Here is a 50,031-nt window from a genome sequence, read left to right as displayed (position 1 = left end):
CAACCGTACGGGTTGCAAGAAAGAACGGTCCGACCCAGATCCCAGCGCTCTCCCACGGGCTTGAGGTCCCAGAGGGCAGTCGGGCTACTGAGCCGGTCCAAATCCCAACCATTAAGATACAAGGGCAAGGGGCGCTTCTCGCTGTCACTGCCGCTGGATCCGGCGCCCGAATCCCTCTCCCCCAACCCCTCTCCCGCAAGCGGGCGAGGGGAGCCATTGCGTCCCTCTTCGCACCTACATGAACGTCACCGAGTACTACCACCACGAATTGCAGCAGCGCGGCTATCAGGCCGACGAGGCGCAGTTGCGGGCCGTGGCGCGTCTGCAGCAATGCTATGACGAGTGGGTGACGTACAAGCAGCGGCGCAGCACCAAGCTGAAGAAGCTGCTGAACCGGCCCGAGGTGCCGCGCGGCGTCTATCTTTGGGGTGGCGTGGGGCGCGGCAAGTCGTTCCTGATGGACAGCTTCTATCTGTGCGTGCCGGTGGTGCGCAAGACGCGGCTGCATTTCCATGAATTCATGCGCGAGGTTCACCGCCAGCTGGAAGAGCTGCGCGGCCGGCCCGATCCGCTCGACGAGCTTGCCAAACGCATCGCCCGCAAGTACCGGCTGATCTGCTTCGACGAATTCCACGTCAGCGACGTCGCCGACGCGATGATCCTGCACCGGCTGCTGGACCAGATGTTCGCCAACGGCGTGCAGTTCGTCATGACCTCGAATTACCGTCCCGACCAGCTCTATCCGGACGGCCTGCACCGCGACCGTATCCTGCCCGCCATCGCGCTGCTGGAAAAGAAGCTGGATGTGCTCAACGTCGATGCCGGCATCGACTATCGCAAGCGCACCCTGGAGCAGGTGCAGGCCTATTACACCCCGCTGGACGCCGCCGCGAGCGCCGCGCTGCGCGAGGCCTTCACCTCGCTGGCGGGCGTGGCCGACGAATCGCCGCTGCTGCATATCGAGAACCGGGAGCTGCGCGCGCTGCGCCGCGCCGACGGCGTGGTGTGGTTCGACTTCGCCACGCTGTGCGGCGGTCCGCGCTCGCAGAACGACTACCTGGAGCTGGCCGAGCGCTTCCACACGGTGATCCTGTCCGACGTGCCGAAGATGGAGCCGCGCATGTCGTCGGAAGCCCGCCGCTTCACCTGGCTGGTGGACGTGTTCTACGACCACAAGGTCAAGCTGCTGATGTCGGCCGCGGTGCCGGCCGACGAACTGTATGTCGAAGGCCAGATGGCCAACGAATTCCATCGCACGGTGTCCCGCATCATCGAGATGCAGTCGCGCGAGTACCTGGAAGCGCCACGGCGCGAGGTCGACGCCAGCCTGTCCTGACGGCGCCCGGGCGGGTAGCGACCCCGCCCCGTGCCCGCCCTTGACCTGGATCAAGGCCGGGCCCGGCCCCGCCGCCTACCATGGCCGGCATCATAGGGGCCCGCATGCCGTTCACTTCCTTGTCCACGTCCACGCCGCCTGCCAGCGCAGCGCTAGCCGGCGGGGGCAGCGTTCCTCTCGCTGCCGGTGCGTCCGCCGCCGTGGACCGGCTTTGCTTCCACTGCGGCCAGCCTGCCGTGGAACGTCCCCTGCATGCCGAGGTGGGCGGCGCTCGGCGCCGCTTCTGCTGCATTGGTTGCCGCACCGTCGCCCAGAGTCTGGATGCGGCGGGCTTCGCGCATCTGTATGGTGAAGCCGGGGCCGAACCGGTCCGCTTTGCGCGGCCCATCGATGCCGAGCGCCGGGAAGCGGCGATGCCGCTGTGGGCGGCCTACGATACGGCTGAACTGCGCACGCGCTTCGTGCGCGCGCTTGCGGACGGACGCGCCGATATCACGCTGTCGGTCGACAATATCCGCTGCGCTGCCTGCGCATGGCTGATCGAACAGACCCTGAGCCGGCTGAGCGGCGTGGAGTCGGCCATTGCCAATGTGGCGACGCGGCGGGTCGTGGTGCGCTGGCGCCTGGACGCGCAGCCGGTGGCCGGCCTGCTGGCCGCGCTCGCCGACATCGGCTATGAAGCCTGGCCGTTCGAATCCTCCCGTGCCGATCAACGCGACCGTGCCGAGCGCCGCTCGCTGCTGATGCGCATGGCGGTCGCCATGCTCGGCATGATGCAGGTGATGATGTACGCCTGGCCGGTCTATACCCACGAGGGCTCGATCGACGCGGGGCATCTGCAATTGCTGCGCTGGGCGAGCCTGCTGCTGACGCTGCCGGTGGTGCTGTACAGCGCGGCGCCGATCTTTGCCAGTGCCTGGCGCGGCGTGAAGGCGCGCCATGCCGGCATGGACCTGCCGGTGTCGATCGGCCTTGCCGCCGCGTTCGGTGCAAGCCTGGTGGCAACGCTGCGCGGCACTGGGGAGGTCTACTACGACTCGGTGACGATGTTTGTCGCGCTGCTGCTGCTCGCGCGCTACCTGGAGTTGCGCGTGCGCCAGGCCGCGCGCAGCGGCGCCGAAATGCTGGCGCGGCAGTTGCCCGCCACCTGCGATCTGCTCGGCGCCCAGGGACGCGTCGAGCGCGTGCCGGTGGCGCGGCTGCAACCGGGGCAGCTCATCCGCGTGGCGGCCGGCGAGGTCGTGCCGGCCGACGGCGTGGTGATCGCGGGACAAAGCGAGCTGGACGAGGCGATGCTGACCGGCGAGAGCCGTCCAGTGCCGCGCGGGCCCGGCGACACGGTGCTGGCCGGTTGCTACAACACCGCCAGCCAACTGGAGATCGAGGTGCGCCAGGTCGGCGCCGGCACCCGCATTGCCGAAATTGTCGCGGTGCTGGACCGTGCGCTGGCCGACAAGCCGCGCCTGGCCGCGCTGGCCGACCGGGTGGCGGCAGCCTTCGTGCTGGCCTTGCTGGTGCTGTCGCTCGGCACCGCGCTGGGGTGGTGGTGGGTCGACCCGCAGCGCGCGCTGATGGCGGCGGTGGCCGTGCTGGTGGTCAGCTGTCCGTGCGCGCTGTCGCTGGCCACGCCGGCAGCGCTGGCCGCCGCCGGTGCAGCGCTGGCGCGTGGCGGCCTGCTGGTGACGCGCGGCCATACCCTGGAGACGCTCTGCCGGGTGACCGACGTGGTACTGGACAAGACCGGCACGCTGACCGAAGGCCGCTTCATCGTGGCCGGTGTGGTTTCATTCGGCGCGCTGCCGGACGACCGATGCCTGGCGCTCGCCGCGGCGCTGGAAGGGGGCGCGCGCCACCCGATCGCACAGGCGCTGTGCCGCGCCGCCGGCGCATCGGCTGCCGCGCTGGCAGGCCGCATCGGCGAGATACGCGAAACCCCGGGGCAGGGCGTGCAGGCGCAGGTCGATGGCCGCGCGGTGCGGCTCGGCACCCCGGCGTTCGTCGCGTCGCTCGCCACGCGGGGCGAGCTTCCGGACGAGGCGGCGTTGCGCCGGAGCCTGCATGATGGCGCCACCGCCGTATGGCTGGGCGACGCCGATGGGCCGCTGGCCGCCTTCGTGCTCGCGGACACCGAGCGGGCCCAAAGCGCGGCATTGCTCGCGGCGTTGCGCCGGCTCGGCGTGCGCATCCATCTCGTCTCCGGCGACGAGGAGGCCACGGTGCGCTGGTGGGCCGATCACTTCGGCATCGCGTCGGCGCAGGGCAGGGTATCGCCGGAGGGCAAGCGCGCCTGGGTGGAGCGACTGCAGCAGAGCGGGGCGGTCGTGCTGGCGGTGGGCGACGGCATCAACGACGCACCGGTGCTGGCGCAGGCGCAGGTCTCGGTTGCGCTGGGCAGCGGGGCGCCGCTGGCCCAGGCCGGCGCCGATGCGGTGTTGACCCATGACGGCCTCGCCCGCATCGCGGACGCGATCGGCATGGCAAGGCGCACCCGGCGCGTGGTGCGGCAGAACCTGGCCTGGGCTTTCGGCTACAACCTGCTGGCGATTCCGCTGGCGGCAAGCGGGCACCTGACCGCGTGGATGGCGGGCATTGGCATGTCGCTGTCCTCGCTGCTGGTGGTTGCGAACGCCGCGCGGCTGTTGCGCGACCGCGGCGCCGTCGCCCTCACGGACAGGAGCTGACGGAACGCCATGGAGACGCTCTATCTGCTGGTGCCGGTGGGCCTCGCGCTCACGGGCCTGATCGCGCTGGCGCTGTGGTGGGCCGTGCAGACCGGCCAGTACGACGACCTCGACCGTCCCGCGCAGTCGATCCTGCTCGACAACGATCGCACCGACAGCGGCCGCGATTGATGCGGTGTTGCCGGGTGCCGCACCGCATGTCGATGCGGCGTGCCTGCGCCGCCGCGCATTGTCGCGACCCCGGTGTTGTATCGCGCCACGCCCGCGGCACCGCTTGATACAGATCAACACCGCTTGTCGGTGCCCCCCCTACAGTTGCTTCATCGAATGATGGATTTGCGAATACGGGGGTCTGAATGGATGTCACTGCCAATGCGGCCGCGGGAGCGGCTGGCGGTTTCACCGGCGTCAATGCCAGGGTAGGCGAGAGCCGTCCGGCCGGCGCCATCGCGGGCGCGCCAGGGGGCGCGAGCAAGGAAGGCGCGGACGACTCGCCCGCGCTCGGCAAGCGCGGCAAGGCCTCTGGTGTCGATACGCAGGCAGCCGTCTTCAACTACGGCATCGTGCGCCAGTTCACCATCATGACGGTGGTCTGGGGCATCGTCGGCATGGCGGTGGGCGTGCTGCTCGCCGCGCAGCTGATCTGGCCGGGGCTGAATTTCGACACGCCATGGCTGTCGTTCGGTCGCCTGCGGCCCCTGCATACCAATGCGGTGATCTTCGCCTTCGGCGGCTGCGCGCTGTTCGCGACCTCGTACTACGTAGTGCAGCGGACCTGCCAGACGCGCCTGTTCGCCGGGCCGCTGGCGGCCTTCACTTTCTGGGGCTGGCAGATCGTCATCGTCGCCGCCGCGATCACGCTGCCGATGGGCATCACGACCTCGAAGGAATACGCCGAGCTGGAGTGGCCGATCGACCTGCTGATCACCGCGGTCTGGGTCGCCTACGCGGTCGTGTTCTTCGGCACCATCGTCAAGCGCAAGACCCGGCATATCTACGTCGCCAACTGGTTCTTCGGCGCGTACATCCTGACCATCGCGATCCTGCACATCTTCAACAACATCGAGCTGCCGGTGTCGATGTGGAAGTCCTACTCGGCCTATGCCGGCGTGCAGGACGCCATGGTGCAGTGGTGGTACGGCCATAACGCGGTCGGCTTCTTCCTGACCACCAGCTTCCTCGGCATGATGTACTACTTCGTGCCGAAGCAGGCCGGGCGCCCGATCTATTCGTACCGCTTGTCGATCGTCCACTTCTGGGCGCTGAACTTCACCTACATGTGGGCGGGCCCGCACCACCTGCAATACACCGCGCTGCCCGACTGGGCGCAGTCGCTGGGCATGGTGTTCTCGCTGATCCTGCTGGCGCCGTCCTGGGGCGGCATGCTGAACGGCATCATGACCCTGTCGGGCGCCTGGCACAAGCTGCGCACCGACCCCATCCTCAAGTTCCTGGTGGTGGCGCTGTCGTTCTACGGCATGGCGACCTTCGAGGGCTCGATGATGTCGATCAAGACCGTCAACGCGCTGTCGCACTACACCGACTGGACCATCGGACACGTGCACTCCGGTGCGCTGGGCTGGGTCGCGATGATCTCGATCGGTTCGCTGTACTACCTGATTCCGCGGCTGTACGGCGTGCGCGAGATGGCCAGCACGCGCCTGATCGAATGGCACTTCTGGATCGCCACCATCGGCGTGGTGCTCTATATCGCCTCGATGTGGATCGCCGGCGTGATGGAAGGGCTGATGTGGCGCGCCACCGAAGCGGACGGCACGCTGACCTACGCGTTCTCCGAAGCGGTCAAGGCCAAGCTGCCGTTCTATCTGATTCGTCTGCTCGGCGGCCTGTGCTTCCTCTCGGGCATGCTGGTGATGGCGTGGAACGTCTGGCTGACCGTTGCCGGCCGCCGCGGCGTGGATGCGCCGATCCCGACCGGGACCGCGACGCCGCATCCCGCTGCGCAAGCCGCGGCACACCCTGCCGAAGCGACCGCACCCGCCGTGGCTGCCACCGCCACCGCGGCCCACTGATCGACCGGGACCAGACACCATGTCCAAGCAACATCGCTTCTTCTCGCACGAGACGCTGGAAAAGAACATCGGCTGGCTGATCGTCTGCACCATCGTCGTGGTCAGCATCGCCGGTCTCGTGCAGATCGTGCCGCTGTTCTTCCAGCATTCCACCACCAAAGCCGACCCCGGCATCGCACCCTATTCGCCGCTGCGGCTGATGGGGCGCGACATCTACATCCGGGAGGGCTGCGTCGGCTGCCACTCGCAGCAGGTGCGCACGCTGCAGGCCGAAGTCGAGCGCTACGGGCCGTACTCCACCGCCGGCGAATCGGTCTACGACCATCCGTTCCTGTGGGGCTCGAAGCGAACCGGTCCGGATCTGGCCCGCGTCGGCGGCCGCTACTCCGATGACTGGCATCGCATCCACCTGCGCAATCCGCGCGACGTGGTGCCCGAGTCGGTGATGCCGTCCTACCCCTGGCTGGCCCGCAACGAAGTGCAGAGCGACGACATCCACAAGCGGATGCAGACGCTGCGCCAGCTCGGCGTGCCCTATACCGACGAGGACATCACGCAGGCGAGCGCCGCGCTCAAGGGCAAGACCGAGGAAGACGCGCTGGTCGCCTATCTGCAGGGGCTGGGCATCAACCGTCGCGGCATGCAGGCGGCCGCCGCGGCGGCACAGGCGCCCGTCGCTGCCGCTACCGTCCCAGGAGCGGCGCAATGAACCTGCTTGCCGGCCTTTCCACGGCGATCTGCCTCGCCGCCTTTCTTGCGATCTGCTGCTGGGCGTGGTCGTCCGGCCGCAAGAACGCGAACCGCGAATCCGCGCTGCTGCCGTTCGCACTGCCTGACGAAGCGCAGGAAGCCCGGCCGCGCCACCCAACCCTGCAGGACTGAGTCATGAGCGACTTCGTATCGGACTTCTGGAGTTACTACATCGCCGCGATCGCGCTGGCCGGCATTGTCTGGTGCGTGTGGCTGCTGCTGTCGCAGACGCGCATGCGCGGCCCCGACGCGGGCGGCCCCAGGCAGGTCGATGCGCAGACCGACACCGGCCACGTCTGGGATGGCGATCTGCGCGAGCTGAACAACCCGCTGCCGCGCTGGTGGATGTGGATGTTCCTCGGCAGCTGCGTGTTCGCGCTGGCCTATCTCGTGCTGTATCCCGGCCTGGGCGGCTACCAGGGCGTGCTGGGCTTCTCCTCGCAGGGCGAGCTCGCGGCGCGGCGTGAGGCGGCGCAGGCCAGCCAGCACGAGGTCTATGCGCGCTACCTGGCGATGGACATCAAGGCGGTCGCCGCCGATCCCGGCGCACGCGAGATCGGCCAGCGGCTGTTCCTGAACAACTGCGCGCAATGCCACGGCTCGGACGCCCGCGGCAGCCGCGGCTTCCCCGACCTGACCGATGGCGACTGGCTCTATGGCGGCGACCCGGCCACCATCGAGACCAGCATCGCCAAGGGGCGGCACGGCGTGATGCCGTCCTTCGCCGCGGCGATCGACGCCAAGGCAGCCGGCGAAGTCGCGCAGTACGTGCGCTCGCTGTCCGGCCTGTCGGCCGACCCGATCCGCGTGGCGCGCGGCGAGCCGGTCTTCAAGACCACCTGCGTGGCCTGTCACGGCGGCAAGGGACAGGGCAACCAGGCGCTGGGCGCCCCGAACCTGTCCGACCGCGTGTGGCTGCACGGCAGCAGCGAGGCCCAGATCGTCAAGGCAATCCTGAAGGGCCACGACAGCCGCATGCCCGCGCACGAGGAAATCCTCACGCCCGAGCGCATCCGCATGCTGGCCGCGTACGTGTACGGGCTGTCGGCCGGCACGCCAGTGGCGCAGCGCTGAGCGAGCCACCCGAGAGAACAGGAGTCGATGCGATGAACGCCCCCGGTCCCGACCTGATCGAGACCTCGCTGTACGAGGTCCGCCGGAAGATCCATCCGCGCGCGGTCAGCGGCCTCTTCGCGCGCTGGCGCGTCATCATGGTAGTGCTGACGCAGCTGGTCTTCTACGGCATGCCGTGGCTGCAATGGAACGGCCGGCAGGCGGTGCTGTTCGATCTGGCGGCGCGCAAGTTCTACCTGTTCGGGCTGGTGCTGTGGCCGCAGGACGTGATCTACCTAGCCGTGCTGCTGGTGATCAGCGCGCTGGCGTTGTTTCTGTTCACCGCGGTCGCCGGCAGGCTGTTCTGCGGCTACGCGTGCCCGCAAACGGTCTACACCGAGATCTTCATGTGGATCGAGCGCAAGGTGGAGGGCGACCGCATCGCCCGCATCCGCCTGGACGGCGCCCCCTGGAGCCCGCGCAAGATCCGGCTGAAGGCAACCAAGCATCTGCTGTGGGTGGCGATCGCACTGTGGACCGGCTTCACCTTCGTCGGCTACTTCTCGCCGATCCGCGACCTCGGCGGCTCCGTGATGACGCTGACCACCGGCCCGTGGGAAGGCTTCTGGATGCTGTTCTACGCCATCGCCACCTGGGGCAACGCGGGCTTCCTGCGCGAGCAGGTGTGCAAGTACATGTGTCCGTATGCGCGCTTCCAGAGCGTGATGGTGGACAAGGACACCTACGTGGTGACCTACGACACCGGCCGCGGCGAGCCGCGCCGGGGCAGGGCGCGCAGCGCCGACCGCCAGGCGCTGGGCATCGGCGACTGCGTGGACTGCAGCATCTGCGTGCAGGTCTGCCCGACCGGCATCGACATCCGCGATGGCCTGCAATACGAGTGCATCGGTTGCGGCGCCTGCATCGATGCCTGCGACCAGGTGATGGACAAGATGCGCTACCCGCGCGGCCTGATCCGTTATACGTCGGAGCGCGCGATGGTGTCGAAGCTGTCCCCGGCGGCCGCTCGACGCCGGCTGCTGCGGCCACGCGTGGTGCTGTACGCGTCGTTGTGGATGGTGCTGTGCGCCGGCCTGCTGACCGCGCTTGCCATGCGCAGCCCGCTCAAGGTGGACGTGCTGCGCGATCGGCAAAGCCTGGGGCGCGAAGTCGACGGGCAATGGATCGAGAACGTGTACCGGCTGCAGGTCAGCAATACCACCGAGCAGCCGATGCGGCTGGCAATCGAGGCCGGCAGCGGCACGCTGGCGGGCGTGCAGGTCGATGGCGACATGTCGGCGGTGGCGCTGGCCCCGCTGTCGAACCGCCTGCTGCCGCTGCGCGTGCGCGTGCCGATCGAGAAGGCAGGGCAGGGCACGCATCCGGTGGAGTTCGCCATCCATGCGCGCGTCTTGCGCGAAGGCGGCAGCGCCGCAGCGGTGCGGCCCGGCAACGACGTGGTGGTCAGGCAGTCGTCCACCTTTATCGTTCCGGCGGGACTGTAGGACGGGCGGGGCGAGGCCGTGTTGACCGAATCGAGGACAAGCGAAGGAGCGACGATGGAACAGCAACAGCGACCCTGGTGGCGCGAGCCGTGGCCCTGGCTCCTGATGAGCGGGCCGGCCGCCGCGATGGTGGCGTGCGGGGTAACGATCTGGCTGGCGTCCACCCATGCCGACCAGCCGCTGGCCGGTGTCAGCCGGCATGGGCTGGTGGTCGAGCAGGCTGCCGCGGCCGCGCCGCACGCGAGCGGGCACGGCAAAGCCGTGCAACCGCGGACTGACCGGGATCGTCAGCCGTGAAGCAGCGCGCGCTGATGCGGGTCCTGTGGCCGGCCTTCCTGGCCGCGGCCATCGCCGTGACGGTGATCTTCACCCTGATCGACCCGGGCGAACTGGACGTGTTCGGGCGGCCGCTGCAGGCGTCGCGGCTCGGCGTCTATACGGTGGGATTCCTGCTGGCGTGGGCGCTGTGCGCGGTGTCCAGCGCGCTGACGTTGCTGATGCTGCCGCGCGCCCGCCGCGATCAGGTCGACGAGAGCGACGATGACATGCCCTGAGGGCGGCCGGCGCCGGGCCGCCGCCTGCCGGCGTTCAGCAGCCGCGGCCGAACACCTGCCGGATGCCGGCCATGTCGATCAGCTTGACGTGGCGCTGGCGCACCTGGATCAGTCCGGCTTCGGCGAAGCGCGAGAACAGCCGGCTGACGGTCTCCAGCTTCAGGCCCAGGTAGCTGCCGATCTCCTCCCGGCTCATGCGCAGCACGAACTCGCTGGGCGAGTAGCCGCGCGCGGCCAGGCGCTCCGACAGGTTGACCAGGAAGCCGGCCAGCCTTTCCTCCGCCCGCATCGATCCCAGCGTGATCAGCATCACCTGATCCTGGGTGATCTCCTTGCTCATCAGGCGCATGAACTGGTGCTGCAGCGAAGGCAGCGAGGCCGAGATGCGCTGCATCTCGTCGTAGCGGACCACGCAGACTTCGGTGTCCTCCAGCGCGGTTGCGTCCGAGGTGTGTTTCATCTGCTGCAGTCCGTCGAAGCCCACCACTTCGCCAGGCAGATAGAAGCCGGTCACCTGCGAGCGGCCGTCTTCCATCGTCACGTGCGTCTTGAGCGTGCCAAAGCGGATCGCATACAGCGCCACCAGCGGATCGCCCAGGCGGAACAGCGTGTCACCCTTGCGCACGCGCACGCGGTCCTGGACCAGCGCGTCCATCTTCTCGACGTCCTGCGCCGACATGCCGACCGGCAGGCAAAGCTGGCCGATCGAGCAGGTCGAGCACTTTGGCGCGCGGTCGGTGATGGGAATGGTGGCGTTCGAGGTCTGCAATTGGGTGTCCAGGGTCTGGTTGGGCCCAGCGGGCCGCGAAGCGATTCTACCGTGCACTTCCGGTGCCGGGGAGTAACGAGTGACTGAGGCGGTACTTATATCCGTATTCCTGTTGGCACTGTTGGGCGGGGCCCACTGTGCGGCCATGTGCGGCGGCATTGCCATGACGATGACACCGTCGCAGCGGCGGCCCAGCGCGCCCACGGCGACGATCGCCACCGTCCGCTGGGGCAACCCGCGCCAGTGGCTGGTGCAGACCCTGATGCTTCACGCAGGCCGCCTCAGCGCCTATGCGATGGCTGGCGCGGTGCTCGGCGGGCTCGGCGCCGGCGCGTGGCAGGCGAACTACCTGCCGGTGCAGCGGCTGCTGTTCGCCACGGGCAGCGCCATGCTGGCCCTGTCCGGGCTGGCCTTGCTCGGCGGCCGACCGCTGCTGGCCACGGCGCTGGAGCGCCTGGCCGGACCGGTGGCCGCCCGCTTGACCGCCGTGCCGCTGCGCCGGCTGGCGGCATCCCGGCAGATGCCTGCCGCTGCCGGCGCCTTGCCGGCAGCCTGCGCCAGCCGCGGCGCGCTGGCGCGCCGCTACGCGAGCGGCCTGCTGTGGGGCATGGTGCCGTGCGGCATGGTCTACGGCGCCCTGTCGCTTGCGCTGCTCGCCGGCAATGCCGCGTCGGGCGCCCTGGTGATGCTCGCTTTCGGCCTGGGCACGCTGCCCAACCTGTTGGTGATGTCGGGGCTGGCCGGGCATCTGCGCGCCTGGTCGCGCCGTCCGCCGGTGCGCATCGGCGTCGGCCTGCTGATTGTCGCCTTCGGCGTGGCAGGCCTGGTGCGCGCGGCGTGGCTGCCGCACACCATCGCCGCGCAAGGCTTCTGCCTGGCCTGGTGAGTCGCATCCGTCACGAACGTCGCCAGCACAAGCCGGTTGCAGCTTTCGCCGGGTATGCCATACAATCCCGGGAACCGCGATGCACCAGCGCCCCTCGTGCTGGGGTGACATCGCAGGTTCAAGGCAGCGCCGGGTGGCGCCGATTCGTTCGGCTGGCTCTCGACGCCATGCCAGGCGTGAGCGGGTCTCGATCCCGCGCTTCCGTCCTGTTCCGGCAGTCCGGCCAAGAAGATCCGGTGTGGCGCCTCCCGCCTGCACCGGCCAAGAACACCGGCTGCCGGCATGGAGCCGACGGAGTGGGCGGATGCCGGCGCGGTCGGTCACGGCCGATCAATATCAATGGTTGTTCTGCACCCGGAGTGATCGCGGTCGTCCGGGGCGTGTCGGCTGCATGACAGGCGCAGTGCGGCACAAGCGTTCCCTGAGCCGCAGTGGCGGGCTCGGCGAACGACCTCTGGCCGGGACGGACCGGCAATCGATGCACCGATGAGCAGGCGCACGGCGGCGTACTCAGAAGTACGTCCGGCGGCGGCGCATGAAATGGCGGCTGTGACCAGGGACGGCTCGCAATCGCTGAATCCGAAAATCTGTAGCGCTTCGGGACACGCCGGACGCAGACGCAACGACAGGTCGCACACCACAACATGAATACCCAAGAGGCGAAAATCGTCCTCGAGACGGCGTTGATCTGCGCGCAGGAGCCACTGCGCGTTTCCGATCTGCGCCGGCTATTCGCCGACGACGTTGGCGCCGACACGATCCGCGCGCTGCTCGACGAGCTGCGCCAGGACTGGGAGCAGCGGGGTGTGGAGCTGGTCGCGCTGGCCAGCGGCTGGCGCTTCCAGAGCCGGCCGGCGATGCGAGAGTATCTCGACCGGCTCAATCCCGAAAAACCGCCGAAATATTCGCGTGCAGTGATGGAAACGCTGGCCATCATTGCCTACCGTCAGCCGGTCACGCGCGGTGACATCGAGGAAATCCGCGGCGTGACGGTCAGCACCGAAGTCGTCAAGAAGCTGGAGGATCGCGGCTGGATCGAGGTTATCGGCCATCGTGACGTGCCGGGCAAGCCCGCCCTGTATGCCACCACCAAGTCCTTCCTGGACGACCTCGGCCTGCGCACGCTGGACGAGCTGCCGCCGCTGGAGGACCCCCAGGCCCAGGTGCAGGCAGCGCTGCTCGATCAGCAGGCCATCGATTTCGAAGCCGTCGCCACTTCCGCCGGCGCCGACGAGGAAACCGCTGTGGCGGCCGACCCATCGGCCGCCGCCGGTCCCGAGGCTCAGGATGCGACGCCACCGGCGACGCAACCCGCCGAGGACGGGCTGCCGCGGTGGCTTGCCGATGCTGCCGAGCGGCCGGTCCAGGGCGATGGCCGCCAGGATGGCGGCGATGGCGGCGATGGCGACCCAGCGATGGCCGGGGAAGCGGTTCCCGAACCGGCCGCGGCTTTCGCCAGCGATGACGGCGAAACCGACCGGCACCAGGCGATCGGCGCGACCACGCGCGACGCCGACGAGCAGGACGAGCGCGTCCCGAACTGAACACCAGATGCAATAACCGAGTGTGAATACTTTGTCCGACTCTATTGAACACGACGTGCGCGAAGCCGATGCGCCCGCCGAAGGCGCGGCGCCTCGCCGCAAGGGCCTGCGCCGCGGCTTGCGCAATCTGGTGGCATCGCGCCGTCAGGCCGCGCAGGATCGGGACGCAGCCGGTGGCGACGCCGCGCAAGCCGGCGATGTGGCGGGCGGTGAGCCTGCCTCGGCACCCGCGCCCCGGCGCCGCGGCCGCCGCCCGGCCGAAGGCGCCGAGGCGCAAGCGGCCACGGGAGCGGACGGTTCGGCCGAAGGCACCGCTGCGCCGGCCACGGACGAAGGCCAGCCCCGCCGCAAGCCGCGCCAGCCGCGCCGCGCCGAGGCCGACGGCGCCGAGGCCGGCGTGCCGCGCCAGGGCGCGGGCGCCCGCCAGGGTGGCAGGGGGAACAAGAGCGGCAGGGGCCCGGGCCGGACGGTGGTGCCGGGTCAGGGCGCCGAAGGGACCAATGGTGCCGTCGCGGCCGACGCTGCCGACGACCAGCCGCGCGGCCGGGGCGCCAGCCGGCAAGGCAAGGGCAATGCCGCGGGCCGTGGGCCGGGCGGCAAGGGCCAGCAAGGATTGAATGCGGGCAGGGGCAAGGCCGGCAAGGGCAAGGCAGCGCCTGGCCGCAACGGCAAGGGCCCCTCCCAGGACGCCGCACCGGGCGTGGCCGACAAGCCCGCAGGGTCGACCGAAGACCTGTTCCGCTTCGTGATCTCCGGCCAGTACGACGCGGAAGCCGCGGCCGGCGGCCGGGCCAAGGCCAAGCCGGTGCGCGAACTGTCCGCCGAGGACGACGCGCCCAAACTGCACAAGGTGCTGGCCGATGGCGGACTGGGGTCGCGCCGCGAGATGGAAGAGCTGATCCTGCAAGGACGCGTCTCGGTCAACGGACTGCCTGCCCATATCGGCCAGCGCATCCTGCCGACGGACCAGGTGCGCGTGAACGGCAAGCTGATCCAGCGCCGCATCAGCACCAAGCCGCCGCGCGTGCTGCTGTACCACAAGCCCTCTGGCGAAATCGTCAGCCAGTCCGATCCGGAAGGCCGTCCCACCGTGTTCGACAGCCTGCCGCGCCTGAAGACTGCCAAGTGGGTCGCGGTCGGCCGGCTGGACTTCAATACCGAGGGCCTGCTGATCTTCACCACCTCGGGCGACATTGCCAACCGCTTCATGCACCCGCGCTACGGCGTGGAGCGCGAGTACGCGGTGCGCACGCTCGGCGAGCTGAGCGAGGCGGACCGCCAGCGCCTGCTGCAGGGCATCCAGCTCGATGACGGCCAGGCCAACTTCCTGCGCATCGCGGATGGCGGGGGCGAAGGCGTCAACCACTGGTATCACGTGGCGCTGACCGAAGGCCGCAACCGTGAAGTGCGCCGGATGTTCGAGGCGGTCGGGCTGACCGTGTCGCGGCTGATCCGTACCCGCTACGGTGCCTTCCTGCTGCCGCGCGGCCTCAAGCGCGGCCGCTGGCAGGAACTGGACCCGGAAGAGGTTCGCTCGATGATGGCGGCGATCGGCCTGAAGGCGCCGGCCAAGCAGGCCGCGGGTGCCAAGGGCGCGACCCGCGTCGGCGGGCGCAAGCAGCGCGAGCAGGCGGCGATCGAAGGCGTGCCGATGCACACCGGCATGGACGGCCTGCCGCGCTTCAACAAGGAAGGGGGCGCGCGTGGCAACGGCAGCCGTGGCCAGCCGGACCCGATGCAGACCTCGATGGGCTACATCACCGCGCCGACGCTGCTGACCTCGCATACCACCAAGTATGCCGGCACGGTCGGCCTGGAAACGGCGCAGCCGACACTGCGTGCGCCGCGCGGCCGCGGCCAGGGCATGGGGCAGGGCAAGCCGGGCCGCCGTGGCGAGGCGAACGGAAACGTGATGCAGAAGGCAGGCAAGCCCGGGAAGCCCGGCGCCAAGCCGGGCGGCAAGCCGCCGGTCAAGGCTGCCGGCAACCGGCGCGGGCGTCCGCGCGGCGGCAACCGTTGAGTGCCGTGGGCGCCGCCAGAGGCTTGGCGGCGCACCACGCAGGGGCCACGGCCGACGAAGCGGCCGTGCCTTTGCCTTTTATTGGCGCACAGCGTATAATCCAAGTCTATTCAAAAGTCATCCTCGATGGGATGGGCGAATGATGGGCATTGCGCCCATTTTTTTTTGGTTCGCCCGAATGCATTCCGCTCCGCCAAGTCGAATCGACAGGCGGGGCTGAAACTCATCGGGGTCGAACCAGCCGGTTCGGCCACGGTCCAGCCTTCGCGCAGCGGGGGAGCCGGCAGCTGACCGGCAGATTTGAAGGCCAATTTTCGGAACGACAGTGCATCTGGCAGATTTGATCGAAACCACCCTGACCGGCATGGGGTATGAGCTGGTCGAGCTCGAACGCGCCCCCGGTGGGCTGTTGCGCGTCTACATCGATCAGCCGGACACGGGCATCGCCATCGAAGACTGCGAAAAGGTCAGCCGGCAGCTCACGCACGTGCTGACGGTCGAGAACGTCGAGTACGAGCGGCTCGAAGTGTCGTCCCCCGGGCTGGACCGACCGTTGAAGAAACTGGCCGACTATGCACGGTTCGCCGGCGAAGAGGCACGCGTCACGCTGCGTCTGCCGGTCGACGGCCGCAAGAATTTCGTTGGCATTCTGCGGGGCGTCAGCGGCGACGCGGGGGCGGAGCGCATCGGCCTGGAGTTCGAAGGCAAGGACGGTCCCGCGCTGCTGGAATTCACCGTATCCGATGTCGACAAGGCACGCCTGGTGCCGGTGATCGACTTCAAGGGAAATCAGAAAAAAGGGAACAAGCAATGAGCCGCGAAGTTCTGTTGCTCGTCGATGCGCTTGCGCGCGAGAAGAACGTCGACAAGGATGTGGTTTTCGGTGCCCTTGAGGCGGCGCTCGCCTCGGCCACCAAGAAGCGATTCGAGGAAGACGTCGATATCCGCGTGGCAATCGACCGGGAATCCGGCGAACACGAAACCTTCCGCCGCTGGCTGGTGGTGCCGGACGAGCAGGGCCTGCAGGAGCCGGACAAGCAGATCCTGCTGTTCGAGGCCCGCGATCAGGACGCCAACATCGAGCTGGGCGATTTCGTCGAGGAGCAGATCGAATCGGTCGAATTCGGCCGGATCGGCGCGCAGGCTGCCAAGCAGGTGATCCTGCAGCGCATCCGCGACGCCGAGCGCGAGCAGATCCTGAATGACTACCTGGAGCGCGGCGAGAAGATCATGACCGGCACGGTCAAGCGCGCCGACAAGAAGGGGCTGATCGTCGAATCGGGCCGCGTCGAGGCGCTGCTTGCGCGAGATCAGATCATTCCGAAGGAAAACCTGCGCACCGGCGACCGCGTGCGCGCATATATCCTGAATGTCGATCGCACCGCGCGCGGTCCGCAGATCGAGCTGTCGCGCACCTCGCCGCAGTTCCTGATCAAGCTGTTCGAGAACGAAGTTCCCGAGATGGAACAGGGCTTGCTGGAGATCAAGGCGGCAGCGCGCGATCCCGGCGTACGCGCCAAGATCGCGGTGGTCGCGCATGACAAGCGCATCGATCCGATCGGCACTTGCGTCGGCGTGCGGGGTACCCGCGTGACGGCGGTGCGCAACGAGATCGGCGGCGAAGCGGTGGACATCGTGCTGTGGTCGGAAGATCCGGCGCAGTTCGTGATCGGCGCGCTGGCCCCGGCGCAGGTCCAGTCCATCGTGGTGGACGAGGAAAAGCACAGCATGGACGTGGTGGTGGACGAGGAAAACCTCGCGGTGTCCATCGGCCGCAGCGGGCAGAATGTTCGCCTGGCGTCCGAGCTGACCGGCTGGCAGATCAACATCATGACGCAGGAAGAATCGGCGCAGAAGCAGGCCGAGGAAAGCGAAGTGGTGCGCCAGCTGTTCATGTCCAAGCTGGACGTGGACCAGGAAGTGGCCGACATCCTGATCGAGGAGGGCTTCTCCTCGCTGGAAGAAGTAGCCTATGTGCCTCTCAACGAAATGCTGGAGATCGAGGCATTCGATGAGGACACCGTCAACGAGCTGCGCAACCGCGCCCGCGATGCCTTGCTGACGATGGAACTGGCGCGGGAAGAGAAGGTCGAGGCGGTGTCGCAGGATCTGCGCTCGCTGGACGGCCTCAATCCAGAGTTGATCGGCAAGCTGGCGGAGCGCGACATCCATACGCGCGACGATCTGGCAGAGCTGGCGGTCGACGAACTGGTCGAGATGACCGGCGTGGGCGAGGACGAAGCCAAGGCGCTGATCATGAAAGCACGGGAACACTGGTTCAACTGAGGGACACGTTCTTCATCGAGCGCGTTTTCCGCACAAGACTGTCCCGACGTAGAAACCGAGCATTGAAAAGGGTTTGAATGGCAAGCACAACAGTTGCCCAACTGGCCGCAGAACTGAGTCGCAGCGCAGCTGCCCTGCTGGAACAATTGCAGGCAGCTGGGGTGGGCAAGTCCAAGCCTGAGGACGTCATCACCGAACAGGACAAGTCCAGGTTGCTGGACTACCTGAAGCGTTCCCATGGCCAGGGCGACGACAGTTCTCGCAAGAAGATCACGCTGACCAAGCGCGAAACCTCCGAGATCCGTCAGGCGGATGCCACCGGCAAGACGCGGACGGTGCAGGTCGAGGTGCGCAAGAAGCGCGTGCTGATCCAGCGCGACGAAACGCCGGCGGATACCGGTGCGGACGGCCACGAGGTGGCCGCGCCGGTGGTCGACCACGCCGAGCAGGCTCGCCGCGAGGAAGAGGAACGCCGCCAGGCCGAATTGCTGGCGCGCCAGGAGGCGGAAGCCAAGGCAGCCCGCGAGGCAGCCGAGCGCGAGGAAGCCGAGCGCCGCGCCCGTCAGGAGGCCCTGGAGGCCGAGGAGCGGCGCCAGGCGGAGCTCGCCCGTCGCAAGGCCGAGGAAGAAGCCGCGGCAGCCGCCGCGCTGACCGCCGCCGCTTCCGACGATTCGCGCCGCAAGGCCGCCGAGGACGACAAGGCGCGTCTGGCTGCCGAGCGTGCGGCCGCGCAGAAGGCCGCGGACGATGCCAAGGCCGCGGCCGACAAGGCGCGCGCCGAGCAGGAAGATGCGGCCCGCAAGCGCCGCGAGGCCGCCGAGGCCGAGGCCCGTGCGATCCAGCAGATGCTGAACGCGCCGGCACGTGTGCTGAAGGCGCCGTCCGAGCGCAAGGCCGAGGAAAAGAAGGCCGAGCAGAGCGGCACCCTGCACAAGCCGGTCAAGCCGGCCGGCACCACCACCGAAGCGAAGAAGGAAGACAAGAAGCCGGCCACCGGTACCGTCATCGACAAGAAGACGGGCAAGGTGGTCAAGGGTGCCTCGTCGACCTGGCAGGACGAAGGTTCGCGCAAGAAGGGCGGTGGCCTGAAGACGCGCGGCGACTCGTCGGGCGGCGTCGGCGGCTGGCGCGGCGGCCCGCGTGGCCGTGGCGGCCGGCATCAGCAGGACGATCACCGCAGCTCCTTCCAGGCGCCGGTGGAACCGGTGGTCCGTGAAGTGCACGTGCCGGAAACGGTGTCCGTGTCCGATCTGGCCCACAAGATGGCGGTCAAGGCGTCCGAGGTCATCAAGCAGATGATGAAGCTCGGCCAGATGGTCACCATCAACCAGGTGCTGGACCAGGAGACCGCGATGATCGTGGTCGAGGAAATGGGCCACAAGGCGCTGGCGGCCAAGCTGGACGATCCGGAAGCGCTGCTGATCGAAGGCGGCGACGAGCAGTCGGACGCCGAACAGCTGCCGCGTCCTCCGGTCGTCACCGTGATGGGTCACGTCGACCATGGCAAGACCTCGCTGCTGGACTACATCCGCCGCACCAAGGTCGCCGCGGGCGAAGCCGGTGGCATTACGCAGCATATCGGCGCTTATCACGTCGAGACCGATCGTGGCGTGATCACCTTCCTCGATACGCCGGGTCACGAGGCGTTCACGGCAATGCGTGCGCGCGGCGCCAAGGCGACCGACATCGTGATCCTGGTGGTGGCCGCCGATGACGGCGTGATGCCGCAGACCAAGGAAGCCATCGCGCACGCGAAGGCGGCCGGGGTCCCCATCGTGGTGGCGATCAACAAGGTCGACAAGCCCGAAGCCAACCCGGACCGCGTCAAGCAGGAACTGGTGGCCGAGCAGGTCGTGCCGGAAGAGTACGGCGGCGATTCGCCGTTCGTGCCGGTGTCGGCCAAGACGGGCGCCGGTATCGAGGACCTGCTGGAGCAGGTGTCGCTGCAGGCCGAAATCCTGGAGCTGAAGGCACCGGTCGAGGCCCCGGCCAAGGGCCTGGTGGTGGAAGCGCAGCTGGACAAGGGCAAGGGCCCCGTGGCCACGGTGCTGGTCAGCAGCGGTACGCTGCGCCGCGGCGACGTGGTGCTGGCGGGCAGCGCTTACGGCCGGGTCCGTGCGATGCTGGACGAGAACGGCAAGCCGACCAAGGAAGCCGGCCCGTCGATCCCGGTCGAGATCCAGGGCCTGTCCGAAGTGCCGGCCGCCGGCGAGGAAGTGCTGGTGCTGCCGGACGAGCGCAAGGCGCGCGAAATCGCGCTGTTCCGCCAGGGCAAGTTCCGCGACGTCAAGCTGGCCAAGCAGCAGGCGGCCAAGCTGGAGAACATGCTGGAGCAGATGACGGAAGGCGAGGTGCAGACGCTGCCGCTGATCGTCAAGGCCGACGTGCAGGGTTCGCAGGAAGCACTGGTGCAGTCGCTGCAGAAGCTGTCGACCAGCGAAGTTCGTGTGCAGATCGTGCACGGCGCGGTGGGCGGCATCACCGAATCGGACGTCAACCTGGCAACCGCTTCCAAGGCCGTCATCATCGGCTTCAACGTGCGGGCCGACGCCGGTGCGCGCAAGCTGGCCGAGAGCAACGGCATCGATATCCGCTACTACAACATCATTTACGATGCGGTAGACGAGATCAAGGCGGCGATGTCGGGCATGCTGGCGCCGGAAAAGCGCGAGGTCACGATCGGCCAGGTCGAGGTGCGCCAGGTGTTCCGCGTGCCGAAGATCGGCGCGGTGGCCGGTTGTATGGTCACCGACGGTCTGGTCAAGCGCGGCGCCTTCGTCCGCGTGCTGCGCAACAACGTCGTCATCTTCTCGGGCGAACTGGATTCGCTCAAGCGCTTCAAGGATGACGTCAAGGAAGTCAAGCAAGGCTTCGAGTGCGGTCTGTCGATCAAGAACTTCAACGACGTTCAGGAAGGCGACCAGCTCGAGGTGTATGAAATCACCGAGGTCGCGCGCACGCTGTAAGGCGCGTTGGGGCGGCGGGCGAGAGCCTGCCGCCGCCCCGGTTCCATTGCCGACATAGGCGGATTGCATGGCCAAGAAAGGCAATATCTCTTCGCGCAACCTGCGCCTGTCCGACCAGATCCAGAAGGACCTGGCCGAGATGATCCAGCGCGAACTGCGCGAGCCGAAGCTGGGCCTGGTGACGCTGCAGTCGGTGTCGCTGACACCGGACTACGCGCACGCCAAGGTCTACTTCACCGTATTGGGCGCCGAGCCTGCCGAGGCGGAGGCGCTTCTCAACGAGAAGGCCGGGTATCTGCACTCGCTGCTGTTCAAGCGCCTGCATATCCATACCGTGCCGACGCTGCGGTTCTTCCATGACACCTCGGTCGAACATGCGATCGAGATGTCGAAGCTGATCAACCAGGCGAACGCGACCCGGGCGCGGGACGATTGAATCGGGACGGCCACCTTCGGGTGGCCGTTTTCCGTTCGGCTGCCGCCGTCTCAGGCGGCGGCGCAGCCGCCCGGCTGCTCGCCTCGTTCGTCCATTCGCCGTTCACGTGCCGTCCCCCGGCGCACTCCCCAATCGATGAAAGACTCCAACGCTACGCGGGCGCCCCGACTGCCGCGCCGCGATGTCCATGGCGTGCTGCTGCTCGACAAGCCGCTCGGCCTGTCGTCCAACGATGCACTGGTGCGCGCCAAGCGGCTGCTGCGCGCCAACAAGGCCGGCCATACCGGCACGCTCGATCCGCTTGCCACCGGGCTGCTGCCGCTGTGCTTCGGTGAGGCCACCAAGTTCTCCCAGGATCTGCTGGATGCCGACAAGACCTATGAAGCGACGGTCCGGCTGGGGCAGCGGACGTCCACCGGCGACGCCGAAGGGGAGGTGATCGCGCAGCGCCCGGTGACCTGCGACAGCGCGGCGATCGCCGCCATGCTGGTGCGTTTCACCGGGGAGATCGAACAGGTGCCGCCGATGTATTCGGCGCTGAAGAAGGATGGGCGGCCGCTGTACGAGTATGCCCGCGCGGGACAGACCGTCGAGCGCGCCGCCCGCCGCGTCACCATTCATGCGATTGCGCTGCTGGCCTCCGAGCTGCCGCAGGCGCCGTGCTTCACCATCCGCGTCACCTGCAGCAAGGGCACCTATATCCGCACGCTGGCGGAGGATATCGGCGAGGCACTGGGGTGCGGCGCGCATCTGACGGCGCTGCGGCGCACCGGTGTGGGCGACCTGACGCTGGCGGGCGCCGTGACGCTGGAACAGCTGGGCGAGCATGACGACGCCGGCCGTCCGGGGCTGCTGGCTCCGGTTGACGCCTTGCTGCAGCGCTGCGTGCCGGTCACGCTGGACGGTGACGCCGCCCGGCGCTTCCTGCAGGGCCAGCGCATCGCCGGCCGGGACCTTGCTCCTGGGGCGGTCGGCACGGACGGGCTGGGCGAGGACACGCTGGCCCGCGTCTACGGTGGCGAGCCGGCCCGGCTGCTGGGTGTCGCGCGCTTCCGGGAAGGCGCGTTGCGGCCGGAACGGCTGGTCCGCCTGGAGGGCTGAGCCGGCCGGTGCAGGCTGCGGCCGGCGCTGCTCAGTGCGCCGCCATCGCGTCGGCCGAGGCCCCGCCGGACTGCTTCTTCGGCCTGGTCATCCAGACGAACACGATCAGCACGAAGAACAGCACGCCCGAGATCCAGAAGATGTCGTTGGCGCCCAGCATCGACGCCTGCTGCGAGATGGTCCGCTCGATCACGCCAACCGCCTGCGCATGGCTCATGCCCTGTTGCATCAGCTGCTCGACGTGCCCGGTGTAGACCGGGTTGTAGGGGTTGACCTGCTCGACCAGGCGGGCGTGGTGCAGCGCGGAGCGGTTCTCCCAGATGGTGGTCGAGATCGATGCGCCGATCGCGCCGAAGGTGATGCGCACGAAGTTCGACAGGCCCGAGGCGGCAGGGATCTTGTCCGGCGGCTGGCCGGACAGGATGATCGACGTCAACGGGATGAAGAACATCGCCATCGCCGCGCCCTGGATCAGCGTCGGGATCATCAGCGTGGTGGTATCGACTTCCACGGTGAAGCGGGAGCGCATCAGGCTGACCACGCCGAAGGTGATGAAGGCCGCGGTGGCGACCCAGCGCGCGTCCATCTTCGGCAGGTTGCGGCCGATCACCGGCGACAGCAGGATGGCAAAGATGCCGACCGGCGCCATCACGATGCCCGCATCGGTGGCGGTATAGCCGACGATGGTCTGCAGCCAAAGCGGCAGGATCACCAGGTTGCCGAAGAACAGCCCGTAGGCGACCGAGATCGCCACCACGCCGGCGCTGAAGTTGCGGCCCTTGAACAGGCTGATGTCGACGACCGGATGCGGCTCGTGGCGCTCCCAGACCAGGAAGAACAGGAAGCCCACCACGGCGATCACGGTCAGCGCCACGATCTCGCCGGACTGGAACCAGTCCAGCTCCTTGCCCTTGTCCAGCATCAGCTGCATCGAGCCGACCCAGATCACCAGCAGGGCGAGGCCGATCCGGTCGATCGGCAGCACCCGTGTTGGCGTCTCGCGGTCGCGATAGATCACCCAGGTCGCATAGGCCGCCAGGATGCCGACCGGGATGTTGATGTAGAAGATCCACGGCCACGTCATGTTGTCCGAGATCCAGCCGCCCAGCAGCGGTCCCATGATCGGCGCCACCAGCGTGGTCATGCCCCACAGCGCCAGCGCCATGGTGCTCTTGTGCGGCGGATAGCTCGACAGCAGCAGCGACTGCGACAGCGGGATCATCGGCCCGGCGACGGCGCCTTGCAGGATCCGCGCGGCCAGCAGGATTTCCAGGTTGGGCGCCACCCCGCACAGCCATGACGACAGCACGAACAGCAGGATCGAGGTGATGAACAGCCGCACCTGCCCGAAGCGGGTGGTCAGCCAGCCGGTCAGCGGCACCGAGATGGCGTTGGCCACCGCGAACGAGGTAATGACCCAGGTGCCCTGGTTCGGCGACACGCCCAGGTCTCCCGAGATCGCCGGGATCGACACGTTGGCGATCGACGAGTCCAGCACGTTCATGAACGTCGCCAGCGACAGCGCGATGGTGCCGACCAGCAGCTTGCCCCCGGTCAACGGTTGCAGATGCGCCGGGGCCGGTGCCGGCGGGGCTTGGGGGGGCCGGCCAGCGCCGGCGGTCACGGTGGACGACATCGTCAGGCTTGCTTGTCGAGCGCGGGACGGGCACCCGCCTGGGAGGCGGCCGCCGCCCCCCTCGCGCCGTTGTTGACGGCGATGATGCGCGCGATCAGCGCATCGGCGTCGTGCCCGACCTTGTCGTAGACGGCCGTGCTCAACGCCGGATTGACGGTGTTGCTGGCATTCGCCATCGCCGCACCGCCTTCATCGTGCACGTCGACCGTGACGTTCATCGACAGCCCGACGCGCAGCGGATGGTCCCGCAGTTCCTGCGGGTCCAGCGCGATGCGCACCGGCAGGCGCTGGACCACCTTGATCCAGTTGCCGGTGGCGTTCTGCGCCGGCAGCAGCGAAAACGCCGAGCCGGTGCCCGCCGAGAAGCCGGCCACCTTGCCGTGGTATTCGACGCCGGAGCCGTACACATCCGCATGGAGGGTGACCGGCTGGCCGATGCGCATATGGGCGATCTGCACTTCCTTGAAGTTCGCATCGACCCACACCTGGTCCAGCGGCACCACTGCCATCAGCGGCGTGCCGGCGTTCACGCGCTGGCCGACCTGCACCGACCGCTTGGCGACATAGCCGGTCACCGGCGCGGGCAGTTGCGAGCGGGCGAAGTTCAGGTAGGCGGCGCGCACGTTGGCGGCGGCGCGCTGCACGTTGGGGTGCTTTTCGACCGAGGTCTGGTCGGTCAGCGCGCGGTTGGAGGCGAGCTGCTCGCGCGCGGCGAGCAGCGCGGCCTGCGCCGCCTGCAGCGTCGCGCGCGCATGCGCCAGTTCCTCGTTCGACACCGCGCCCGAGCCGGCGATGGCCTCGCGGCGGCGTACGTCTTCCCGCGCCCGCGCGACATCGGCTTCGCGCACGGCGACGGTCGCCGCGAGCGAACCATTGTTGACGAACAGCGTGCGCACTTCGCGCACGGCCTGCGCCAGCTGCGCCTCGGCCTGCTCCAGCGCGACCTGGCTGTCGGCCCGGTCCAGCTGGATCAGCGGCTGCCCGGCGGTGACCAGCTGGGTGTCGTCGGCGCTGATGGCCACCACGGTACCCGAGGTGAGCGGCGTGACCTGCACCACGTTGCCCGCGACGTAGGCATCGTCGGTCGATTCGAAATAGCGCGCGTACGCGCCCCAATAGCCGCCATAGGCGAGCCCGGCGACCACCACGGCGGCGGTCAGTGCGAGCAGCAGCCGTTTGCGCTTGCCATTGCCCGCAGCGGGAGCTGGCATGGCGGCCGGCGCGGCGACCGGCGCAGGGGAGGGGGTGGTGCGGTTGTTCGCGGATTGCTCGTCGCTCATGATGATGTCGATGCTGGTCTGTCTTGTGATTCGGAAATTCGGTGCGAGGAAGAAGGAAGGCCGCTCAGCTCGCCTGCGCCGCCTTGCCCCGCGTGGCCGCACTCGCGGTGCCGCCATCCTGGTAGCCACCGCCCAATGCCTTCATCAGCGCCATCTGCAGGTCGAGCCGGCGCGCCTGCAGATCGGTGGCTTGCCGGCGCTGCTCCAGCACGTTGCTTTCCGCGTTGAGGACGGTCAGCTGCGTGCCCAGGCCCGCCTTGTAGCGGGTCGTGGCCAGCTCGTAGGCGCGTTCGGCGAGCGCCAGCGCCTCGCGCTGCGTGCCGATCTGCTGGTCGACACTGCGGATGCTGGTCACCGTGTCCGCCGTTTCCCGCAGCGCGTCGACCAGGGTCTGGTTGTAGTTGGCGACCGCCAGGTCGTACTGGGCGTGGCGTCCCTTCAGGTTGGCGCGCAGCCGCCCGCCTTCGAAGACGGGCAGCCGCAGGGCCGGGCCGAAGCCGAGCGTGCGGCTGGCGCCGAGCAGCAGGTTGGACGGATCCAGCGACGCCAGGCCGATCGCCGCCGTCAGGCTGATATTGGGCAGGAACTCGGCGCGCGCTACCTCGATGTCGTGCGAGGTGGCCTCGACGCGCCAGCGTGCCGCCACCAGGTCCGGCCGGCGCCCGATCAGGTTGATCGCCAGGTTGTCCGGCAGCTGCGGCGTCGGCTGCGCCAGCAGCGTGGGGCGCTCGATCGCCAGGCCGCGGTCCGGACCCTTGCCGAGCAGCGCGGCCAGCTGGTTGCGCGCCAGCGCGATTTCCTCGTCGACCCGCTGCAATTGCGTGCGGGCGGCCGCCACCGTGGCGCTGGCCTGGGTGGTTTCCACCTGCGTATCCAGCCCGGCGGACAACCGTTGCCGCGACAGCGCGGTCAGATCGTTGCGCTGCGCGATGGCGCGTTCGGCGACGTCGCGCTGCGCGTACAGCGCCGCCAGCCGCGCATAGTTGCGCGCCACCGCGGTCGTCAGCAGCAGCCGCGAGGCCTGGCTTTCCGCTTGCGCGGCCCGGTCGTCGGACAGCGCGGCTTCCAGCGCCGCGCGGTTGCGGCCCCAGAAGTCCAGGTCATAGGACAGGCCCGCCTGCAGCCGGGAGAGGTTCTGCCAGGTGCCGGCGCGCGGCGTGCCCTCGTACAACTCCGTCTCGGAGAAGCGTTGCCGCTGCAGCGAGGCCGTGAAGTCCACCTGCGGGAACAGCGCGCTGCGGCTGGCCTCGGCCAGTGCGCGCGACGCCTGCACGCGGGCCAGCGCCGCCTGCAGGTTGGGGCTGCCGGCGATGGCTTCCTGCACCAGGGCGTGCAGCTGGGGATCCTGGAACTGGTCGATCCAGTCGACCGACGGCCATTGGCCGTGCTCGGCAGGCAGCGAGACGGCGGTGGCCAGCTGCTCGGGCTGCGTCACGACCTGGGTGGGCCGGGAGTCGCCGAGCGAGGCGCAGCCGGCCAGTACGGCGGCGGCGATGGCGCCAAGCACGGCGGCCCGGATGGGGCGGCGGCTGGAAGCGGTCTGCCGGACCGGCACGGCAGGAGTGAAGTGAAGGGTAGGCATGTAACTGATGTAACGAAAACGGTAAGGGAACGGCGCGGCATGCAAGCGGCGCGGGAAGGGAGGCGCGCGCCGCTTACCCGCTGTTGTTGCCGATGATCCGCAGCAGCATGTCCTTGAACTGGTCCACCTCCTCCGGGCTGAAGCCGGCGAAATGGCGGTTCAGCACCCGGCAGATCATCGCGGGCAACTGCGCCACCAGCGCATGGCCCTGGTCGGTGATGACCAGCTCGACGATGCGCCGGTCGGCCTCGCTGCGCTGGCGCCGGACCAGTCCGCGCTTTTCCATGCGGCTGATCAGGCGAGTGACCGAGCCGATGTCGATGTTCATCTCGCGGCCGACGTCGGTGACGGTGCGTGCGCGGTTCTGCGCCAGCATCAGCAGGCAGGACGCCTGGGCGTGGGTGATGTCCAGGCCCGCAAGCTGCTGCTCCAGGCCGTTGCTCAGCACCGCCCGCGCGCGGATCAGCAGGTAACCGGGGCTTTCGCACATCCGGTAGTCGGCGGGATCGAACAACGGGGTGTCCAGGGCGGCGCTCATTCTCTTGTCTGTGCAATCATTGTCGCGGCAAATATATTCCGCTGGAAAACGTAAGGCAAGGATCGCAACTAGTCATTTCTGTTTTCGCAATTATTGCGATGCGTGCATCACTTCTGGCGAGCCAGAGGCGGGTTTCGTGCCTTGGGGCCGCGAGCGAAGACGGGCGGCGGACCAGATTGCCTCTTTGATCCAGCCCCGGCGTTGCGCGCCGCAACATGGTAGAATCGCGGGTTGATTTTTTGAAAGCCAGTTCCGAGCGAGAGCCGCAATGACCCGCGCAATCCGCAATATCGCCATCATCGCCCACGTCGATCATGGCAAGACCACCCTGGTTGACCAACTCCTGCGCCAGGCAGGCACCTTCCGTGACAACCAGCAGGTAGCGGAGCGGGTGATGGATTCGAACGACCTCGAAAAGGAGCGCGGGATCACGATTCTCGCGAAGAACTGCGCGGTCGAATACAACGGTACGCATATCAATATCGTTGACACGCCGGGCCACGCCGACTTCGGCGGCGAGGTCGAGCGCGTGCTGTCGATGGTCGATGGCGTGCTGCTGCTGGTGGACGCCGTCGAGGGCCCGATGCCGCAGACCCGTTTCGTCACGCGCAAGGCGCTGGCGCTGGGCCTGAAGCCGATCGTCGTGATCAACAAGATCGACCGCCCGGGCGCGCGTCCGGACTGGGTCATCAACCAGACCTTCGACCTGTTCGACAAGCTGGGCGCCACCGACGAGCAGCTGGACTTCCCCGTGATCTACGCCTCGGGGCTGAACGGCTATGCCGGCCTTACCGAAGACGTGCGCGACGGCGACATGAAGCCGCTGTTCGAGACGGTGCTGGACAAGGTGCCGGTGCGTAACGACGATCCGGACGGTCCGCTGCAGCTGCAGATCATTTCGCTGGACTACAACAGCTACGTCGGCAAGATCGGCGTGGGCCGCATTTCGCGTGGCCGCGCCAGGCCGCTGCAGGACGTGGTGGTCAAGTTCGGTCCGGAAGGCAACCCGATCAAGGGCCGTATCAACCAGGTGCTGAAGTTCCGCGGCCTGGAGCGCGAAATCGTGCCCGAGGCGGAAGCCGGCGACATCGTGCTGATCAACGGTATCGAAGAGCTGGGCATCGGCTGCACCGTGTGCGCGCCGGACGCCGTCGAAGCGCTGCCGATGCTGAAGGTCGACGAGCCGACGCTGACCATGAACTTCTGCGTCAACACCTCGCCGCTGGCGGGCCGTGAAGGCAAGTTCGTCACCAGCCGCCAGCTGCGCGAGCGCCTGGACCGCGAGCTGAAGTCGAACGTGGCGCTGCGCGTGCAGGATACCGGCGACGACACCATCTTCGAAGTGTCCGGCCGCGGCGAACTGCATCTGACCATCCTGCTGGAAAACATGCGCCGCGAGGGCTACGAGCTGGCGGTGTCGCGTCCGCGCGTGGTGTTCAAGGAAATCGACGGCGTCAAGCACGAGCCGTACGAGCTGCTGACGGTGGACGTCGAAGACGGCCACCAGGGCGCAATCATGGAAGAGCTGGGCCGCCGCAAGGGCGAACTGCTCGACATGGCATCGGACGGCAAGGGCCGCACCCGCCTGGAGTACCGCATTCCGGCCCGCGGCCTGATCGGCTTCCAGGGCGAGTTCCTGACGCTGACCCGTGGTACCGGCCTGATCTCGCACATCTTCGACGACTACGCGCCGGTGCGCGAAGGCGGCCTGGGCGAGCGCCACAACGGCGTGCTGATCTCGCAGGACGACGGCGATGCGGTGGCTTACGCGCTGTGGAAGCTGCAGGATCGCGGCCGCATGTTCGTCAAGCCGGGCGACGCGCTGTACGAAGGCATGATCATCGGCATCCATAGCCGCGACAACGACCTGGTGGTCAACCCGATCAAGGGCAAGCAGCTGACCAACGTGCGCGCCTCGGGTACCGACGAGGCCGTGCGCCTGGTACCGCCGATCCAGATGTCGCTCGAATACGCGGTGGAATTCATCGCCGACGACGAACTGGTCGAGATCACGCCGAAGAGCATCCGTCTGCGCAAGCGTCATCTGAAGGAGCACGAGCGCAAGCGTGCCTCCCGCGAGAACGCGTAAGCGTCGCAGCACAGGGCCGAAGGCCCGGAAGAAACCGCACCATCGAGTGCGGTTTTTTTTCGCCCTGCGGCGGCCGCGCGGGGACTCCGGCCGGCCGCCGGTGCTGGTGTACAGTGACGGGCTGGAGACAAGACAGGAGGAGCCGCAGACATGACGGACCACGTAGTAACGGAAGTCCTCGGTGGCGTCGGTTATCTGACGCTGACCCGCCCGCAGGCGCTCAACGCGCTGTCGCTGGAGATGATCCGCGCGCTGACGCGCGCACTGGACGACTGGGCGAACGACCCGGCGGTAGTCGGCGTGGTGATCGCCGGCGCTGGCGGCAAGGCGTTCTGCGCCGGCGGGGACATCCGCTTCTTCCACCAGGCCGCGCTGGCGCAGGATCCGCTGCTGGGTCAGTTCTTCGCCGAGGAATACGCGCTGAATCACCGGATCCACCGCTATCCGAAGCCCTATGTCGCGCTGATGGACGGCGTGGTGATGGGCGGCGGCATGGGCATCTCCCAGGGCGCCGTGCGCCGGCTGGTCACCGATCGCACCAGGATGGCGATGCCGGAGACCAATATCGGCCTGTTTCCCGATGTGGGCGGAGGCTGGTTCCTCGCGCGCACACCTGGCCGGATCGGCGAGTATCTTGGCCTGACCGGCACCGTGATCGGCGCGGCCGATGCCCTCTACGCGGGGCTCGCGGACGCGTTCCTGCCGGCCAATGCGCTGGCGGAGCTGCAGGCCAGCTTGCGCGCGTCGCGCTTCGACAGCGGCGCCGCCCTGCTTGCTGCGATCGACGCTGCCACTGCCAACCATGCGGCGGCCTGCGACCCGGCACAGGGCATGCTTGCCCGGGAACGGCAGGCGATCGACGCCGCCTTCGCCGCGCCGTCGGTGCAGCAGGTCCTCGTGCACGTCAGCGATGCGCCGGGCGACTGGGCGGCGCAGACGGCGGCGATGCTGCGTGCGCGCTCGCCGCTGATGCTGTGCGTGACGCTGGAGCAGATCCGCCGCGCGCGCGACATGTGCCTGGAGGACGAACTGCGGATGGAACTGGACATGATGCACGCGGTCTTCCGGGAGGGGGATGGCGTCGAGGGCATCCGCGCGCTGGCCATCGACAAGGACCACGCGCCGAAATGGCGCCCGGCCCGGCTTGACGAGGTCGAACGGGCTCGGGTGATGGCGTTCTTCGACAGTCCCTGGCCCGCGGCATCGCACCCGCTGGCTTCGCTGCGCGGCTAGGCCTGCCGCCGGCCTTGCCGGTCCCCGGTCCTCGGCCCCCCAAATTCTCACCGGAAAGAGGAAGCACGATGAGCACTCCCCGTGATGTTGCAGTGCTGGTAGGCAGCCTGCGCAAGGAATCGTACAACCGCAAGCTGGCCATGGCCCTGGCGCAGGTCGCGCCGCCCGAACTGAAGCTGGAGATCGTCGAGATCGGCCAGTTGCCGCTCTACAACGAGGATGCCGAGGCGAATGCACCGGCGCAATGGACCGCGTTTCGCGATCGCATCCGCCGCGCCGATGCGCTGCTGTTCGTGACGCCCGAGTACAACCGCTCGGTACCGGCGGCGCTGAAGAACGCCATCGACGTCGGCTCGCGTCCCTATGGCAGCAGCGCCTGGGACCGCAAGCCGGGCGCGGTCATCAGCGCGTCGCCGGGCGCGATCGGCGGCTTCGGCGCCAACCATCATCTGCGTCAGTCGCTGGTGTTCCTCAACGTGCCGGTGCTGCAGATGCCCGAGGCCTATATCGGTGGCGTCAACAAGCTGTTCGACGACAGTGGGGCGCTGAACAACGAGTCGACCAGGGCGTTCCTGGGCACGTTCATGACCGCCTTCGCGGACTGGATCGAGCGCACCGCCGTCGCCTGAGCTGGCGCTGCCAGGCGTGACTGCATGGCGCGGCCGGCGGGCAATGCCGTCCCGGCTCTCCCTCCGGTAGTGGGGAGCCGGGAAGATTGCGCTAAAGGGCAGGCCGCCCCGACCGTAAATAGCGAAATGGATCCAAGCGACTTTCCCTTCGATACCGCCGCCAATGCCGACCTGGTCGGCTGCTGGGCGACCGCCTCCCCGCAGTTGCTCGCAACGGTGCTGAACAATGCGATAGACGCCGAGGACCTGTCCGGCTTCGCCGCACTGCTTTCCGACATCGCCCGTGACCGGGGCCTGAAGGGCATGCGGGGGGCGCACCAGTCCATCTACGACATGCCGTACGCCAGCCTGCTGCCACGGCAACAGCATCTGCTCGCCGACGCCTTCGACCTGATCGTGAAGCTCGGCCTCGAGCTGCAGCCGCGACGCCCGCGTCTGGTCGACTGAAGCGGGGCGCCGCCCCTTCCTCGCGCTATTTTCCGGTTGCCACCTTCAGGATGAAGGAGGCATTCGCACGCGCCTGCTTGAACACACGCGACTCCTTGGACAGTTCGGGTCCCGCAATGAGGATCGCCATCGCCAGCACCATGCATTGCCGCACGCGCAATCCTGCCCGTTTCCACAGCGCGGCAAGCGACAGCAGGATGACCGCGTAGTATCCGCCCTCGATCAGGCGGGTGCGTACCGAGAACTGCCGGTAGTAGTCCCAGTCGGCTTTGGCGAAGCGGGTATCGACCAGCAGGTAATCCATCGCGAACAGCCCGGCGAGGAAGGCGCACAGCGCGATCAGCAGCGCGCGCGTATCCGCGGCATCGTCGCCCGGGTCCCGAGTGCCGCGGCGCAGCCCGATCGCGGTCCACGCGAGCAGGGCCAGTACGAGCGGCAGGCCGAAATGGGCGGAGAACGCGCCGAAGCCGTTCTGGTGCGCGATCGGCCAGTGCGGGCTGGACAGGTGGCCGGCCTGCAGCAGCCGTTGGCCCATTCCCATCAGCTCGGCCTGCGGTGCCAGCAGTTCCATGCCGCGCAGCCACGGCATCCAGTCGGCGACCAGCCTTGCCGTCATGTTGCCGGTGGTCAGGCCCAGCACGATCGTGACCAGTAGCAGCGCGGCCCCCCGCCACGCCATGCGGCGCCCCGCGCCGGCGGTCGCGGCAGGGGCAGGGGACCGGTCGAGACAGGCGGCGATCGCATACGCCGCCACGATGGCGAGCATGCCGGCCAGATAGGCCGGCGCCCCCCAGGCGGCGTAGTGCTCGAAGCGCAGATAGATGGCGGGCAGCCCCAGTGCACAGAAGGCGATGGCCACCGATAGCGAGAGGCGTTCCGCCCCGGTTCGCTGCAGCGTGACGAGAGTGAAAACCAGCAGCACGGCGGCCACGACGCTCAGCGCCACGTTGATGGTGATCGAACCGAGGCCGAGGCCGAGCAGCGGCAGCAGCGCCAGCGTCTGCCAGGACAAACGCTGGCGGCCATCGACGCGCAGCGCCAGCGTCGCCAGCGCAAGGCACCAGAACAGTCCCAGCGAACTGATGACGCGCCCGGGATGCAGCACGAAGAAGACCGGGTTTGCCGAGTCGAACAGATAGTAGCGATGGGTCGGATCGAAGGTCAGCGCGCCATAGAAGACCAGGCCCGTGGCGACGACGGCGGCTGCGGCCCGCATTCCCAGCGCGCGCAGCAGCGCGGCGGTCAGCGCGAACGCGGACAGCTTGACCAGCGCCGCGGTGGCCCAGAACGGGACCAGCAGCGCGTTCGGGTCGGGAAAGGGGGCCGCCCGCGCATAGAGCACCGGAAGGAGAAAGGCCAGTTCGTCATAGTGGTAGCCGAACAGCGGCAGACGTGCGCCGGCGCCCGGCCCCAGATGGGGGTCCAGCACCACCCGCTCCAGTTCATGGATGGTCCGGTCGCCGGCGACGAAGGCAAAACCGAACTGCACGGACAGCACCCCTGCCAGCACGATCAGCAGCGCCACCAGCGCGGTGGCCCGCCAGTCGAAGGCGCGGATCCCCATGCCCGGCGACCGCTGGGTGCGCGAGCGCGCCAGCGCCGCGCGCACGGCGATCGCCAGCGCGATGGCGGCGACCGCTGCGAACGATGCCAGGGCCGCCGTGCGCGCGGGGGCCAGCAGCGACAGCAGCCGATTCAGGCCGCAGGCGCCGATATAGCAGGGTACGAATCCGGCCAGCGCGCCGAACACCTTGTCGAACAGGGCCGGGCGCGCAGCGGGAATGCCAAGCAGCCAATCGAGGCGGCTGCCGATCAGCAGCAGCGCGCCCAGATACACAGGCAGCACCAGCCAGATGCGCCAGTCGATCGCGCCAATGGCGTAGTGCGAGTCGATTTTCAGCTTGTTGAACCAGATCCACCAGTACGGCGACGGTGGCGGCCGGAAGTCGTACATGCCGTAGTGGTTGGCGCTGGGATCGGCCAGTACGGCCGCCATCGCCCAAAGCAGCACCAGCGCCATGACAAGGGAAAGGCCGGCTAGCTCTCTGACGTTCAGCATCCGTGCATGGGGCAAGGTCGGGCCCGCCTTCGTCAGGCCGTCGGCCGGTGGTGCGCGGCGCAGCCGCGGCAGGCGCAGGGGCCGACCGGAAGAGGAGGGCAGTCCAGCTAGCATAGGGTGAGGCGCTCCTGCCGACCATCCGCATTCGGTCGGAGTCGATGGTTGGAATCGGCACGAGGACAGCGGCGCAGCGCGGCTCCGGCGGGATTGCCTCGACTGCCCTATACTGCCGGACTCGTGAAACAAGCCCGCCGGAAACCGGCGTTGCAGATGTCCTTGTCGTTCACCCAGTCAGGCGCACCCGGCGCCGCGTCGTCCCCTGCGCCGTCCCCTGCGCTGTCCCCTGCGCTGTCCCATTCCGCTGCCTCGTCCGTGCCGGCTGCTGGCGGTATCCCCGCCCGCCGCATCACGGTCGCGCCGATGATGGACTGGACGGACCGCCACTGCCGCATGTTTCACCGGCAATTGAGCCGCCATGCCTGGCTGTACACGGAGATGGTCACCACGGGCGCGCTGCTGCACGGCGATGTGGCGCGCCACCTCGACTTCGATGCCGCCGAGCAGCCGGTGGCGCTGCAGCTGGGCGGCAGCGAGCCGGCGGAACTGGCAGCGGCGGCGAAACTGGGCGAGCAGTGGGGCTACGCCGAGATCAACCTCAATTGCGGCTGCCCCTCCGAGCGAGTGCAACGCGGCGCCTTCGGTGCCTGCCTGATGGCCGAACCGGGCCTGGTCGCCGACTGCGTGCGGGCGATGCGGGAAGCAGTGAACGTGCCCGTGACGGTCAAGCATCGCATCGGCATCGACGCCATCGAGGAATACGGCTTCGTGCGGGACTTCGTCGGCACCATTGCCGAGGCGGGCTGCCAGACGTTCATCGTCCATGCACGCAATGCCATCCTGAAAGGCCTGAGCCCCAAAGAGAACCGCGAAATCCCGCCGCTGCGCTACGAAGTGGCGTACCGGTTGAAGCAGGAATTTCCGATGCTGGAAATTCTGATCAATGGTGGCATCACCGCCTACGCGGAAATCGACTCTCACCTCCAGCATGTCGACGGCGTCATGCTCGGCCGCGAGGCCTACCACAACCCCTATGTGCTGGCGGAGGTGGACCAGCGCTATTACGGCGGCAGCGAGCCAGTTGCATCCCGGCTCGACGTCGAGCTGGCCATGCAGCGCTATATCGGCGATCTGGTGGAAGCGGGCGGCTATATGGGCGCGGTGACGCGTCATATGCTCGGCCTGCATCGCGGCGTGGCCGGCGGGCGCGGATGGCGGCGGGTCCTGTCCGACGCCCGTCGCATGCAGGCGGTCCGCTCGCGCGAACAGGTCGATGTGCTGTTCGAGGAGGCCCGCTCGCATCTGCGGACGCCGATCCGCGAGCAAATGGAGGAAGTCCTCTAACTCGGGTTGCAAATGGCAGGGTGGCGTCTGTCGCGCCACTTTCAGTCGTTTCTTCGATGAACGGGGCGGCTTCGGCGTCGAATCTGGCCGGCCGGAGGCAGGGCGGGAGCGCCGCGGACGAGAGGGAAAAGGTGCGGAAAGGGATTCCCCTAGATAGGCAATCTGTTTCCGACTTTCTTACACTTGAACCTGCCTCCGAATACGGGGCTTTCTTCAACTGATTTTGGAGCCCGCCCCGTGCGGGCTTTTTTTCGCACGCCCGCCGCTCGCCGCACCCACTTTTACGTTTACCCGAATGGAAAATCGCAAACGCTCCGGCTACAGTCAGGGTGCCTTCAGGGCATTGAGATCGCAAGAGTTTAAAAGTCCGCCAAGCGCGGACTTTTTTTTGCCCGTTCAACCATCCGGCAGGGAGGTGGGGAATGGAAGACGAGGGCTTGTTCGGCGTGGCGCTCGAAGGGGTAAGGGTGGTCTGGGTGACCGAGCAACTGCAAAGCGGGTGCTGGACCGCCCGCTACTGCTGGCACAAGGGGGAGGATGCCGCCGCCGCGCAGGCATTGCAGGCTGCCGTGCTCAATGGCCGCAGCCGGCGCCTGCCCGGCTTGTACGCGTCCGAAGATGCGGCGAGGGCAGCGATCCGGGAAGCGGTGCGCATGGAGCTTCGCTGGGGCGAAGGAAGCTGACCGAGGCGGCAGCACAACAAGCACGGCCGCAAGACAGCAGCGCCACAAACAAGAACAGCGACCCGTGGGCCGCTGTTCTTGTCATGCAATTCTGGGGTGGCTGATGGGACTCGAACCCACGACGACAGGAATCACAATCCTGGACTCTACCAACTGAGCTACAGCCACCGTTGTCTCCGGTGCGCACATCGCTGTGCGACGGAAACCGAGATTATAAGCACGTCTTTTGAGAATGGCTAGTAGGTGGCACGAATTTTTTTGGTGCCCGTTCCCGCCGCCTCAGACCCGCAGCTTTTCCGGCTGATCGAGCTCCAGCATCCGGCAGATTGCGGCCATGCTGCCGACCATGGTGCGCCGCTGCGAGCCCTGATAGATGCGCACGCCCTTGGATTGGCGGAACGGAACCGGCTGAACGGGATGACGGTGATGGGTGCGAACGGCTTGCAGCATGGTTGACCTCACGAAAATGGCGGCAACAGGGGGTCTCGCAACGGCGCCAGAGGCGCCTCGCTAGAGGGCGTGCAAGACGAGGGAGGGGCGGGTGGTCCCGCCGGTAATCAGAAGGCCGACGGGCGGATCAGACCGACCGCGATGCCCTCCAGTGAGAATTCATCGCGCCCGGGGCGCACGACGATATTGCTGAAGTCCGGGTTCTCGGCGATCAGCTCGATGCTGTCGCCCTTGCGGTTCAGTCGCTTGACGGTAACGTCCTCGCCGATACGCGCCACCACGATCTTGCCGTTGGCGGCTTCCTGGGCTCGGCGCACCGCGAGCAGGTCGCCATCGAGAATGCCGGCGTCGCGCATGCTCATGCCGCGTACCCGCAGCAGGTAATCCGGGCGTTCGTCGAAGACCGAGGCATCGACCTGGTATTGACGGTCGATGTGTTCGGCCGCGAGGATCGGGCTGCCGGCCGCGACGCGGCCGACCAGCGGCAGCGACAGTTGCAGCACGCCCGCCAGCGGCAGCGAGAATTGATCGGACAGTTCCGAATCGCTGCGGTTGACCTTGAGGCGAATTCCCCGCGAAGCGCCCGGCGTGATCTCGATGACCCCCTTGCGGGCGAGGGCGCGCAGATGTTCTTCGGCGGCATTGGGCGAGGAAAAACCGAACTGCGCGGCAATTTCGGCACGGGTCGGCGGAATGCCGGATTGCCGGATCGTATTGCGGATCAGATCGAAGATCTGCTGCTGCCGCGGAGTCAGGGTCGCCATGGTCGCCAGGTGGATTGGGTTGCGGGGAACAGCATGGCGAAGGAGCGCCGCACTGTCCGAACCACTGTACGTTTAAACAGTGTGCTGTGATTTTATACAGTGTGACGAGAAGTGCAAGTGGAATTTCTCGCTGTTGCCTGGATGCATAGGGAGCCGCTTGCGGCATCCGGAGATGCCTTGCGGTGCCCCCCAACGTGTTAGCCGGGCGGCAGGCGCCATGGTGCGATCCGGTAGGCGGTACAATCGGCGCCTTTCGTTTTCCGCGGTTTACGTGCGCCGCCCCTGTTGCGGGCGCCTCTTGTCCATCCTGAATAGACGCCTGTTCCCATGTCGACCTTGCCACGTGTGATCGTCCTCGCCACCGGCGGAACCATCGCGGGTTCCGCGTCCAGCGCCGCCAGCAGCGCCCGTTACCAGGCGGCAACGGTGCCGGTGTCGGCGCTGCTGCAGGCGGTGCCGGTGCTCGGCGCGGTGGCCAGGCTGGAGGCGGAGCAGGTCGCGCAGGTGGACAGCAAGGACATGTCGTTCGGGCTATGGAAACGGCTGTCCGCCCGGATCGACCACTGGGCGGCGCAGCCCGATGTCGCGGGCATCGTCGTCACGCACGGCACCGACACCCTGGAAGAGACCGCGATGCTGCTGCATCTGACCCTGCGCGTCGAGGTGCCGGTGGTGCTGACCGCCGCGATGCGGCCCTCGACGGCATTGTCGGCCGATGGACCGGCCAACCTGCTCGATGCGATCCGGGTCGCCGCCGATCCGCAGGCGCATGGCAAGGGCGTGCTGGTGGTGCTGAACCAGGAGATCCATTCCGCCCGCGATGCGGTCAAGGCGCATACGGCGTCGGTTGGGGCCTTCGTTTCGCCCTCCGCCGGGCCGCTGGGCTTCGTGCAGGATGCGACCGTGCGCGTCCTGCGCGCGCCGTTGCCCGGACCGGCCGAGCCGTGGGCGATGCCGTCGTCGTGGCCGCTGGTGGAAATCGTCGCCAGCTATGCCGAGCCGAGCCGGCTGATGGTCGATGCGCTGGTTGCCGGCGGCGCGCGTGGCATCGTCGTTGCCGCGGCGGGCAACGGTTCGGTCCATGACACGCTGGTGGCGGCGCTGGTCGATGCCGCGGAAGCCGGCGTCGCGGTGGTGCGCAGCAGCCGGACCGGCGCAGGGCATGTCGCGGTGCCGCCCTATATCAATCCCGCGGCGGCGGCGTTCCCGACCGCGGGCGACCTGAATCCGTACAAGGCTCGTGTGGCGCTGGGGCTGCTGCTGGGCGCCGAACCGGATCTCGCCGCGGATGCGATGGCCCTGCAGCAACGCCTGCTTGCCATCTAGGGGCGTGGCGGGGCAGTCGGCTTGCCGTTCTTCCCATAGCCGGGCTATAATAGCCGGCTAACCAACCTTGCCGCACTGGACGTGACGCCCAGGCGGCTCATCCCAAAAGGAGCGTCAATGCGTCATTACGAAATCGTTTTCATCGTCCACCCGGACCAGAGCGAACAAGTGCCGGCCATGATCGAGCGTTACAAGACGCTGGTCACCTCGCAGAACGGCCAGGTCCACCGCGTGGAAGACTGGGGCCGCCGTCAGCTGGCCTACATGATCCAGAAGCTGGCCAAGGCTCACTACGTGTGCATGAACATCGAGTGCGGCAAGGACACGCTGTCGGAGCTCGAGCACGCGTTCAAGTTCAACGACGCCGTGCTGCGCCACCTCATCGTCCAGACCAAGAAGGCCGAAACCGCGCCGTCGCCGATGATGAAGGAAGTCCAGCGCGAGGAAGCCCGCAAGGCCTCGCAAACCAGCGAAAGCCCGGCCGCCTGATAACGGCGGCGGTGCAGGGTGCGAACACTTGACGCGTCGCCGGCCCGTCGCCGGCGCGGCGGGTGGGGGCACAAGCGGTGAACCAGCTGAGGCTACTGGCCACGCTCGCCGAACGCGATGCGTTGCGCTTTACCCCCGCCGGCATCCCCGTTGTCAACTGTCTGCTGCATTACAGCGGAGAGGTGACCGAAGCGCGCACCCAGCGTCAACTCGAATTTGCCATCGCGGCAATGGGAGTTGGAGAGGTCGGGCAGCGCCTGGAGCGGACCCCGCTCGGCACGCTGCTCGATTGCGAGGGATTCCTCGCCCGCAAGCACCGCAACAGCAAGGCTCTCGTCTTTCACATCACTGGATGTAAAGCATTCGTAAAGGATTGAATCATGGCATTCGTCAAACGTGACAACAAGAACAAGAAGCGCTTCCAGCAGCAGAACCCGCTGTTCAAGCGCAAGCGCTTCTGCCGCTTCACCGTGGCTGGCGTCGAACAGATCGACTACAAGGATCTGGACACCCTGAAGGACTTCATCGGCGACAACGGCAAGATCACGCCGGCTCGCCTGACCGGCACCAAGGCGCACTATCAGCGTCAGCTCGACACGGCCATCAAGCGCGCCCGCTTCCTGGCGCTGCTGCCGTACACCGACCTGCACAAGAACTGATCGCCCGGGTCGTCAAGGAGAAAACACGATGCAAGTCATTCTGCTGGAAAAAGTCATCAACCTGGGCAACCTGGGTGACATCGTTCGCGTCAAGGACGGTTACGCTCGCAACTTCCTGATCCCGACCAAGCTGGCCCGTCGCGCCACCCAGTCGGCCATCGAGGAATTCGAGGCCAAGCGCGCCGACCTGGAAAAGGCTGCCGCCGAGAAGCTGGCCGCCGCCCAGGGCGAAGGCGAGAAGCTGAACGGCCTGACGCTGCAGATCACGCAGAAGTCGGGCGTGGACGGCCGTCTGTTCGGCTCGGTCACCAACGCGGACATCGCCGAGGCACTGGCTACCCAGGGCTTCAAGGTCGAGAAGGCGCAGGTCCGCCTGCCCAACGGTCCGCTGAAGATGGTCGGCGACCACCCGGTTTCGGTGTCGCTGCACACCGACGTCGTGGTCGACATCACCGTGTCGGTGCTGGGCGAGCAGGTCTAAGCCCGAGCGCAGTCAGTCGTCGGGATCCGCCGCGCGGCGCACCGGTCGGTGCCGCTGCGTGACGGACCGCGAAGGACAAAGGCAGAAGCCGGGTGTACGCCCGGCTTCTGCCTTTTTTCATTCTGGCAAGGCCGCGTTGCGGCAGCCGTTGTCATTCCGCTCGCCGGCCGCGCATCGCACGCTGCCGGCCGGGCCGGACCGCTATAATTGCCCCCCATGAACGCGCCCGTCGCCGATCCCCAACTCGATAATCTCAAGGTTCCGCCGCACTCGATCGAGGCCGAGCAATCGGTGCTGGGCGGTCTGCTGCTGGACAACGCAGCGTGGGACCGCATCGCCGATTTCCTGTCCGAGGCGGACTTTTATCGCTTCGATCACCGGGTGATCTTCCAGAGCATCGCCCGGCTGATTTCCGACACCAAGCCGGCTGACGTCATCACCGTCTACGAGATGCTGCAGGTGGCCGGCAAGGCAGAGGAAGTCGGCGGGCTGGCCTACCTGAATTCGCTGGCGCAGAACACGCCAAGCGCCGCCAATATCCGCCGCTACGCCGAGATCGTGCGCGAGCGGGCGGTGCTGCGCAAGCTGGTCACGGTGGCGGACGACATCGCCACCGCCGCCTTTGCCCCCAAGGGGAGGGAGGTGCGTGAGCTGCTGGACGAGGCCGAGTCCAAGGTGTTCGCCATTGCCGAAGAGGGCTCGCGCGGCCAGAAGGGCTTCCAGGAGATTCAGCCGCTGCTGACCCAGGTGGTCGAGCGGATCGATGAGCTGTATCACCGGGACTCCACCACCGACGTGACCGGCGTGCCGACCGGCTTCATCGACCTGGACCGGATGACCAGCGGCATGCAACCCGGCGACCTGATCATCGTCGCCGGACGCCCCTCGATGGGCAAGACCGCGTTCTCGCTGAACATTGGCGAGCACGTCGCGGTCGAGCAGGGCCTGCCGGTGGCGGTGTTCTCGATGGAAATGGCCGGCACCCAGCTCGCCATGCGTATGCTCGGTTCGGTGGGCCGGCTTGACCAGCACCGGTTGCGGACCGGCCGGCTGCTGGACGAGGACTGGCCGCGGCTGACGCACGCGATCCAGCGGATGAACGACGCGCAGCTGTTCATCGACGAGACGCCGGCGCTCAATCCGATGGAACTGCGCGCGCGCTCGCGCCGGCTGGCGCGGCAGTGCGGCCAGCTGGGCCTGATCATCATCGATTACCTGCAGCTGATGTCGGGCTCGGGCGGCGGCGAGAACCGCGCCACCGAGATCTCCGAGATCTCGCGGTCGCTCAAGGGCCTGGCCAAGGAACTCAACTGCCCGGTGATCGCGCTGTCGCAGCTGAACCGCAGCCTGGAGCAGCGGCCCAACAAGCGGCCGGTGATGTCCGACCTGCGCGAATCGGGCGCCATCGAACAGGATGCCGACGTGATCCTGTTCATTTACCGCGACGAGGTCTACAACCCCGACTCGCAGGACAAGGGCACCGCGGAAATCATCATCGGCAAGCAGCGTAACGGCCCGATCGGCACCGTGCGGCTGACCTTCCTGGGCCAGTTCACCAAGTTCGACAACTTCAGCGGCGGGCCGGCGTTCTTCGACAACGACACCTGAGCGCCGCTTCGATGTCCCCGGGGCGGTTCTCCCGGGCACGGCGCTTGCACGGGTTGGGTCCACCTCTGTCCTGCCTCCATGACGCTGCGACCCAATCGTGGCAGTGCGACCGTTTTGGCGGTCACGCAGCCTGTAGAATATGGCTCTTTTGTGACAGTTGGCCGGTGGGCATGCCGGCCGAATGATGGACGTGCGACGGCTTTGGCGCGCGTCCTGGCATGTGCGGCATGACCCCGCCGGGGCGGTCTGCCGAACGATCTACAACCCCTGTTTTGCAACGGACGGCGCGCCAGCGCCGTGACAAGGAACGTCCATGTTCGGTCGATTCATGCCCACCGAGGGCAAGTTCTTCGAATATTTCAATCAGCATGCCGAGTGCGCGGTGACCGCCTCGCGCGAGCTTGAAGCGCTGATCAACGACCTCGCCAATGCCGAGGTGCACGCACGGCGCGTGCAGGCCACCGAGAAGAAGGCGGACCGCATCACCCACGACACCATCGACCTGCTGCACAAGACCTTCATCACGCCGCTGGACCGGGACGAGATCCACAAGCTGATCACGACCATGGACGACATCCTCGACCTGATGGAGGACGTGGCCGAAACGATCACGCTTTATGACGTCACCAGCCTGACCGAGGAAGCCCGCAAGCTGGCTGCCGTCTGCGTCCAGTGCTGTGAACTGGTCAAGATCGCAGTCGGCCTGCTGGAGGACATGGGCAACGCCAGCACCATCCTGCAGACCGCCCAGCAGATCGACCAGCTCGAGTCCGAGGCCGACCGGCTGATGCGCTCGGCCATCTCCAAGCTGTTCCGTGACGAAACCGACGTCAAGCGGCTGATCAAGATGAAGGCCATCTTCGAGCAGCTGGAAACCATCACGGACAAGTGCGAGGACGTGGCCAACATCATCGAGGGCATCGTGCTCGAGAACGCGTGAGCGGCGCAGACAGGAACTCCACATGCAGACCGTACAAATGAGCTTGTGGGTGATCGTCCTGCTGGTGACGCTTGCCTTGCTGTTCGACTTCATGAATGGCTTCCACGACGCGGCCAATTCGATCGCGACCGTGGTCTCCACCGGGGTGCTGAAGCCCCACCATGCCGTGGCGCTGGCTGCCATGTGCAATGTGATCGCGATCTTCGTGTTCCACCTGAAGGTGGCCGCCACCGTCGGCACCGGCACGATCGACGTCAATATCGTCGATCACTACGTGATATTCGGTGCGCTGGTCGGCGCCATCGCCTGGAACCTGATTACCTGGTACTACGGCATTCCCTCGTCGTCGTCCCACGCGCTGATCGGCGGACTGGTCGGCGCCGCGGTAGCCAAGGCCGGTACGGGCGCCCTGGTGGCAAGCGGCCTGCTCAAGACCGTCGCGTTCATCCTGGTGTCGCCGATCCTGGGCATGCTGCTCGGTTCGCTGCTGATGCTGGTGGTGGGCTGGACCTTCTTTCGCACGCCGCCGTCGCGCGTGGACCGCTGGTTCCGCCGGCTGCAGCTGGTGTCGGCCTCGCTGTACAGCCTGGGCCACGGCGGCAATGACGCGCAGAAGACCATCGGCATCATCTGGATGCTGCTGATTGCCAGCGGCCACGTGATGCAAGGCGCGGCGGAGCCGCCGGTGTGGGTGATCGTCAGCTGCTATGTCGCAATCGGCATGGGCACGCTGTTCGGCGGCTGGCGCATCGTGCGGACCATGGGCCAGAAGATCACCAAGCTCAAGCCGGTAGGCGGCTTCTGCGCGGAAACCGGCGGGGCGATCTCGCTGTTCTTCGCCTCCTCGCTCGGTGTGCCGGTATCGACGACGCACACCATTACCGGTGCCATCGTCGGGGTCGGTTCGGTGCACAAGCTGTCGGCGGTGCGCTGGGGCGTGGCGGGCAATATCGTCTGGGCCTGGGTGCTGACCATCCCGGCATCGGCGTTCATGTCCGCCATCGCCTGGTGGATCGGGCGGCAGGTGCTGTAAGCCCGCGGCCCTCTCCCCCGGCCCCTCTCCCGCAAGCGGGCGAGGGGAGCAAACCGGCAGCCTGGTTGATTGCCCTTGGTGTCCCCTTCCTCGCAAGCGGGCGAGGGGAGCAAACCGGCAGTCTGGTTGATTGCCCTCGATGTCCCCTTCCTCGCAAGCGGGCATGTGGAGCAAACCGGCAGCCCGATGGATGGCTCTCGGTGTTCCCCCTCTCCCGCTTGCGGGAGAGGGTCGGGGAGAGGGTAGCGGGCGCTCGACCGGGCGCTATCCCGCCCTGCACAGTTCCTACCGATTGGCGAACGCCGCGATCGGATCGTCGTCGTCCGGCTGCGGCGCAGGCGCCGGCGCCGGCGCCGGCGCGGGCGTGATCTGCGGTGGCGCCACCGGCACGGTGGCGCTGGCGATGCGCCGTGCGCCCTCGTAGCGGCGCGCCCAGTAGGACTTGGTCATGTCCTCCAGCCGCACCGTGCCGCCGCTCGAAGGCGCATGCACGAAGCGGTTCTGGCCGACATAGATGCCGACATGGGAGTTGGCACGTCCGGTCGTGTTGAAGAACACCAGGTCGCCGGCCGCCACCTGGGCCCGTTCCAGCGGGACGCCACGCGTGCCCATCGCCTGCGTGGTGCGTGGCAGGTCGACGTTGGCGGCGCGCGCCACCACATACCGGACCAGTCCACTGCAATCGAATCCGGAGTCCGGCGTATTGCCGCCGTAGCGGTAGGGCGTGCCGACCAGTGCCATCGCCTGGATGGAGATTTCCTCCAGCCCCGCGCTTGGGTCGACGATGGGGGCGCGGGGCGCGTGGCTGCCGGTGCCGCCATGGCGCGGCGGCGGCGAGCTGGCGCAGGCCGCCAGCAGCAGCGACAGCGCCGCGGCCAGGGGGGCAAGGGAGCGCGAGAAACCGATACGCGAGGAACGAATAGCAGGACGGTCTGATGGCATGCGTTGTCGCGTGCCAGCCCGGCGGGGTGCGCCGTCCAGACGGCGCACCGGCGGGCGCTACCAGCGCAGCTGATTGTCCCAGCTGCCGGTCTGGACCGTCATGGATCTGGACTGGCCATTGAAAGTGGCGTGCACATTGTAGCGGCCCGGCGGCGCCTTGATCAGGCAACGTGGCCCATCGGCGCGAAAGCGGGCCACTTCGTGGTCATCGCGCATCAGTCGCACGTCGACATCGGACAGATATTCGCCCCGGGCGCCCTCGGTAAACAGCAGACCCAGGTTGAACGGCGTCTTGCGCTTCGCCAGCGCCTGCTGCTCATCGGCGCCGATGCCACCGCAGGCATAGCTGATCGCCCCTACGGTACGGATCACGGGCCCGGCCGCGGCCGGGCTGACAGCGGCGTCGGGCAAGGCCGGCGGGGACGACGCGGCCGGCGACACGGCCGCGGGCTGCGCGGACACGGGGGCGGGTGCAATCCATCCTGTCCAGATTGCCGCCAGGGCAGCGCCGGCAAGGACCCCGGCGGCAGCCGCAGCGCGCGGTCGGCGAAACAAGGCTGACATCATTCCTCCACGGTCATTTCGCTACCGGCAGGCGAGGGCAAGGTCGGAACCACGCAAGCGGAGCCACGCCAGCGGGACCCACAAGAAAAAAAGGCCGCCGCCGGTGGGCGGCAGCCTATGGTAAGCGGCGCTTGGCCTGGCCGCTGCCGGACGCGCGCCTACACTGCGCGACGCATGGGCAGCCATGGCGTCACAGCACGTCCGCCGCGTGGTCGGCCAGGCGGGAGCGTTCGCCCCGCGCCAGCGTGATATGCCCGCTGTGGCTCCAGCCCTTGAAGCGGTCGACGACGAAGGTCAGGCCCGAGGAGCCTTCGGTCAGGTAAGGCGTGTCGATCTGCGCGATATTGCCAAGGCAGACGATCTTGGTGCCGGGACCGGCGCGCGTGACCAGCGTCTTCATCTGCTTGGGCGTCAGGTTCTGCGCCTCGTCGATGATGACGAACTTGTTGACGAAGGTCCGGCCGCGCATGAAGTTCATGCTCTTGACCTTGATGCGGGAGCGGATCAGCTCCTGCGTGGCGGCACGGCCCCAGTCGCCGGCGCTGTCGTCGCTCTTTTGCAGGACTTCGAGGTTGTCGTCGAAGGCGCCCATCCAGGGCTGCATCTTCTCCTCCTCGGTACCCGGCAGGAAGCCGATGTCCTCGCCGACCGGCACGGTGGCCCGGGTCACGATGATCTCGTTGTACAGCTTCTGGTCCAGCACCTGTTCCAGCCCCGCGGCGAGCGCAAGCAGCGTCTTGCCGGTGCCGGCCTGGCCGAGCAGCGTGACGAAATCGATTTCCGGATTCATCAGCAGGTTCAGCGCGAAGTTCTGCTCGCGGTTGCGTGCGGTGATGCTCCAGACGTTGTTCTTGTGGTGCGTGTAGTCCTTCAGCGTCTGCAGCAGCGCGGTCTTGCCGTTGATTTCCTTGACCTGCGCATACAGCGGCAGGCTGCCGTCCATCGGTTCCAGGTAGACGAACTGGTTGACCAGGAACGAGGGCACCAGCGGGCCGGTCAGCCGGTAGAACATCGCCCCGGACTTCGGATCCTGCCAGCTTTCGACGCCCTTGCCGTGCTTCGCCCAGAAGTCGTTGGGCAGGATCATCACGCCCGAGTACAGCAGGTCCTTGTCCTCCAGGACCTGGTCGTTGAAATAGTCCTCGGCGGGCAGGCCCAGCGCGCGCGCCTTGATCCGCATGTTGATGTCCTTGGACACCAGCACGACCAGGCGCTCCGGATATTGCTGCTGCAGGGCGCTGACGACGGCGAGGATCTGGTTGTCGGCCTTGCCCTCGGGCAGTCCTTCCGGCAGCTTGGTCTCGTTCAGGCGGGTCTGGAAGAACAGCGTGCCCTGCGCGTCGCGATTGCCCAGTTTCGCCAGCGGCACGCCCTCGTCGAGCAGGCCGTCCGTTTCCGCCAGCAGCGCATCGAGCGTGCGGCTGACGGTGCGGGCGTTGCGCGCGACTTCGCTCATGCCCTTCTTGTGGTTGTCCAGCTCCTCCAGCGTCATCATCGGCAGATAGATGTCGTGCTCTTCGAAGCGGAACAGCGAACTGGGGTCGTGCATCAGCACGTTGGTGTCGAGCACGAACAGCTTGGCCGGCCCGATATCCTTCCTGCGGCGGGCCGACGGTGCCGGCGCGGTCTTGACCAGCGACATCGGCGTGGCGCCGGCGCCGGACGAGGCCGGCGCATCCTTGGCGCGCGAGCGCGTCGAGGGGGCGCGCGCCTTGATCGGAGCGACAACCGGAAGCTCCGATTCACCGCTTTCCAGCAGACCGACGCGTTCGAGCGCGGGAACCGGTTTCTTCTCGTGCGTTGCGGTCTTTGTCAGCCTGGCGACCGGCTTGAACTCGGCCGGGTCCAGCAGTTGTGCGGGCTTGGCGGGCATGGTCGGCAGCGGCATGCTTGGCGTTCCTTTCAACGAAGAGAAAGCGGGAGGGAATCGGCGGCGAAAAAGCGCGTGTGCCGGCGCGGCCGGGCACAAAAAAGCCGCCAGACCTGTCTGCCAGGCGTGGCGGCTTTGGTGGAGGCGGTGCGGGGCGACCGCGCTGCCTGCCACGGGCTGGAGGTCCTGGGACTGGACCAGTGGCCGGAATCCCTGCCAGTGTGGCGGGGGCGTCGGCGGGCAGGCAGGGAAAGCGGCAATGAAGATCCGGTGCCGGCCACCAGTGGCATGCGCCTTGGCCGGACCGATACGACAGCGTGGCAACCAGATTCTGCACTCATTACGAGGCAATGTATCCGAAGGATTCCGGTTTGGCAATCGGCGGCGTGCCCGCTCTTGCCGTCACATCCCTTGCACGATTTCCAGCACTTCCTCGACGTGGCTCGGCACCTTGATGCCGCGCAGTTCGTGGCGCAGCACGCCGTCCCTGTCGATCACGAAGGTGCTGCGCTCGATGCCGCGGACCTCCTTGCCATAGAGCTTTTTCATCTTGATGACATCGAACAGCTGGCACAGCGCTTCGTCACCGTCGGAAATCAGTTCGAACGGCAGTTCGAGCTTGGCCTTGAAGTTTTCGTGCGAGCGCAGGCTGTCGCGCGAGATGCCGAACACCGCCGCGCCGGCTGCCACGAAGGCGTCGTGGTGATCGCGGAAGTCCATCGCCTCGTTGGTGCAGCCGGGCGTGTTGTCCTTCGGATAGAAGTACAGCACCACGGTCTTGCCACGCTGGGCGGCGAGGGAGAAGGTCCCGCCGGTGGCGGGTGCGCTGAAATCCGGTACGACCTGGTCGAGGCTCACTGTCATTGTTATGGCTCCTTGCGGGAAGCGGCTCGTGGAGTGATTTGCGGAAGTGACGATGCCCGTCGGGTTGCGGCTCTGGAGCGGGCGCGACCGTCCCTGGCGGACCGGCGTCACCGTGCTGTGGCCAGATGGGGGCGCGGGCCAGAATGTTCAAGCGTGACGGGAAGAAGACAAGGGCGGCGGGTCAGCCGTGGGAGGCGCCATCGTCGGGCAACGTCTCCAGCAACAGCACCGCCGCCACTCTTCGGCCCTCCGCCATCAGGATGTTGTAGGTCCGGCAGGCGGCCTGCATGTCCATCGACTCGATGCCGATGCGTTGGCGCGTCAACCCGGCGGTCAGGCGTGGATGGGGAAACCGCAGCTTGTCGCCGGTACCCAGCAGCACCACTTCCGGGGCACGCGCCGCAAGGGCGTCGAACTGCTCGGGCGCCAGGTCCTCGAAGCGGCTGGCGGGCCAGTTCTGCACCTCGCCCTCGGGCATCACCACGACGGAGCCGGCATAGCGGACCTTGTTGATTTCGATATAGCCCGGTCCGTACCCGGTGACGGTATTCAGGGCATTGGGCTGGTCGGCATGAAGTTTCAAAGGGCACCTCGTCCTTCGGCGGCGCTGGTCGCCGCCATCTGCGGCAAGGCCGCCACGGTCGCGGAAACCCCGCCGAAGTCTGTCATAATTCGCTAAATTATAGCCTTTGCCTCCCGGCTGGCTGCACCGGCTCGCGCAAACTCCGTGCCGGCGCCAGCGGGAGCGCGCCGAGCTGATTCCCTTGATCCGCTGACCCTGATTCCCGCCGCTCGATGCGGCGGCTGCTCTCTTCCTGCCGACGACGCCGTGAAACCGATCCAGAAATCACAAAAGCTGAACAACGTCTGTTACGACATCCGCGGTCCGGTGCTGGAGAAGGCCAGGCAGATGGAGGAGGAGGGGCACAAGATCATCAAGCTCAATATCGGCAACCTGGCCGTATTCGGCTTCGATGCGCCGGAAGAGATCCAGCAGGACATGATGCGGAACCTGCCCAATTCGGCGGGCTACTCGGACTCGAAGGGCATCTTCGCCGCGCGCAAGGCGATCATGCACTACACGCAGCAGAAGCATATCCAGGGCGTCGGGCTGGACGACATCTATGTCGGCAACGGCGCCTCGGAACTGATCGTGATGTCGGTCAACGCGCTGCTCAACAGCGGGGACGAGGTACTGGTGCCCGCGCCGGACTATCCGCTGTGGACCGCGGCGGTCAGCCTGTCGGGCGGCACGCCGGTGCATTACATCTGCGACGAAGCCAACGACTGGATGCCCGATGTCGAGGACATCCGCGCGAAGATCACGCCCAACACCAAGGGTATCGTGGTGATCAACCCGAACAACCCGACCGGCGCGCTGTATTCCGACGAATTGCTGATGCAGATCGTGGCGATCGCGCGCGAGTTCGGCCTGATCATCTTCGCCGACGAGATCTACGACAAGGTGCTGTACGACGGCCGCACCCACACCTCGATCGCCTCGCTGTCGACCGATGTGCTGACCGTCACCTTCAATGGCCTGTCGAAGAACTACCGCTCCTGCGGCTACCGTGCCGGCTGGATGGTGGTGTCCGGCGACAAGCGGCCGGCGCTGGACTATATCGAAGGGCTGAACATGCTGTCCTCGATGCGCCTGTGCGCCAATGTGCCGGCGCAATGGGCGATCCAGACCGCGCTGGGCGGCTACCAGAGCATCGATGACCTGGTGGGCGAGGGCGGCCGGCTGCGCCGCCAGCGCGACCTGGCCTGGGAGCTCATCACGAAGATCCCGGGCGTTACCTGCGTCAAGCCCAAGGCCGCGCTGTACCTGTTCCCGCGCCTCGATCCGGAGATGTACCCGATCCAGGACGATCAGGAATTCATCTACGAACTGCTGCAGGAGTCCAAGGTGCTGCTGGTGCAGGGTACCGGCTTCAACTGGCCGCGCCCCGACCATTTCCGCATCGTGTTCCTGCCGCACGAGGAAGACCTGCGCGAGGCCATCTCGCGCGTCGCGCGCTTCCTGGAGGCGTACCGCAAACGGCACGGCGCGGCCGCCTGATCGTTCCCGCTTTTCATTCGCAACCCAGAAATCGTCTGACCATGAATCCCATCAAAGTAGGCCTGCTCGGCATCGGCACCGTCGGTAGCGGCACGTACAACGTGCTCAAGCGCAACGGAGAGGAGATTCGCCGCCGCGCCGGCCGCGGCATCGAAATCGCCGTGGTGGCCGACCTGAACACCGAGCGCGCCCGCGAACTGACCGGTGGCGAGGTCGAGGTGGTGGCCGATGCGCGCGAGGTAGTCGAGCGCGCCGACATCGATATCGTGGTCGAACTGATCGGCGGCTACGGCATCGCCCGCGAACTCGTGCTGCGCGCCATCGAGAATGGCAAGCACGTGGTGACCGCCAACAAGGCGCTGCTCGCCGTGCATGGCAACGAGATCTTCGAAGCCGCGCGCCGCAAGGGCGTGATGGTGGCCTTCGAGGCCGCGGTCGCCGGCGGCATCCCCATCATCAAGGCGCTGCGCGAAGGGCTGACC

General features: G+C 67.4%; 47 protein-coding genes and 1 tRNA gene (1 of these 48 cut by a window edge). 34 read left to right on the top strand and 14 right to left on the bottom strand.

Going from position 1 to position 50,031, the window contains the following annotated elements; translation table 11 throughout:
* Nucleotides 1-238: 238 nt before the first annotated feature.
* The 10 genes from zapE to K6V06_RS13855 all read left to right on the top strand — a co-directional run bounded on the left by zapE (nucleotide 239) and on the right by K6V06_RS13855 (nucleotide 9,912).
* Complete coding sequence (zapE, locus tag K6V06_RS13900) at nucleotides 239-1,336, top strand: cell division protein ZapE (protein WP_222244319.1); 1,098 nt, start codon at nucleotides 239-241, stop codon at nucleotides 1,334-1,336.
* A gap of 104 nt (nucleotides 1,337-1,440) precedes the next feature.
* A complete protein-coding gene (locus K6V06_RS13895) occupies nucleotides 1,441-4,017 on the top strand; it encodes a heavy metal translocating P-type ATPase (protein ID WP_222244318.1) in 2,577 nt (858 codons plus the stop codon).
* A 9-nt stretch (nucleotides 4,018-4,026) separates the two neighbouring features.
* A complete protein-coding gene (gene ccoS / locus K6V06_RS13890; RefSeq protein ID WP_222244316.1) occupies nucleotides 4,027-4,188 on the top strand; it encodes a cbb3-type cytochrome oxidase assembly protein CcoS in 162 nt (53 codons plus the stop codon).
* 185 nt (nucleotides 4,189-4,373) lie between these two features.
* A complete protein-coding gene (ccoN, locus tag K6V06_RS13885; protein WP_255581837.1) occupies nucleotides 4,374-6,050 on the top strand; it encodes a cytochrome-c oxidase, cbb3-type subunit I in 1,677 nt (558 codons plus the stop codon).
* Nucleotides 6,051-6,069: 19 nt separating this feature from the next.
* Entirely contained in the window at nucleotides 6,070-6,759 is a 690-nt protein-coding gene (gene ccoO / locus K6V06_RS13880; RefSeq protein WP_222244314.1) for a cytochrome-c oxidase, cbb3-type subunit II, read from the top strand.
* Nucleotides 6,756-6,932 carry a CcoQ/FixQ family Cbb3-type cytochrome c oxidase assembly chaperone gene (locus K6V06_RS13875; protein WP_222244312.1) on the top strand — a complete coding sequence of 59 codons (177 nt, stop codon included), beginning with the start codon at nucleotides 6,756-6,758 and terminating at the stop codon, nucleotides 6,930-6,932. The genes ccoO and K6V06_RS13875 overlap by 4 nt, the downstream gene beginning before the upstream one ends.
* Nucleotides 6,933-6,935: 3 nt before the next feature.
* Nucleotides 6,936-7,874, top strand: a complete 939-nt coding sequence (ccoP, locus tag K6V06_RS13870; protein ID WP_222244310.1) for a cytochrome-c oxidase, cbb3-type subunit III — start codon at nucleotides 6,936-6,938, stop codon at nucleotides 7,872-7,874.
* 32 nt (nucleotides 7,875-7,906) lie between these two features.
* Nucleotides 7,907-9,358, top strand: coding sequence for a cytochrome c oxidase accessory protein CcoG (gene ccoG, locus K6V06_RS13865; RefSeq protein WP_222244308.1), 1,452 nt, complete (start codon nucleotides 7,907-7,909; stop codon nucleotides 9,356-9,358).
* A gap of 54 nt (nucleotides 9,359-9,412) precedes the next feature.
* Nucleotides 9,413-9,655, top strand: a complete 243-nt coding sequence (locus K6V06_RS13860; RefSeq protein WP_222244306.1) for a hypothetical protein — start codon at nucleotides 9,413-9,415, stop codon at nucleotides 9,653-9,655.
* Nucleotides 9,652-9,912, top strand: coding sequence for a hypothetical protein (locus K6V06_RS13855; protein ID WP_222244304.1), 261 nt, complete (start codon nucleotides 9,652-9,654; stop codon nucleotides 9,910-9,912). The genes K6V06_RS13860 and K6V06_RS13855 overlap by 4 nt, the downstream gene beginning before the upstream one ends.
* 34 nt (nucleotides 9,913-9,946) lie before the next feature.
* Here K6V06_RS13855 and fnr read toward each other — a convergent pair whose 3' ends face one another.
* The gene (fnr, locus tag K6V06_RS13850; protein ID WP_255581836.1) at nucleotides 9,947-10,681 is read right to left on the bottom strand and encodes a fumarate/nitrate reduction transcriptional regulator Fnr; all 735 of its coding nucleotides are present in this window, start codon (nucleotides 10,679-10,681) and stop codon (nucleotides 9,947-9,949) included.
* A gap of 79 nt (nucleotides 10,682-10,760) precedes the next feature.
* On the opposite strand from fnr, the gene K6V06_RS13845 reads away from it, so the two are divergent.
* The 8 genes from K6V06_RS13845 (at nucleotide 10,761) to truB (ending at nucleotide 21,920) form a co-directional block, all read left to right on the top strand.
* Nucleotides 10,761-11,567, top strand: a complete 807-nt coding sequence (locus K6V06_RS13845; RefSeq protein WP_222244299.1) for a sulfite exporter TauE/SafE family protein — start codon at nucleotides 10,761-10,763, stop codon at nucleotides 11,565-11,567.
* Nucleotides 11,568-12,211: 644 nt separating this feature from the next.
* Entirely contained in the window at nucleotides 12,212-13,111 is a 900-nt protein-coding gene (gene scpB / locus K6V06_RS13840; RefSeq protein WP_255581835.1) for an SMC-Scp complex subunit ScpB, read from the top strand.
* A 31-nt stretch (nucleotides 13,112-13,142) separates the two neighbouring features.
* Nucleotides 13,143-15,131, top strand: a complete 1,989-nt coding sequence (gene rluB, locus K6V06_RS13835) for a 23S rRNA pseudouridine(2605) synthase RluB (RefSeq protein WP_222244297.1) — start codon at nucleotides 13,143-13,145, stop codon at nucleotides 15,129-15,131.
* 325 nt (nucleotides 15,132-15,456) lie between these two features.
* Entirely contained in the window at nucleotides 15,457-15,945 is a 489-nt protein-coding gene (rimP, locus tag K6V06_RS13830; protein ID WP_222244295.1) for a ribosome maturation factor RimP, read from the top strand.
* Entirely contained in the window at nucleotides 15,942-17,417 is a 1,476-nt protein-coding gene (gene nusA, locus K6V06_RS13825) for a transcription termination factor NusA (RefSeq protein ID WP_222244293.1), read from the top strand. The genes rimP and nusA overlap by 4 nt, the downstream gene beginning before the upstream one ends.
* A gap of 77 nt (nucleotides 17,418-17,494) precedes the next feature.
* A complete protein-coding gene (infB, locus tag K6V06_RS13820) occupies nucleotides 17,495-20,383 on the top strand; it encodes a translation initiation factor IF-2 (protein WP_222244291.1) in 2,889 nt (962 codons plus the stop codon).
* A 67-nt stretch (nucleotides 20,384-20,450) separates the two neighbouring features.
* Nucleotides 20,451-20,819 carry a 30S ribosome-binding factor RbfA gene (gene rbfA, locus K6V06_RS13815; RefSeq protein ID WP_222244289.1) on the top strand — a complete coding sequence of 123 codons (369 nt, stop codon included), beginning with the start codon at nucleotides 20,451-20,453 and terminating at the stop codon, nucleotides 20,817-20,819.
* Nucleotides 20,820-20,954: 135 nt separating this feature from the next.
* Nucleotides 20,955-21,920 (top strand): tRNA pseudouridine(55) synthase TruB, encoded by a 966-nt coding sequence (gene truB / locus K6V06_RS13810; RefSeq protein WP_222244287.1) that lies wholly within the window; start codon nucleotides 20,955-20,957, stop codon nucleotides 21,918-21,920.
* A 31-nt stretch (nucleotides 21,921-21,951) separates the two neighbouring features.
* Here truB and K6V06_RS13805 read toward each other — a convergent pair whose 3' ends face one another.
* The 4 genes from K6V06_RS13805 to K6V06_RS13790 form a co-directional block, all read right to left on the bottom strand.
* The gene (locus K6V06_RS13805; protein WP_222244285.1) at nucleotides 21,952-23,556 is read right to left on the bottom strand and encodes a DHA2 family efflux MFS transporter permease subunit; all 1,605 of its coding nucleotides are present in this window, start codon (nucleotides 23,554-23,556) and stop codon (nucleotides 21,952-21,954) included.
* 2 nt (nucleotides 23,557-23,558) lie between these two features.
* Complete coding sequence (locus tag K6V06_RS13800) at nucleotides 23,559-24,836, bottom strand: HlyD family efflux transporter periplasmic adaptor subunit (protein WP_222244283.1); 1,278 nt, start codon at nucleotides 24,834-24,836, stop codon at nucleotides 23,559-23,561.
* A gap of 64 nt (nucleotides 24,837-24,900) precedes the next feature.
* Nucleotides 24,901-26,418 (bottom strand): efflux transporter outer membrane subunit, encoded by a 1,518-nt coding sequence (locus tag K6V06_RS13795; protein WP_222244281.1) that lies wholly within the window; start codon nucleotides 26,416-26,418, stop codon nucleotides 24,901-24,903.
* Nucleotides 26,419-26,491: 73 nt separating this feature from the next.
* Nucleotides 26,492-26,956 (bottom strand): MarR family winged helix-turn-helix transcriptional regulator, encoded by a 465-nt coding sequence (locus K6V06_RS13790; RefSeq protein ID WP_222244279.1) that lies wholly within the window; start codon nucleotides 26,954-26,956, stop codon nucleotides 26,492-26,494.
* Between the two features lie 268 nt (nucleotides 26,957-27,224).
* On the opposite strand from K6V06_RS13790, the gene typA reads away from it, so the two are divergent.
* The 4 genes from typA (at nucleotide 27,225) to K6V06_RS13770 (ending at nucleotide 31,354) form a co-directional block, all read left to right on the top strand.
* Nucleotides 27,225-29,045, top strand: a complete 1,821-nt coding sequence (typA, locus tag K6V06_RS13785; protein WP_222244277.1) for a translational GTPase TypA — start codon at nucleotides 27,225-27,227, stop codon at nucleotides 29,043-29,045.
* A gap of 150 nt (nucleotides 29,046-29,195) precedes the next feature.
* Nucleotides 29,196-30,278, top strand: a complete 1,083-nt coding sequence (locus K6V06_RS13780; protein ID WP_222244275.1) for an enoyl-CoA hydratase/isomerase family protein — start codon at nucleotides 29,196-29,198, stop codon at nucleotides 30,276-30,278.
* 68 nt (nucleotides 30,279-30,346) lie between these two features.
* A complete protein-coding gene (locus tag K6V06_RS13775; protein WP_222244273.1) occupies nucleotides 30,347-30,907 on the top strand; it encodes an NADPH-dependent FMN reductase in 561 nt (186 codons plus the stop codon).
* 126 nt (nucleotides 30,908-31,033) lie between these two features.
* A complete protein-coding gene (locus tag K6V06_RS13770) occupies nucleotides 31,034-31,354 on the top strand; it encodes a hypothetical protein (RefSeq protein ID WP_222244271.1) in 321 nt (106 codons plus the stop codon).
* A 25-nt stretch (nucleotides 31,355-31,379) separates the two neighbouring features.
* Here the strand turns inward: K6V06_RS13770 and K6V06_RS13765 are convergent, their stop codons facing one another.
* On the bottom strand, nucleotides 31,380-33,527 hold the full coding sequence (locus K6V06_RS13765; RefSeq protein WP_222244269.1) for a hypothetical protein: 2,148 nt from the start codon (nucleotides 33,525-33,527) through the stop codon (nucleotides 31,380-31,382).
* 156 nt (nucleotides 33,528-33,683) lie between these two features.
* Here K6V06_RS13765 and dusA point away from each other — a divergent pair, with 156 nt between their 5' ends.
* Nucleotides 33,684-34,814 carry a tRNA dihydrouridine(20/20a) synthase DusA gene (dusA, locus tag K6V06_RS13760; RefSeq protein WP_222244267.1) on the top strand — a complete coding sequence of 377 codons (1,131 nt, stop codon included), beginning with the start codon at nucleotides 33,684-33,686 and terminating at the stop codon, nucleotides 34,812-34,814.
* Nucleotides 34,815-35,236: 422 nt separating this feature from the next.
* Entirely contained in the window at nucleotides 35,237-35,497 is a 261-nt protein-coding gene (locus K6V06_RS13755) for a hypothetical protein (protein ID WP_222244265.1), read from the top strand.
* Between the two features lie 92 nt (nucleotides 35,498-35,589).
* Here K6V06_RS13755 and K6V06_RS13750 read toward each other — a convergent pair.
* The 3 genes from K6V06_RS13750 to lexA all read right to left on the bottom strand — a co-directional run bounded on the left by K6V06_RS13750 (nucleotide 35,590) and on the right by lexA (nucleotide 36,711).
* Nucleotides 35,590-35,665: transfer RNA gene (locus K6V06_RS13750), tRNA-His, on the bottom strand.
* Nucleotides 35,666-35,776: 111 nt separating this feature from the next.
* Nucleotides 35,777-35,947: a hypothetical protein gene (locus K6V06_RS13745; protein WP_222244263.1), complete on the bottom strand. Its 171-nt coding sequence runs from the start codon at nucleotides 35,945-35,947 to the stop codon at nucleotides 35,777-35,779.
* Between the two features lie 107 nt (nucleotides 35,948-36,054).
* The gene (lexA, locus tag K6V06_RS13740) at nucleotides 36,055-36,711 is read right to left on the bottom strand and encodes a transcriptional repressor LexA (RefSeq protein ID WP_222244261.1); all 657 of its coding nucleotides are present in this window, start codon (nucleotides 36,709-36,711) and stop codon (nucleotides 36,055-36,057) included.
* Between the two features lie 327 nt (nucleotides 36,712-37,038).
* On the opposite strand from lexA, the gene K6V06_RS13735 reads away from it, so the two are divergent.
* From K6V06_RS13735 to K6V06_RS13700, 8 genes are all read left to right on the top strand, one after another.
* Nucleotides 37,039-38,037: an asparaginase gene (locus tag K6V06_RS13735; protein ID WP_222244259.1), complete on the top strand. Its 999-nt coding sequence runs from the start codon at nucleotides 37,039-37,041 to the stop codon at nucleotides 38,035-38,037.
* A 117-nt stretch (nucleotides 38,038-38,154) separates the two neighbouring features.
* Entirely contained in the window at nucleotides 38,155-38,526 is a 372-nt protein-coding gene (gene rpsF, locus K6V06_RS13730) for a 30S ribosomal protein S6 (RefSeq protein WP_222244256.1), read from the top strand.
* Nucleotides 38,527-38,603: 77 nt separating this feature from the next.
* A complete protein-coding gene (gene priB, locus K6V06_RS13725) occupies nucleotides 38,604-38,903 on the top strand; it encodes a primosomal replication protein N (RefSeq protein ID WP_222244254.1) in 300 nt (99 codons plus the stop codon).
* A gap of 3 nt (nucleotides 38,904-38,906) precedes the next feature.
* On the top strand, nucleotides 38,907-39,185 hold the full coding sequence (gene rpsR, locus K6V06_RS13720; RefSeq protein ID WP_006575387.1) for a 30S ribosomal protein S18: 279 nt from the start codon (nucleotides 38,907-38,909) through the stop codon (nucleotides 39,183-39,185).
* 28 nt (nucleotides 39,186-39,213) lie between these two features.
* Nucleotides 39,214-39,666 carry a 50S ribosomal protein L9 gene (rplI, locus tag K6V06_RS13715; protein WP_222244252.1) on the top strand — a complete coding sequence of 151 codons (453 nt, stop codon included), beginning with the start codon at nucleotides 39,214-39,216 and terminating at the stop codon, nucleotides 39,664-39,666.
* A gap of 216 nt (nucleotides 39,667-39,882) precedes the next feature.
* Complete coding sequence (locus K6V06_RS13710; RefSeq protein ID WP_222244250.1) at nucleotides 39,883-41,274, top strand: replicative DNA helicase; 1,392 nt, start codon at nucleotides 39,883-39,885, stop codon at nucleotides 41,272-41,274.
* A gap of 313 nt (nucleotides 41,275-41,587) precedes the next feature.
* Nucleotides 41,588-42,214 carry a DUF47 domain-containing protein gene (locus K6V06_RS13705; protein ID WP_222244248.1) on the top strand — a complete coding sequence of 209 codons (627 nt, stop codon included), beginning with the start codon at nucleotides 41,588-41,590 and terminating at the stop codon, nucleotides 42,212-42,214.
* 22 nt (nucleotides 42,215-42,236) lie between these two features.
* A complete protein-coding gene (locus K6V06_RS13700) occupies nucleotides 42,237-43,247 on the top strand; it encodes an inorganic phosphate transporter (protein WP_222244246.1) in 1,011 nt (336 codons plus the stop codon).
* 285 nt (nucleotides 43,248-43,532) lie between these two features.
* Here K6V06_RS13700 and K6V06_RS13695 read toward each other — a convergent pair whose 3' ends face one another.
* The 5 genes from K6V06_RS13695 to K6V06_RS13675 all read right to left on the bottom strand — a co-directional run bounded on the left by K6V06_RS13695 (nucleotide 43,533) and on the right by K6V06_RS13675 (nucleotide 48,070).
* The gene (locus tag K6V06_RS13695; RefSeq protein ID WP_222244244.1) at nucleotides 43,533-44,189 is read right to left on the bottom strand and encodes a C40 family peptidase; all 657 of its coding nucleotides are present in this window, start codon (nucleotides 44,187-44,189) and stop codon (nucleotides 43,533-43,535) included.
* Nucleotides 44,190-44,246: 57 nt separating this feature from the next.
* Nucleotides 44,247-44,651, bottom strand: a complete 405-nt coding sequence (locus tag K6V06_RS13690; RefSeq protein WP_370637467.1) for a hypothetical protein — start codon at nucleotides 44,649-44,651, stop codon at nucleotides 44,247-44,249.
* 292 nt (nucleotides 44,652-44,943) lie between these two features.
* Nucleotides 44,944-46,641, bottom strand: a complete 1,698-nt coding sequence (locus tag K6V06_RS13685) for a PhoH family protein (protein WP_222244242.1) — start codon at nucleotides 46,639-46,641, stop codon at nucleotides 44,944-44,946.
* Between the two features lie 384 nt (nucleotides 46,642-47,025).
* Nucleotides 47,026-47,487, bottom strand: a complete 462-nt coding sequence (locus K6V06_RS13680; RefSeq protein ID WP_222244240.1) for a peroxiredoxin — start codon at nucleotides 47,485-47,487, stop codon at nucleotides 47,026-47,028.
* A 181-nt stretch (nucleotides 47,488-47,668) separates the two neighbouring features.
* Nucleotides 47,669-48,070 (bottom strand): Mth938-like domain-containing protein, encoded by a 402-nt coding sequence (locus K6V06_RS13675; protein WP_222244238.1) that lies wholly within the window; start codon nucleotides 48,068-48,070, stop codon nucleotides 47,669-47,671.
* A gap of 246 nt (nucleotides 48,071-48,316) precedes the next feature.
* Here K6V06_RS13675 and K6V06_RS13670 point away from each other — a divergent pair, with 246 nt between their 5' ends.
* Complete coding sequence (locus K6V06_RS13670; RefSeq protein ID WP_222244236.1) at nucleotides 48,317-49,549, top strand: pyridoxal phosphate-dependent aminotransferase; 1,233 nt, start codon at nucleotides 48,317-48,319, stop codon at nucleotides 49,547-49,549.
* Between the two features lie 41 nt (nucleotides 49,550-49,590).
* Nucleotides 49,591-50,031 carry the beginning of a homoserine dehydrogenase gene (locus K6V06_RS13665; RefSeq protein WP_222244234.1) on the top strand. Its footprint extends 870 nt past the window's final position, so the window shows 441 of its 1,311 coding nt (coding positions 1-441); the start codon lies at nucleotides 49,591-49,593; its stop codon lies off the right edge, out of view.

The organism is Cupriavidus sp. AU9028 (genome assembly GCF_019795295.1).
Classification (GTDB): domain Bacteria; phylum Pseudomonadota; class Gammaproteobacteria; order Burkholderiales; family Burkholderiaceae; genus Cupriavidus.
The sequence above is the reverse complement of the archived record's forward strand: the minus strand, read 5'-3'. Positions and strand labels throughout refer to the sequence as shown.

Bases quoted from the DNA above. Each gene is read 5' to 3' on its own strand.
- zapE (WP_222244319.1), top strand. From the start codon at position 239: ATGAACGTCACCGAGTACTACCACCACGAATTGCAGCAGCGCGGCTAT.
- K6V06_RS13895 (WP_222244318.1), top strand. From the start codon at position 1,441: ATGCCGTTCACTTCCTTGTCCACGTCCACGCCGCCTGCCAGCGCAGCG.
- ccoS (WP_222244316.1), top strand. From the start codon at position 4,027: ATGGAGACGCTCTATCTGCTGGTGCCGGTGGGCCTCGCGCTCACGGGC.
- ccoN (WP_255581837.1), top strand. From the start codon at position 4,374: ATGGATGTCACTGCCAATGCGGCCGCGGGAGCGGCTGGCGGTTTCACC.
- ccoO (WP_222244314.1), top strand. From the start codon at position 6,070: ATGTCCAAGCAACATCGCTTCTTCTCGCACGAGACGCTGGAAAAGAAC.
- K6V06_RS13875 (WP_222244312.1), top strand. From the start codon at position 6,756: ATGAACCTGCTTGCCGGCCTTTCCACGGCGATCTGCCTCGCCGCCTTT.
- ccoP (WP_222244310.1), top strand. From the start codon at position 6,936: ATGAGCGACTTCGTATCGGACTTCTGGAGTTACTACATCGCCGCGATC.
- ccoG (WP_222244308.1), top strand. From the start codon at position 7,907: ATGAACGCCCCCGGTCCCGACCTGATCGAGACCTCGCTGTACGAGGTC.
- K6V06_RS13860 (WP_222244306.1), top strand. From the start codon at position 9,413: ATGGAACAGCAACAGCGACCCTGGTGGCGCGAGCCGTGGCCCTGGCTC.
- scpB (WP_255581835.1), top strand. From the start codon at position 12,212: ATGAATACCCAAGAGGCGAAAATCGTCCTCGAGACGGCGTTGATCTGC.
- nusA (WP_222244293.1), top strand. From the start codon at position 15,942: ATGAGCCGCGAAGTTCTGTTGCTCGTCGATGCGCTTGCGCGCGAGAAG.
- infB (WP_222244291.1), top strand. From the start codon at position 17,495: ATGGCAAGCACAACAGTTGCCCAACTGGCCGCAGAACTGAGTCGCAGC.
- rbfA (WP_222244289.1), top strand. From the start codon at position 20,451: ATGGCCAAGAAAGGCAATATCTCTTCGCGCAACCTGCGCCTGTCCGAC.
- truB (WP_222244287.1), top strand. From the start codon at position 20,955: ATGAAAGACTCCAACGCTACGCGGGCGCCCCGACTGCCGCGCCGCGAT.
- K6V06_RS13805 (WP_222244285.1), bottom strand. From the start codon at position 23,556: ATGTCGTCCACCGTGACCGCCGGCGCTGGCCGGCCCCCCCAAGCCCCG.
- K6V06_RS13800 (WP_222244283.1), bottom strand. From the start codon at position 24,836: ATGAGCGACGAGCAATCCGCGAACAACCGCACCACCCCCTCCCCTGCG.
- K6V06_RS13795 (WP_222244281.1), bottom strand. From the start codon at position 26,418: ATGCCTACCCTTCACTTCACTCCTGCCGTGCCGGTCCGGCAGACCGCT.
- K6V06_RS13790 (WP_222244279.1), bottom strand. From the start codon at position 26,956: ATGAGCGCCGCCCTGGACACCCCGTTGTTCGATCCCGCCGACTACCGG.
- typA (WP_222244277.1), top strand. From the start codon at position 27,225: ATGACCCGCGCAATCCGCAATATCGCCATCATCGCCCACGTCGATCAT.
- K6V06_RS13780 (WP_222244275.1), top strand. From the start codon at position 29,196: ATGACGGACCACGTAGTAACGGAAGTCCTCGGTGGCGTCGGTTATCTG.
- K6V06_RS13775 (WP_222244273.1), top strand. From the start codon at position 30,347: ATGAGCACTCCCCGTGATGTTGCAGTGCTGGTAGGCAGCCTGCGCAAG.
- K6V06_RS13770 (WP_222244271.1), top strand. From the start codon at position 31,034: ATGGATCCAAGCGACTTTCCCTTCGATACCGCCGCCAATGCCGACCTG.
- K6V06_RS13765 (WP_222244269.1), bottom strand. From the start codon at position 33,527: ATGCTAGCTGGACTGCCCTCCTCTTCCGGTCGGCCCCTGCGCCTGCCG.
- dusA (WP_222244267.1), top strand. From the start codon at position 33,684: ATGTCCTTGTCGTTCACCCAGTCAGGCGCACCCGGCGCCGCGTCGTCC.
- K6V06_RS13755 (WP_222244265.1), top strand. From the start codon at position 35,237: ATGGAAGACGAGGGCTTGTTCGGCGTGGCGCTCGAAGGGGTAAGGGTG.
- K6V06_RS13745 (WP_222244263.1), bottom strand. From the start codon at position 35,947: ATGCTGCAAGCCGTTCGCACCCATCACCGTCATCCCGTTCAGCCGGTT.
- lexA (WP_222244261.1), bottom strand. From the start codon at position 36,711: ATGGCGACCCTGACTCCGCGGCAGCAGCAGATCTTCGATCTGATCCGC.
- K6V06_RS13735 (WP_222244259.1), top strand. From the start codon at position 37,039: ATGTCGACCTTGCCACGTGTGATCGTCCTCGCCACCGGCGGAACCATC.
- rpsF (WP_222244256.1), top strand. From the start codon at position 38,155: ATGCGTCATTACGAAATCGTTTTCATCGTCCACCCGGACCAGAGCGAA.
- rpsR (WP_006575387.1), top strand. From the start codon at position 38,907: ATGGCATTCGTCAAACGTGACAACAAGAACAAGAAGCGCTTCCAGCAG.
- rplI (WP_222244252.1), top strand. From the start codon at position 39,214: ATGCAAGTCATTCTGCTGGAAAAAGTCATCAACCTGGGCAACCTGGGT.
- K6V06_RS13710 (WP_222244250.1), top strand. From the start codon at position 39,883: ATGAACGCGCCCGTCGCCGATCCCCAACTCGATAATCTCAAGGTTCCG.
- K6V06_RS13705 (WP_222244248.1), top strand. From the start codon at position 41,588: ATGTTCGGTCGATTCATGCCCACCGAGGGCAAGTTCTTCGAATATTTC.
- K6V06_RS13700 (WP_222244246.1), top strand. From the start codon at position 42,237: ATGCAGACCGTACAAATGAGCTTGTGGGTGATCGTCCTGCTGGTGACG.
- K6V06_RS13695 (WP_222244244.1), bottom strand. From the start codon at position 44,189: ATGCCATCAGACCGTCCTGCTATTCGTTCCTCGCGTATCGGTTTCTCG.
- K6V06_RS13685 (WP_222244242.1), bottom strand. From the start codon at position 46,641: ATGCCGCTGCCGACCATGCCCGCCAAGCCCGCACAACTGCTGGACCCG.
- K6V06_RS13680 (WP_222244240.1), bottom strand. From the start codon at position 47,487: ATGACAGTGAGCCTCGACCAGGTCGTACCGGATTTCAGCGCACCCGCC.